Source organism: Nocardia sp. NBC_00416 (assembly GCF_036032445.1).
GTDB lineage: Bacteria > Actinomycetota > Actinomycetes > Mycobacteriales > Mycobacteriaceae > Nocardia.
The window spans coordinates 6,793,107-6,849,607 of record NZ_CP107932.1 but is presented as its reverse complement, the minus strand read 5'-3'; the positions used below and the strand labels follow the sequence as shown (position 1 = coordinate 6,849,607).

Annotated in this window: 60 protein-coding genes (1 of these 60 only partly in view); 37 read left to right on the top strand and 23 right to left on the bottom strand. The window is 67.5% G+C overall.

The annotated features are described in order from the left end of the window. Both OG804_RS29655 and OG804_RS29650 read right to left on the bottom strand, forming a co-directional pair. Positions 1 to 348, bottom strand: partial view of a type II toxin-antitoxin system VapC family toxin gene (locus OG804_RS29655; RefSeq protein ID WP_328391929.1) — the 5' portion only. 81 nt of this gene lie to the left of the window's left edge; only the first 348 of its 429 coding nucleotides appear in the window; it begins with the start codon at positions 346 to 348; its stop codon lies off the left edge, out of view. Further along, the gene (locus OG804_RS29650; protein WP_328398823.1) at positions 345 to 605 is read right to left on the bottom strand and encodes a CopG family transcriptional regulator; all 261 of its coding nucleotides are present in this window, start codon (positions 603 to 605) and stop codon (positions 345 to 347) included. Before OG804_RS29650 ends, OG804_RS29655 begins: the two co-directional genes overlap by 4 nt. Before the next feature lie 469 nt (positions 606 to 1,074). Here OG804_RS29650 and OG804_RS29645 point away from each other — a divergent pair, with 469 nt between their 5' ends. Then, positions 1,075 to 2,232, top strand: coding sequence for a transcription termination factor Rho, short form (locus tag OG804_RS29645; protein WP_442941668.1), 1,158 nt, complete (start codon positions 1,075 to 1,077; stop codon positions 2,230 to 2,232). Between the two features lie 3 nt (positions 2,233 to 2,235). On the opposite strand, the gene OG804_RS29640 is transcribed toward OG804_RS29645, so the two are convergent. Next, the gene (locus tag OG804_RS29640; protein WP_328391927.1) at positions 2,236 to 2,505 is read right to left on the bottom strand and encodes a hypothetical protein; all 270 of its coding nucleotides are present in this window, start codon (positions 2,503 to 2,505) and stop codon (positions 2,236 to 2,238) included. 147 nt (positions 2,506 to 2,652) lie between these two features. Between OG804_RS29640 and OG804_RS29635 the strand changes: the two genes are divergently transcribed. After that, positions 2,653 to 3,306 carry an AIM24 family protein gene (locus tag OG804_RS29635; protein WP_328391926.1) on the top strand — a complete coding sequence of 218 codons (654 nt, stop codon included), beginning with the start codon at positions 2,653 to 2,655 and terminating at the stop codon, positions 3,304 to 3,306. Positions 3,307 to 3,420: 114 nt separating this feature from the next. Here OG804_RS29635 and OG804_RS29630 read toward each other — a convergent pair whose 3' ends face one another. After that, positions 3,421 to 3,999, bottom strand: coding sequence for a hypothetical protein (locus OG804_RS29630; protein WP_328391925.1), 579 nt, complete (start codon positions 3,997 to 3,999; stop codon positions 3,421 to 3,423). Then, entirely contained in the window at positions 3,996 to 4,232 is a 237-nt protein-coding gene (locus tag OG804_RS29625) for a hypothetical protein (protein WP_328391924.1), read from the bottom strand. Before OG804_RS29625 ends, OG804_RS29630 begins: the two co-directional genes overlap by 4 nt. Positions 4,233 to 4,627: 395 nt before the next feature. On the opposite strand from OG804_RS29625, the gene OG804_RS29620 reads away from it, so the two are divergent. After that, positions 4,628 to 4,972: a DUF397 domain-containing protein gene (locus OG804_RS29620; protein ID WP_328391923.1), complete on the top strand. Its 345-nt coding sequence runs from the start codon at positions 4,628 to 4,630 to the stop codon at positions 4,970 to 4,972. A gap of 22 nt (positions 4,973 to 4,994) precedes the next feature. On the opposite strand, the gene OG804_RS29615 is transcribed toward OG804_RS29620, so the two are convergent. Then, entirely contained in the window at positions 4,995 to 5,924 is a 930-nt protein-coding gene (locus tag OG804_RS29615) for a LysR family transcriptional regulator (protein WP_328391922.1), read from the bottom strand. Between the two features lie 158 nt (positions 5,925 to 6,082). Between OG804_RS29615 and OG804_RS29610 the strand changes: the two genes are divergently transcribed. The 12 genes from OG804_RS29610 (at position 6,083) to OG804_RS29555 (ending at position 17,664) form a co-directional block, all read left to right on the top strand. Beyond that, positions 6,083 to 6,433, top strand: a complete 351-nt coding sequence (locus tag OG804_RS29610) for a DoxX family protein (protein ID WP_328391921.1) — start codon at positions 6,083 to 6,085, stop codon at positions 6,431 to 6,433. A gap of 152 nt (positions 6,434 to 6,585) precedes the next feature. Next, entirely contained in the window at positions 6,586 to 8,088 is a 1,503-nt protein-coding gene (locus OG804_RS29605) for a S1 RNA-binding domain-containing protein (protein ID WP_328391920.1), read from the top strand. Between the two features lie 231 nt (positions 8,089 to 8,319). Continuing rightward, positions 8,320 to 9,117, top strand: coding sequence for an ABC transporter ATP-binding protein (locus tag OG804_RS29600; RefSeq protein ID WP_328391919.1), 798 nt, complete (start codon positions 8,320 to 8,322; stop codon positions 9,115 to 9,117). Continuing rightward, complete coding sequence (locus OG804_RS29595; protein WP_328391918.1) at positions 9,114 to 9,875, top strand: ABC transporter permease; 762 nt, start codon at positions 9,114 to 9,116, stop codon at positions 9,873 to 9,875. Before OG804_RS29600 ends, OG804_RS29595 begins: the two co-directional genes overlap by 4 nt. Then, positions 9,872 to 10,681, top strand: coding sequence for an ABC transporter permease (locus tag OG804_RS29590; protein WP_328391917.1), 810 nt, complete (start codon positions 9,872 to 9,874; stop codon positions 10,679 to 10,681). Before OG804_RS29595 ends, OG804_RS29590 begins: the two co-directional genes overlap by 4 nt. A 44-nt stretch (positions 10,682 to 10,725) precedes the next feature. Beyond that, the gene (locus tag OG804_RS29585; protein ID WP_328391916.1) at positions 10,726 to 11,781 is read left to right on the top strand and encodes an ABC transporter substrate-binding protein; all 1,056 of its coding nucleotides are present in this window, start codon (positions 10,726 to 10,728) and stop codon (positions 11,779 to 11,781) included. 31 nt (positions 11,782 to 11,812) lie between these two features. Next, positions 11,813 to 13,186, top strand: a complete 1,374-nt coding sequence (allB, locus tag OG804_RS29580; protein WP_328391915.1) for an allantoinase AllB — start codon at positions 11,813 to 11,815, stop codon at positions 13,184 to 13,186. A 47-nt stretch (positions 13,187 to 13,233) separates the two neighbouring features. After that, positions 13,234 to 14,139, top strand: a complete 906-nt coding sequence (locus tag OG804_RS29575; RefSeq protein ID WP_328391914.1) for a hypothetical protein — start codon at positions 13,234 to 13,236, stop codon at positions 14,137 to 14,139. Next, on the top strand, positions 14,136 to 14,792 hold the full coding sequence (locus OG804_RS29570) for a GntR family transcriptional regulator (protein ID WP_328391913.1): 657 nt from the start codon (positions 14,136 to 14,138) through the stop codon (positions 14,790 to 14,792). The genes OG804_RS29575 and OG804_RS29570 overlap by 4 nt, the downstream gene beginning before the upstream one ends. A gap of 34 nt (positions 14,793 to 14,826) precedes the next feature. Then, positions 14,827 to 15,228, top strand: a complete 402-nt coding sequence (locus tag OG804_RS29565) for an allophanate hydrolase-related protein (protein ID WP_328391912.1) — start codon at positions 14,827 to 14,829, stop codon at positions 15,226 to 15,228. Continuing rightward, complete coding sequence (locus OG804_RS29560; protein WP_328391911.1) at positions 15,225 to 16,286, top strand: acetamidase/formamidase family protein; 1,062 nt, start codon at positions 15,225 to 15,227, stop codon at positions 16,284 to 16,286. Before OG804_RS29565 ends, OG804_RS29560 begins: the two co-directional genes overlap by 4 nt. A gap of 112 nt (positions 16,287 to 16,398) precedes the next feature. Beyond that, entirely contained in the window at positions 16,399 to 17,664 is a 1,266-nt protein-coding gene (locus OG804_RS29555; RefSeq protein WP_328391910.1) for an amidohydrolase family protein, read from the top strand. 15 nt (positions 17,665 to 17,679) lie between these two features. Here the strand turns inward: OG804_RS29555 and OG804_RS29550 are convergent, their stop codons facing one another. After that, on the bottom strand, positions 17,680 to 18,534 hold the full coding sequence (locus OG804_RS29550; RefSeq protein WP_328391909.1) for a 3-hydroxyacyl-CoA dehydrogenase: 855 nt from the start codon (positions 18,532 to 18,534) through the stop codon (positions 17,680 to 17,682). 216 nt (positions 18,535 to 18,750) lie between these two features. On the opposite strand from OG804_RS29550, the gene OG804_RS29545 reads away from it, so the two are divergent. The 3 genes from OG804_RS29545 to OG804_RS29535 all read left to right on the top strand — a co-directional run bounded on the left by OG804_RS29545 (position 18,751) and on the right by OG804_RS29535 (position 21,159). Beyond that, positions 18,751 to 19,329, top strand: a complete 579-nt coding sequence (locus OG804_RS29545) for a TetR/AcrR family transcriptional regulator (RefSeq protein ID WP_328391908.1) — start codon at positions 18,751 to 18,753, stop codon at positions 19,327 to 19,329. Beyond that, on the top strand, positions 19,326 to 20,525 hold the full coding sequence (locus OG804_RS29540) for an NADH:flavin oxidoreductase (RefSeq protein ID WP_328391907.1): 1,200 nt from the start codon (positions 19,326 to 19,328) through the stop codon (positions 20,523 to 20,525). Before OG804_RS29545 ends, OG804_RS29540 begins: the two co-directional genes overlap by 4 nt. 175 nt (positions 20,526 to 20,700) lie before the next feature. After that, on the top strand, positions 20,701 to 21,159 hold the full coding sequence (locus OG804_RS29535; protein ID WP_328391906.1) for a hypothetical protein: 459 nt from the start codon (positions 20,701 to 20,703) through the stop codon (positions 21,157 to 21,159). 119 nt (positions 21,160 to 21,278) lie between these two features. On the opposite strand, the gene OG804_RS29530 is transcribed toward OG804_RS29535, so the two are convergent. Further along, positions 21,279 to 22,718: a glutamate decarboxylase gene (locus tag OG804_RS29530; protein WP_328391905.1), complete on the bottom strand. Its 1,440-nt coding sequence runs from the start codon at positions 22,716 to 22,718 to the stop codon at positions 21,279 to 21,281. 359 nt (positions 22,719 to 23,077) lie between these two features. Here OG804_RS29530 and OG804_RS29525 point away from each other — a divergent pair, with 359 nt between their 5' ends. Together OG804_RS29525 and OG804_RS29520 are read left to right on the top strand one after the other, a co-directional pair. Further along, entirely contained in the window at positions 23,078 to 23,503 is a 426-nt protein-coding gene (locus OG804_RS29525) for a VOC family protein (protein WP_328391904.1), read from the top strand. A 30-nt stretch (positions 23,504 to 23,533) separates the two neighbouring features. Next, positions 23,534 to 25,162, top strand: a complete 1,629-nt coding sequence (locus OG804_RS29520; RefSeq protein WP_328391903.1) for an MFS transporter — start codon at positions 23,534 to 23,536, stop codon at positions 25,160 to 25,162. 39 nt (positions 25,163 to 25,201) lie between these two features. On the opposite strand, the gene OG804_RS29515 is transcribed toward OG804_RS29520, so the two are convergent. The 4 genes from OG804_RS29515 to OG804_RS29500 all read right to left on the bottom strand — a co-directional run bounded on the left by OG804_RS29515 (position 25,202) and on the right by OG804_RS29500 (position 28,927). Continuing rightward, positions 25,202 to 26,764: a bifunctional phosphatase PAP2/diacylglycerol kinase family protein gene (locus OG804_RS29515; RefSeq protein ID WP_328391902.1), complete on the bottom strand. Its 1,563-nt coding sequence runs from the start codon at positions 26,762 to 26,764 to the stop codon at positions 25,202 to 25,204. Positions 26,765 to 26,845: 81 nt separating this feature from the next. Next, positions 26,846 to 27,358 carry a peptide-methionine (S)-S-oxide reductase MsrA gene (msrA, locus tag OG804_RS29510; RefSeq protein WP_328391901.1) on the bottom strand — a complete coding sequence of 171 codons (513 nt, stop codon included), beginning with the start codon at positions 27,356 to 27,358 and terminating at the stop codon, positions 26,846 to 26,848. Positions 27,359 to 27,448: 90 nt separating this feature from the next. After that, the gene (locus OG804_RS29505; RefSeq protein ID WP_328391900.1) at positions 27,449 to 28,264 is read right to left on the bottom strand and encodes a class I SAM-dependent methyltransferase; all 816 of its coding nucleotides are present in this window, start codon (positions 28,262 to 28,264) and stop codon (positions 27,449 to 27,451) included. Between the two features lie 198 nt (positions 28,265 to 28,462). Further along, positions 28,463 to 28,927, bottom strand: coding sequence for a cupin domain-containing protein (locus tag OG804_RS29500; protein ID WP_328391899.1), 465 nt, complete (start codon positions 28,925 to 28,927; stop codon positions 28,463 to 28,465). 77 nt (positions 28,928 to 29,004) lie between these two features. On the opposite strand from OG804_RS29500, the gene OG804_RS29495 reads away from it, so the two are divergent. From OG804_RS29495 to OG804_RS29485, 3 genes are all read left to right on the top strand, one after another. After that, the gene (locus OG804_RS29495) at positions 29,005 to 29,574 is read left to right on the top strand and encodes a TetR/AcrR family transcriptional regulator (protein ID WP_328391898.1); all 570 of its coding nucleotides are present in this window, start codon (positions 29,005 to 29,007) and stop codon (positions 29,572 to 29,574) included. 393 nt (positions 29,575 to 29,967) lie between these two features. Continuing rightward, positions 29,968 to 31,152 carry a DegT/DnrJ/EryC1/StrS family aminotransferase gene (locus tag OG804_RS29490; RefSeq protein ID WP_328391897.1) on the top strand — a complete coding sequence of 395 codons (1,185 nt, stop codon included), beginning with the start codon at positions 29,968 to 29,970 and terminating at the stop codon, positions 31,150 to 31,152. Between the two features lie 308 nt (positions 31,153 to 31,460). After that, positions 31,461 to 32,714, top strand: coding sequence for a cytochrome P450 (locus OG804_RS29485; protein ID WP_328391896.1), 1,254 nt, complete (start codon positions 31,461 to 31,463; stop codon positions 32,712 to 32,714). Between the two features lie 130 nt (positions 32,715 to 32,844). Here OG804_RS29485 and OG804_RS29480 read toward each other — a convergent pair whose 3' ends face one another. Next, positions 32,845 to 33,267, bottom strand: a complete 423-nt coding sequence (locus tag OG804_RS29480; RefSeq protein WP_328391895.1) for a hypothetical protein — start codon at positions 33,265 to 33,267, stop codon at positions 32,845 to 32,847. Between the two features lie 234 nt (positions 33,268 to 33,501). Here OG804_RS29480 and OG804_RS29475 point away from each other — a divergent pair, with 234 nt between their 5' ends. Continuing rightward, on the top strand, positions 33,502 to 33,840 hold the full coding sequence (locus OG804_RS29475; RefSeq protein WP_328391894.1) for a hypothetical protein: 339 nt from the start codon (positions 33,502 to 33,504) through the stop codon (positions 33,838 to 33,840). A 101-nt stretch (positions 33,841 to 33,941) separates the two neighbouring features. On the opposite strand, the gene OG804_RS29470 is transcribed toward OG804_RS29475, so the two are convergent. Continuing rightward, positions 33,942 to 34,328: a hypothetical protein gene (locus tag OG804_RS29470; protein WP_328391893.1), complete on the bottom strand. Its 387-nt coding sequence runs from the start codon at positions 34,326 to 34,328 to the stop codon at positions 33,942 to 33,944. Between the two features lie 69 nt (positions 34,329 to 34,397). Between OG804_RS29470 and OG804_RS29465 the strand changes: the two genes are divergently transcribed. Together OG804_RS29465 and OG804_RS29460 are read left to right on the top strand one after the other, a co-directional pair. Then, the gene (locus OG804_RS29465; RefSeq protein WP_328391892.1) at positions 34,398 to 34,868 is read left to right on the top strand and encodes a MarR family winged helix-turn-helix transcriptional regulator; all 471 of its coding nucleotides are present in this window, start codon (positions 34,398 to 34,400) and stop codon (positions 34,866 to 34,868) included. Between the two features lie 319 nt (positions 34,869 to 35,187). Next, positions 35,188 to 35,460, top strand: a complete 273-nt coding sequence (locus OG804_RS29460) for a hypothetical protein (RefSeq protein WP_328391891.1) — start codon at positions 35,188 to 35,190, stop codon at positions 35,458 to 35,460. 88 nt (positions 35,461 to 35,548) lie between these two features. Here the strand turns inward: OG804_RS29460 and OG804_RS29455 are convergent, their stop codons facing one another. Further along, positions 35,549 to 36,796, bottom strand: coding sequence for a cytochrome P450 (locus OG804_RS29455; protein WP_328391890.1), 1,248 nt, complete (start codon positions 36,794 to 36,796; stop codon positions 35,549 to 35,551). 337 nt (positions 36,797 to 37,133) lie between these two features. Between OG804_RS29455 and OG804_RS29450 the strand changes: the two genes are divergently transcribed. Further along, positions 37,134 to 37,766: a TetR/AcrR family transcriptional regulator gene (locus OG804_RS29450; RefSeq protein WP_328391889.1), complete on the top strand. Its 633-nt coding sequence runs from the start codon at positions 37,134 to 37,136 to the stop codon at positions 37,764 to 37,766. A 37-nt stretch (positions 37,767 to 37,803) separates the two neighbouring features. On the opposite strand, the gene OG804_RS29445 is transcribed toward OG804_RS29450, so the two are convergent. The 5 genes from OG804_RS29445 to OG804_RS29425 all read right to left on the bottom strand — a co-directional run bounded on the left by OG804_RS29445 (position 37,804) and on the right by OG804_RS29425 (position 43,524). Then, positions 37,804 to 39,414, bottom strand: a complete 1,611-nt coding sequence (locus OG804_RS29445) for a PEP-utilizing enzyme (RefSeq protein ID WP_328391888.1) — start codon at positions 39,412 to 39,414, stop codon at positions 37,804 to 37,806. Beyond that, positions 39,411 to 40,901, bottom strand: a complete 1,491-nt coding sequence (locus tag OG804_RS29440; RefSeq protein WP_328391887.1) for a pyruvate, phosphate dikinase — start codon at positions 40,899 to 40,901, stop codon at positions 39,411 to 39,413. The genes OG804_RS29445 and OG804_RS29440 overlap by 4 nt, the downstream gene beginning before the upstream one ends. Beyond that, on the bottom strand, positions 40,898 to 41,512 hold the full coding sequence (locus OG804_RS29435; RefSeq protein WP_328391886.1) for a hypothetical protein: 615 nt from the start codon (positions 41,510 to 41,512) through the stop codon (positions 40,898 to 40,900). The genes OG804_RS29440 and OG804_RS29435 overlap by 4 nt, the downstream gene beginning before the upstream one ends. 30 nt (positions 41,513 to 41,542) lie before the next feature. Then, positions 41,543 to 42,439 carry a DUF7065 domain-containing protein gene (locus OG804_RS29430; protein WP_328391885.1) on the bottom strand — a complete coding sequence of 299 codons (897 nt, stop codon included), beginning with the start codon at positions 42,437 to 42,439 and terminating at the stop codon, positions 41,543 to 41,545. Between the two features lie 365 nt (positions 42,440 to 42,804). After that, positions 42,805 to 43,524 carry an SDR family oxidoreductase gene (locus tag OG804_RS29425; protein ID WP_328391884.1) on the bottom strand — a complete coding sequence of 240 codons (720 nt, stop codon included), beginning with the start codon at positions 43,522 to 43,524 and terminating at the stop codon, positions 42,805 to 42,807. Between the two features lie 69 nt (positions 43,525 to 43,593). Between OG804_RS29425 and OG804_RS29420 the strand changes: the two genes are divergently transcribed. The 9 genes from OG804_RS29420 to OG804_RS29390 all read left to right on the top strand — a co-directional run bounded on the left by OG804_RS29420 (position 43,594) and on the right by OG804_RS29390 (position 51,912). Beyond that, complete coding sequence (locus OG804_RS29420; protein ID WP_328391883.1) at positions 43,594 to 44,190, top strand: TetR/AcrR family transcriptional regulator; 597 nt, start codon at positions 43,594 to 43,596, stop codon at positions 44,188 to 44,190. A 294-nt stretch (positions 44,191 to 44,484) separates the two neighbouring features. After that, the gene (locus OG804_RS32455; RefSeq protein WP_442941917.1) at positions 44,485 to 44,679 is read left to right on the top strand and encodes a lasso RiPP family leader peptide-containing protein; all 195 of its coding nucleotides are present in this window, start codon (positions 44,485 to 44,487) and stop codon (positions 44,677 to 44,679) included. Positions 44,680 to 44,947: 268 nt separating this feature from the next. Further along, positions 44,948 to 46,588 carry an asparagine synthase-related protein gene (locus OG804_RS29415; RefSeq protein ID WP_328391882.1) on the top strand — a complete coding sequence of 547 codons (1,641 nt, stop codon included), beginning with the start codon at positions 44,948 to 44,950 and terminating at the stop codon, positions 46,586 to 46,588. A gap of 29 nt (positions 46,589 to 46,617) precedes the next feature. Beyond that, the gene (locus OG804_RS29410; RefSeq protein ID WP_328391881.1) at positions 46,618 to 46,875 is read left to right on the top strand and encodes a lasso peptide biosynthesis PqqD family chaperone; all 258 of its coding nucleotides are present in this window, start codon (positions 46,618 to 46,620) and stop codon (positions 46,873 to 46,875) included. Then, positions 46,872 to 47,279, top strand: coding sequence for a lasso peptide biosynthesis B2 protein (locus OG804_RS32450; RefSeq protein WP_442941665.1), 408 nt, complete (start codon positions 46,872 to 46,874; stop codon positions 47,277 to 47,279). The genes OG804_RS29410 and OG804_RS32450 overlap by 4 nt, the downstream gene beginning before the upstream one ends. Positions 47,280 to 47,789: 510 nt before the next feature. Continuing rightward, positions 47,790 to 48,299 carry a GtrA family protein gene (locus tag OG804_RS29405; RefSeq protein WP_328391880.1) on the top strand — a complete coding sequence of 170 codons (510 nt, stop codon included), beginning with the start codon at positions 47,790 to 47,792 and terminating at the stop codon, positions 48,297 to 48,299. A 15-nt stretch (positions 48,300 to 48,314) separates the two neighbouring features. Further along, positions 48,315 to 48,779, top strand: coding sequence for a GtrA family protein (locus OG804_RS29400; RefSeq protein ID WP_442941664.1), 465 nt, complete (start codon positions 48,315 to 48,317; stop codon positions 48,777 to 48,779). A gap of 488 nt (positions 48,780 to 49,267) precedes the next feature. Beyond that, complete coding sequence (locus tag OG804_RS29395) at positions 49,268 to 50,401, top strand: NDMA-dependent alcohol dehydrogenase (RefSeq protein ID WP_328391879.1); 1,134 nt, start codon at positions 49,268 to 49,270, stop codon at positions 50,399 to 50,401. Then, a complete protein-coding gene (locus OG804_RS29390) occupies positions 50,398 to 51,912 on the top strand; it encodes an aldehyde dehydrogenase family protein (RefSeq protein WP_328391878.1) in 1,515 nt (504 codons plus the stop codon). Before OG804_RS29395 ends, OG804_RS29390 begins: the two co-directional genes overlap by 4 nt. Positions 51,913 to 52,262: 350 nt before the next feature. Here OG804_RS29390 and OG804_RS29385 read toward each other — a convergent pair whose 3' ends face one another. Further along, a complete protein-coding gene (locus tag OG804_RS29385; RefSeq protein ID WP_328391877.1) occupies positions 52,263 to 52,850 on the bottom strand; it encodes a TetR/AcrR family transcriptional regulator in 588 nt (195 codons plus the stop codon). 144 nt (positions 52,851 to 52,994) lie between these two features. Between OG804_RS29385 and OG804_RS29380 the strand changes: the two genes are divergently transcribed. Next, a complete protein-coding gene (locus tag OG804_RS29380) occupies positions 52,995 to 53,573 on the top strand; it encodes a dihydrofolate reductase family protein (RefSeq protein ID WP_328398819.1) in 579 nt (192 codons plus the stop codon). Positions 53,574 to 53,674: 101 nt separating this feature from the next. Here OG804_RS29380 and OG804_RS29375 read toward each other — a convergent pair whose 3' ends face one another. Both OG804_RS29375 and OG804_RS29370 read right to left on the bottom strand, forming a co-directional pair. After that, complete coding sequence (locus OG804_RS29375; protein WP_442941663.1) at positions 53,675 to 54,691, bottom strand: alpha/beta hydrolase; 1,017 nt, start codon at positions 54,689 to 54,691, stop codon at positions 53,675 to 53,677. Between the two features lie 120 nt (positions 54,692 to 54,811). Further along, positions 54,812 to 56,260, bottom strand: coding sequence for an amidase (locus OG804_RS29370; protein ID WP_328391876.1), 1,449 nt, complete (start codon positions 56,258 to 56,260; stop codon positions 54,812 to 54,814). Between the last annotated feature and the right edge of the window lie 241 nt (positions 56,261 to 56,501).

The window sequence follows — 56,501 nt, the reverse complement described above, 5'->3', positions numbered from 1 at the left end:
GATCGCATAGGCCGCGATCTGCGCATCGGTTGTCAGATTCCCAGCCGTTCCGATGTCGGTGAGCAGGTTCAACGCGATGCGCAAGTGACTCGGCCCCGGAACCAAGAGATCGACATTCGGCTGCTCCAGCCAGGTGTCCACGTATCCGACCGCATCCGCGACAGGTAGTGGTGACTCGAGCACACGGCCGCTGGTACCGATTCTCAGAAAACCGAATATGACTGGTTGAGTCAGCCCGACTCGCGTTGGACTGTTGAGTGCTTCCTCCCACCATTCACGCGCACGGGCGTGCTGCGGGAAACCGGAGACAACCGCGTAGAGCAGGAGGTTGACGTCCGGAATGATCACGAGTTACGCCGCGAGTTCTCGATGATCGCCTCATCCTCCAACTCATCGGCCAATTGGTTGAGCCGCGACGGATCGAACCCCGGGCGCAGGGCGGACTCGTGCGGAGTCAATCGGTAGGGCTCCTGCCGGGTGACGCGCGGCGTCAAGGCACGCCGGAGAGCATCGTTGATGATCTGTTTCCTGGAGAGGTGCTGACGACGACTGGCTGCCTCGATCAACTCGATCACGTCTTCGTCGATGGTCAGTGTGGTCCGCATGTATGACATCATGATGCCTAATTTATGGGTCGTCAAGATGCGCCTCATCCAGGCGCCGGCCGCTTCCAACCAGTTGCCCTCCACACAAAACCTGTCCTGAACCAGCGGGCGGGTCGATGCGTGCGGGAAATTTTCCCAACCGCACCGCGCGGGGTCGGGCCGGACTCGAACATCACGGCGAGCCAGACCATGGGCCCGATGCGACCAGGGAACAACTCGGCACTATTGCATGTTGCAGCTGGTGCCGTTACGGTTAGCGAAGTCTTCATCTCGTGGATGTAGGTGGACAACTCCCTCCCACAAGACTTCGCAATTCACCGCTCTCAGTGCTCGGATGCTGCCGACTCGACACAGCGTCCGCACCGGACGGATTCCAGCCGCGCAACGCGGCACCTACACGCACTCGGCAAGCACTGTGCGCAGCAAGCGGCACCTACGGCCCCACACCTCACTTTTCAGGAGAAAATCCATGCAGGACAATACTATTCACACACCGGACAACCCGACCGGAGACGGTCACACAGCGGTCACCGGTCTGCTCGACATCACCGGCAACCAGGCCGCACTGCGCGTCGACGGCTACCTGCCCGGACCGCGCGATGCGCAGGTGCCGCCGCGGCTGGTCCGCCAATACGGTCTCCGTCGCGGCGATACCGTCACCGGCGCGGTCGGACCCGAACGTGACGGCGGCAAACTGCCACCGCTGGTTCGGATCGACAGCATCAACGGCCTGCCGCCCGGCAATGCGAAGTCGCGACCGCACTTCGCCGATCTGGTCCCCCTCTATCCGCAGGACCGCCTGCGGCTCGAGACCGAACCGCACGAGCTGACCACCCGCGTCACCGATCTGATCACGCCGATCGGCAAGGGCCAGCGCGCCCTGGTGGTCGCACCGCCCAAGGCGGGTAAAACCTCTGTGCTGCAGTCCGTTGCGCACGGTATCGCCAAGAATCATCCCGAATGCCAGCTGATGTTGGTGTTGGTCGGCGAACGGCCGGAAGAGGTGACCGATCTGTCCCGGGCCGTACCCGCCGAGGTCGCCGCCGCGACCTTCGACCAGCCCGCCCGCGAACACATCGCGCTCGCCGAGCTGGCCATCGAACGCGCCAAACGCCTCGTCGAAATGGGCCGCGACGTGGTCGTACTGCTGGACTCGCTGACCCGGCTGGCCCGCGCGTACAACCTGGCCGCCACCGGGTCGGGCCGTGTCCTCTCCGGCGGCGTCGACGCCGCCGCACTCGCGCCGCCGAAGAAATTCCTGGGCGCCGCGCGCAATATCGAGAACGGCGGCTCGCTCACCATCATCGCCAGCGCCCTGGTCGAGACCGGTTCGCTCGCCGACACCGTGATCTTCGAGGAATACAAGGGCACCGGAAACGCCGAGCTGAAGCTCGACCGGCACATCGCCGACCGCCGCATGTTCCCCGCGATCGATATCGACCGGTCGAGCACCCGCAAAGAAGACCTGCTGCTCTCCCCCGACGAGCTCGCCGCCACCCGGTCGCTGCGCAAGACCATCGCGGGCCGCGACCCGCAGCAAGCGCTGGAACTCCTACTGACCGGTCTCCGGCAGACCGAGACCAACTCCGAATTCCTCACCCAGATCCGCACCGCGGGCCATCGATAACACTCAGCACCTGGACCGTGCGACCGATGATTCGATATCGGAAACGCAGGGGCGCACCACAGTGGTGCGCATATCGAAGCGCGCGTTGAGTACCGGCCGGTAGAGGTCCGCGGTGAACCGGGCCGGAACGAAGCCGTCGGGGCAGTGGTTCTCCAGTTCCCGGGCCAGGACACCGCACACACCGGTGCCGCTCAGGTTCGCCGGCGTCCACGGGCTGATCGCCAACTTCTCCGCGACGAGCTGATCACCCCGGCTGTCGAAGAAACTCACCATCTGCGGTCGATCCCCCTTCGGACCGTCTGTTCGAACTCCGGAGTGGAACACGTTACAGCCGCCGTCCTGACGTCGCGGCTTGTTCTAGCACTCGGTGCGGTGGACGACCTCATCACTCACGAACCGCCGATGCGGGAAGATCGGGGTATGCAGAGTGAACTCTTCGCCGCCGAGAACACAGCCCAGCCCGCCACCGCACCCGGGTTGACCGCGCAGAGCGCGAAATCGCTCAAATACGCGGTGAACGGCGAATGCCTGGCGCGGCAGGGCTCGATGGTCGCCTTCCGGGGCAATCTTCAGTTCGAGAAGAAGGGGCAGGGCGTCGGGAAATTCCTGCAGCGTGCGCTCACCGGCGAGGGCGTGCCGTTGATGTCGGTGCGCGGTCAGGGCGAGGCGTGGTTCGCGCATTTCGATCGGAACTGTTTCGTCGTCGACCTGGCCCCGGGTGACGCGCTGACCATCAACGGAAAGAACATCCTCGTTTTCGACTCGAGCCTGCACTACGACATCCGCATGGTGCAGGGCGTCGGCATGGCGGGCGGCGGGCTGTTCAACTGCGTTTTCTCCGGGCAGGGCCGGCTCGGGCTGGTCTGCGCGGGCACACCGATCATCATTCCGGTGCACCCGCAGGCACCGGTGTTCGTCGATACCGATGCCGTGGTCGGCTGGAGCGCGAACCTGCAGACTTCGCTGAACCGCTCTCAGTCCTTCACCTCCATGGTCCGCGGCGGTTCGGGAGAGGTGTTCCAGCTCCGCCTCGACGGCGAAGGTTTCGTCATCGTGCAGCCCAGCGAGGCCTGACCCGCCTGTGCTCGGTTGTCCGGCGAGAGCCCCAGGATGTCCGGGGTGTTCGAGGCCTTTCGTTCACCGAGCTCCAGGGTTCGGCGAACAAAGGAGTACTCGTGTCGCCGCGAATCAGATACTTCTCGGGGGCGTTCGCCGTAGGCAGAGCAGATGCGGGTGATCGGCGTCGTCGAGGGCGAGGGCAGCCGTCCACAGTGAGGCGTCGAAGGTTTCCGGGATCCGCCAGCGCTCGGGTGGCGTGGCCGGAACGTGCATCCGGACAGGGTCCAGTTCGGACAGGTGCCGAGACGCGACAGCCCACCACTGCCGACCCCGGGCATCGATAACGACGGCGACCAACAGGTCGTCGACACCGGGTAGCTGGTCGGCCGCCACGCGGACGCGCTCGGGAATATGCCGGTTCTCCGGACGGTCGGTGAGCTGATCGGCGAAGACGACGAACACCAGTCCGAAGCCGAACATGCCCGGGCCGAGGGCGTTACGCAGATCCGCGGCGCGCAGGTGCAGCGGATCGAGTTCGGAGTCGAGACGGTCGCCGGTGAGATCGACGGGCGCACATTCGGCATCGATACCGCCGTCCGCATAGCGGAACCCGTAGAGCATCGGCAGCATGGCGGTGGGCATCGTTAGGAGGAACCGCGCGGTGATCTCCTCGATGGATTCCGGATCGGGGTAGCGAATCGGTGTCATCCCGCGCTGTCCACCCAGGCTGCGTGCGACCAGAACTGATGGCGCACTGCGTCCCACAGTGGCGTCAGTTCGGGGAACCACTCCCGCATGTTCGCGAGGTCGGGGGCGGTCGCGGGACCGGTCGCGATGAGAAGGGCTCCGGCTGCCTTGTGCACCTGAAGGATTCGGATCGACTGCTGCGACCGGCACCAGGTGGCTCGCGCATCGCCGACCTCGGTGCAGCGAACAGACACAGGCTTTTTCATTGCGGAAGTTGGATATTGGACCGTCCAGCTCATGGAACCCGCCGTTCGGCGCCGAAGGCGCAGGCCCACGACGGCGGTTCGGTCAGTGCGAGGTGTACAGCCTCCCGGGTGGCCAGGCCGAGCATGTCGGCGAATTCTGCAGCTCCGCAAGCGAACTCGGCGAGCCGCAGAGCCGCTAATGCCTGGTATATGCCGAACTCATCGACGACATCCGTTTGATCGAGCAGTTGAAGTACCAGTATGCGCGTGCCCGGTCGTCAGCGCTCGACCGCCCGGCCTCGGCGAAACTCATCCAAGAGATCGAAAAGGCCATGGCATGAAGGGACTGTGCGTCGCCGGTCTGTGAAGATCGGCAGGTCAAGCGCTGGACTAGGCTGGCCGTTATGCGTTCGCGGTGGTTCAAGTCTTCGTTCTCGGGTTCGGAACATACATGTGTCGAGGTTCGGTTCTCCGGGAAGACGGCATTCATCCGGGATAGCAAATATCTGATGGATCCCCGTAACGATCCGGCTCAGCAGCCGGTGATAGAACTGCCGGTCTCTCGCTGGGAGGCCTTCCTCGTGAGTGTGGTCGGGCCAGCGCAATGTGCCGATCCGGCGCTGCCGCGCATCGCGTCCAGCGCGTTCGGTGTCTCGATGACCGCTGCGGAGACCACGTTGCTGTTCACAGTCGACGAGTGGGCGGCCTTCGTCGCCGGTGTCGCGATAGGGGAATTCGCGGCAGCGTGAGGGCAATCCTGAGCCGCTGGGCCTACGCAAGGTCTGGCACCGGCAGAGACTCTGCGTCGTCGTCCCCGCCGACATCCAGGCAGCAGCGGACGAAATCTGCTATGACCGGATTCGTCTCGGCGGCAGGGGTCCAAGCGACGCCGACCGCGCTGGGCGCGACACCGGTGAGCGGGCGGTAGGTGATTCCCGGGCGGGCGTAGAACCGGGCGCTGGATTCGGGTGCCAGCGCGACCCCGTACCCGTTGGCGATCGCACTGAGCCATTCGTCCGGCTGGTCGGTGACCGCGCCGATCCGCGGGACCCGGCCGTCCCGCTCGTCCACCCCCAGCCAGTAGTCCCGCCACTCCCCTGTCTCCCCCGGGGCCGCCACGAAGGACTCGTCGAGCAGTTCGCTGAAGGCGATCGTCTCCCGGTCGGCCAGCGGATGCGATGAGGACAGCGCCACCCAGCGCGGTTCGCTGAACAGCTCCCGTACCCGCAGTGCGTCCTGGCCTGGGAAAGGTAAGCGCAGGAGCGCGATATCGACCTCGCCGTCGTCCAGACCGCCGCTCGGATCGCCCCACGACGACTGCCGCATCTCGACCCGCCAGCCCGGCTGCCGCCGGGAGAATTCCGCGATGATCCGCGGGGTGGCCTCGTTCGCGGCGCTGGCCAGGAATCCGACCCGCAGCACCCGGGCGGCCATGGCCGCCGTATGGCGTGTCCGCTGGAGGGCCAGGTCCCAGCCGGTGAGCAGTCCCGGGGCGGCTTCGGCCAGCGTTTCCCCTGCCTCGGTGAGCGTCATACCGGCGCGCGACCGGACGAACAACCGCACGCCCAACAGGGTCTCCAGCTGTTTGATCTGCTTGGTCAACGCCGGTTGCGATACGTACAGCCGTTCGGCGGCGCGCGTGAGGTGTCCCTCCGCCGCGACTGCGGAGAAGTAGCGCAGCAACCTGGTGTCGATATCCATTCCATCAGGTTATGAATGCAGGTATTGGTGGGTTTCGGCAGGGCAGGGAAGAGTGGAATCGGCAACCGGCACACCGGACGCCCCCATGGCCGGACGCCCGTGACCGCCGCCCGGGATCCACGGCTGCGGCTCGTACCCACCGAACAGGAAGCGCAACAGTGCACACCACCTACCTCGTCGTCACCCTCGCGGCCATCGTCGCCAATGCCGGTATCGCCCTCGCCGATTTCGCCCGCGCGAAGTTCGTACTCGCCAACTCCGCCGAGGTGGGTGTGCCGCCGAGTTGGGTGCCGTGGCTCGCCACGATGAAACTGGCCGGCGCCATCGGGTTGTTGCTCGGCCTGCTGGGCGTGCAGGTCATCGGGATCGCCGCGGCGATCGGCCTCGTCCTGTTCTACACCGGGGCGCTCATCACCCATGTCCGGGCCCGCGTCTTCTACAACATCGCGTTCCCCGGCGGCTACTTCGCGTTGGCCCTCGCGGCAGCTGCCCTGGCCGTCGCACAGTGACTTCCCTTCGCCATGCGCCGCGAACTCTATGGGCGACGGGCTGCCGTACGCTCCGAGGATGAGCGAACACGTCGGCTACGCGAGATGCGGTCCGGCCGAGCCGGACCGCACTGCCCGCGGCCGCGAGCGGTCACGCGGAGGCGCGCGGTAACGTGCTGCCCTTCGTCTACCGCGTCACCAAATACGACCCCGCCGACCGCGATGAGCACGGCAGCTACGTCGGCACACAGGACACGCTGAGCGACCACGGGCCGGTCGAAGCCGCCTACCTGGAGGCGGTGGCCGCATTCGCCGAGGACTCCGGCGTCGAGCATCTGGCCATCCGCGAACCGGGGATCGCGCCCGGGTTCGCGCACTTCGGCTCGGAGCCCCCGATCGACGGCCACGGTCTGGCCGGACTCTTCCCGCCCGACCTCACCGGCTTCCACGACGGCGCGCTCGTGCCGGTCGCCGTCGGCCTGGAACTGATCCGGGCCATGCTCCGCGACAACGGCGCCTGGTGCCGGCTGGAGGTGGAGGGCTCGTTCGCGGTGCATGTCGGGTGGGATCAGTACGTCTACGTGGGCAGCGGCGAGCCGTGCGACCGAGCCCTGGGCCGAGTCCGCACGCTCGGGTTGTTCCCGGAACGAATGGACGCCTCCCCCTACGATCCGGATTTCGACGAGCCGGGCCTGCAGCGCCCCGCCGACGAGGAATTCTGGGCGATGTTGCGATGGCTCGCCCCCACGGGCCGGAGCGTGATCCTGGAGGAAGGGTTCGTCGGCAACGCGTCGCGCTGGCATCGCCTCACCGACGACACCCTCGACGCGGTCCGCGCCCAGCTGACGCCGCGTGCCGTGCTGACCGTCTGGCCGGAGCTGTCCACCGACGTCGGCGCGGTCCTGGCCGAGCTCCCCGACGAAGGTTCGGTCGAAATCGTCTGGGAGAACGAGAACGGGCAGATCACCGGCGTCATCGCCGACGAGACCGAATTCGCCGGACTGGTCGCCCACCTCGCCGGTGCGCGGGCCGCGGTCGCGCTGCCTCTGGACCTCGACAACCGCAGTCCCCTCTACACCGCGGTCCTACCGGACAGCGACGGCGTCCTGCGCGCCCGGTGGCGGACCGAACCCACTCCCAGGGACCTGGCCTGGGCTTTCATGAAGACCCTGCGCCGCGGCCAGATCGTCACCGGCACGGTGACCCAGATCGCCCCCTTCGGCATTTTCGTGGATATCGGCGGCTGCACCGGGATGGCCAACCTTCCCGAGCTGTCCTGGAAGCGCATCGACCATCCCCGCGATGTCTTCGAAGTCGGCGGGATGGTCACCGCCGAGATCCTCTATGTGGACATGGTTCGCGAGCAAGTGCAGCTGTCGGTGAAGGCGTTGGCGGACTGCTGGGTGCACTGTCCCCATCGAGTCGGCCAGATCGTCCCGGCCCGAGTCACCGAACTCGGTGCGTCCGGCGTCTTCGCCGATATCGGGGACGGACTCGAGATCCACATCCCGCTCGCCGAACTGACCGACGACCCCGGTGCGAAACCCGAACAGGTCGTTCGAGCGGGCGCGGTGATCGCCGTGCAGATCCTGGACATCGACCGTGCGCAGCGGCTGATCACCCTCTCGCATACCCGGGCTCTCGCCGACGGCTCGGGGACACACCCGCTCGCCTGACGACGGGCGGGACCTGCTCCGCCGCGAGCTCGGCCGGCTGCGGGCGCGGCGGTGACCGGAAGTACCGCGCGAGAAGAAGCCGGGGAAGCTCCGACGTCTCCACGGTGAGCGGAACGTAATACGACCGTGTCGGCGATTCACCGCGACGAAACGTACGCCTCGTAGCTTTTGGATACGAGCTTGGATCCGAACTCGGATACAAGCCCCGAGGGCTTCATACGAGGAGAACGCATGGTCTCGCCTACGGCACCCGGAATCCATATCGGCGGTCTCACCAAGACATTCAAGGCGGGCAGGCGGGAAGTGACGGCGCTGGACGGCGTCGACATCCAATCCGGCGAAGGCGAGTTCGTCACCCTGCTCGGGCCGTCCGGATGTGGGAAGAGCACCGTCCTGCGCATCCTCGCCGGATTGGAACCGCAGACCTCGGGGGTGGCGCTGGTTCACGGTGAGACGCCCCGCGATATGCGCCGTCACGATCACCTCGGCATCGCCTTCCAGGAGGCGGCGCTGCTGCCCTGGCGTTCGGTGCGCACGAATATCCGGCTGCCGCTGGAGGTCTCCAAGAAGCGGGTGAACGACGCCGCGATCCAGGACCTGATCGACCTCGTCGGGCTGACGGGATTCGAGAACGCCCGGCCCGCGCAACTATCCGGCGGTATGCGGCAGCGGGTGGCCATCGCGCGCGCCCTGGTGGTCGAACCGCGAGTGCTGCTGCTGGACGAACCGTTCGGCGCGCTCGACGATATGACCCGGCAGAACCTCAACGTCGAACTCCTCCGTATCTGGACCGAACGCCCGGCCACGACGCTGATGGTGACGCACGGTATCTCCGAAGCGGTGTTCCTCTCCGACACCGTGGTGGTGATGAGCCCGCGACCGGGGCGGGTGCAGAAGGTCGTCGAGATCGACCTACCGCGGCCGCGTACTCCGGAGATGATGCGGACCAGCGCTTTCCACGAATACGTCGATCTGCTGTCCTCGGTGCTCTTCGGCTCGGAAGCCGTCGCCGCGGGGGTGCACGCGTGAAGGACCGGAGATTCCTCGCGGCCGCTGGGTCGCTGATCGTCCTGATCGTCTGGCAGATCATCGGCGTCACCGGTGTGCTCGGTCCCGCGATCGCCGCGCCGGTAGCCATCGTCGAGGGGCTGCTGGACGACGGCATGGCGTTCTACAGCCTGCACCTGCCCGTCACCCTCGCATCGGCCGCGGCCGGATTCCTGTGGGGCAACCTGGCCGCCATCGGCTGCGCGGCCCTGGTGCTGACGGTGCCCGCGATCGAGAAACTGGTTCTGCAGGTGGGTATCGCCTCGGCCTGTATTCCGTTGATCGCCATCGCACCCATCCTGGCGGCCTGCTTCAACGGACCGGTCACCTCGGCGATCATGGCCGCGGTCTCCGTTTTCTTCACCACGCTGGTCGGCACGATCAACGGGCTGCGGCACGCCGACCCGGTGAGCGAGGACCTGGTCCGCGCCTACGGCGGCGGCAAGTATCTCGTACTGCGCAAAGTGCAGCTGCTATATGCGCTACCGAGCATCCTCACCGCCCTGAAGATCGCCGTGCCCGCGGCGCTGCTCGGCACGGTCATCGGCGAATTCATGGGACAGGAACGCGGTCTGGGCGCCGCGCTGGTCGTCGCCCAGCAGTCCAGCGACGTCGTCCGCACCTGGGGCATCACCCTGGTGTGCAGTGCGCTGGCCGGCGGCTGTTTCCTCGTCGTCGCGGCGGTGGAACGACTGACCACGCCCTGGGCCGCCGGCTCGGTATCGGAGGCCCGCGCATGAACACCGGAACACTCTTCGGAAATCCGCTCGCCAGAAGCGCCGTGCGGACACTGCTCACCCTGCTCGGCGCGGTGGTCGCCATCGTGGTCGTCTGGACGGTGTTCCTGCGGCTGGTGAATGTGAGCCCGTTCGTGGCGAAATCACCGGGCGATGTCTGGGACTACCTGCTGACCGCCCCGGAAGCGGGAGCCAACCGGTCCGCGATCGCCGCGGACCTGATGCGCACCCTCGCCGACGCGTCCTACGGATACGTGCTCGGGCTCGCCCTGGCGGCCGCGATCGCGCTGATGTTCTACTTCTCCCGCGTCGTCGAGACCATGTTCACGCCGACGGTGACCGCGCTGCACGCGATCCCGATGGTCACCGTCGCGCCCATCCTGGTGCTGATCTTCGGCCGGGGCGTGATGGCCACCGCCGTCATCGGCGCCGCCATCGTCGTCGTCCCGGCCCTGCTCACCATGCTGCACGGCATCCGATCCACCCCTCGGGCCGATATCGACATGATCACCGCGTTCGGCGGCTCCACCCTCAGCACCTTCTTCAAGGTCTCGCTTCCCCATGCCGTCCCGACCTGGTTCGCGGCCGCCCGGGTCGCGGTGACCACCTCGGTGGTCGGCGCCCTGCTGGCCGAATGGCTCGCGACCGGTGACGGGCTGGGCGGCCAGATGCTGCGGGCCGCCAATGAATTCCAGTTCGACCGCCTGTGGGCGTCGGTGGTCGTGCTCACCGTCGTCTGCGTGGCGATCTACCAGATCGTCGCCGTCGTCGAAGAACTCGTCGCGGCCCGGATGAGCGATCCCCGCTGAACGTCGCCCGCCACCCTTCCCACCGCTCGACCGATCGGAGCAACATGTCTGCACAACTGGACCGCCGGAAGTTCCTGACCCGCAGCCTGGCGGTCGGCGGGATCGCGCTGGCCGGATCGGCCGCCTTGACGGCCTGCGTCTCGACCGGATCGGCCACCGACTCCGCGAGCGGGTTCGGCGTCGCCTCCCAACGGCTCTCCTGGCTCAAGAACACGCAGTTCGCTGGCAGCTATCTCGCCGACCGCAACGGCTACTACACCGCGGCCGGGTTCAGCGGCGCCGATCTCGTCGCGGGCGGGCCGACCGCGCCGCCCATCGAATCCGATGTCCTCACCCGCACCTTCGCCGGCGTCTCCCAGGTGCCGATCGTCGGGTCGGCGGTCGCCAAGGGCGCGCCGCTGAAGATCATCGGCGCGGTCTACCAGCGCTACGCCGGGTGCATCATGTCGATGGGCACGAAACCGATCAACGGTCCCGCAGACCTGTACGGCAAGACCATCGGCTGCGCGTCGTCGAGCGAGCCGGTGTGGCGCAATTTCATCGCCGCACTCGGCCTCGACGAATCCCGGATCAAGACCGTCCCCGTCCAGGGCGACCCGATCGGCATGACCGTCGGCGAGATCGACGGCTACCTCGGATTCATCAACAGCCAGGTGGTGGACTTGCGGCACAAGGGATTCGACATCCGCGCCACCCTGCTCGCCGATATGGGCTTCCCCTTGGTGGGCCAGACCTACATCACCACGCAGGAGAACCTCGACAACAACCGCGACAAGGTGAAGGCCTTCCTGCACGCCGAGATCCGCGGGTGGAAGGACGTCCTCGCCGACCCGCGGCACGCCACCGACCTCACCGTCGACGACTACGGCCGGACCCTCGATCTCGACCGTGCGGCCACCCTGGACTGCTGCCTCGCCGGTAACGACCTCATCCGCAACGGCGAGCGCGCGCAGCAGATCGTCGCGATCTCCGACGACGCCGCCGCCGCGAATATCACCGCGATCGCGGCGGGCGGGCTGAAGCTCACCGTGGACGATCTGTTCGATCTGGGTCCGATCCGCGAGGTGTACGCCGAGAACCCCGGCCTCGCCCTCGCCTGACCCCTCCGACCTCCCTCTGAAAGGCCAGTTGATGTCCGCACCTTCCCTTCCCGATTTCGTCGTCACCGGCGCCACGGTGGTCTCCCACGACGGCCGCCGCCGTCAGGACATCGCGGTCCGGGACGGCCGGATCCTCGCCGTCGGCGCGGGTCTGGCAGGCGACGAAATCCCGACCGTCGACGCCGCCGGGCTACTGGTGTTGCCGGGTCTCGTCGATATGCACGTCCACCTGCGCGAACCCGGTATGACCGAAAAAGAGGACTTCGCCAGCGGCACCCGGGCCGCCGCGGCCGGCGGGGTGACGACCATCGTCGATATGCCGAACACCAAACCCCCGGTCGCCACCGCCGAGCGGTATCGGCAGAAGCTCGAACTGGTACGGAACAAGGCCTATGTCGACTTCGGGCTCTACGGCATGCTCGACCACGACAATGCCGACGAGATCGCCGGAATGGCCGAACTCGGCGCCATGGGTTTCAAACTCTTCATGGGGCAGACCACCGGTGACAATCGCTGCCCGAACGACGCGGCGATCTTCCGCGGTCTGGAGGCGGCCGCGGCGGCCGATCTCGTGGTCGGCGTGCACGCCGAGAACGACCATCTGCTGCGCATGTTCGGCGACCGGCTGCGCGCCTCCGGACGCACGGACCCGCGCGCACATCTGGAGGGGCGTCCGGCGTTCGTCGAGGTCGAGGCGGTGACCCGCATCATCACCATGGCCACCGAGGCCGGGACGAAACTGCACATCCACCATCTGTCGACCGCGGTCGGTCTGCAACGCGTCATGGATCTGCGCGCGCAGGGGCACCGGGTCACGGTGGAGGCGCTGGTCGCTCATCTGTTCCTGGACGAGACCGCCTACGACACGCACGGCAATCTCGTGAAACTCAACCCGCCCATCCGGCCCGCCACCGACGTCGACGCGCTCTGGGCCGGGATCTCCCGGGGCGATGTCGACATCATCGCCACCGACCACGCCCCGCACACCGTGGCCGAACAGGCCGAAACCGACGTCTGGCAGGCCTACGGCGGATTCATCGGGGTCGAGACCATGCTGCCGCTGCTGCTCACCGCCGCGGCGCGCGGCAAACTCACCCTCGAGGACATCGTGCGACTGTGCTCCTATCGGCCCGCGCAACGATGGTCGATCGGGACCAAGGGGCAGATCGCGCCGGGCTTCGACGCCGATTTCGTACTGGTGGATCCGACTGCCGAGACCACCCTCGACGCCGCCGCGCTGCACTCCAAGCACAATGTCACGCCCTACCACGGGTGGCCGCTCACCGGATCGGTCCTGGCGACCTACCTCCGTGGACAGCTCGTCTACGAAAAAGGTGAGATCGTCGGGGAACCCACGGGCCGGCAGGTGGTTCCGGTCCGCGCACCGCGCACTGTCGCGGTCTGATCGGAAGAACCACAGGTCGCCATGACCATTCAGCACAAGGAGAAGGCGTGACCGGATCACAGATATCGCTGCTCGACTCCGGCGGCGACGGCGCGGCCACCGTACGCAACGCGGTGGCGCAGTGCCTGGACGAGGTACGCCGCCTCGGCACGACGGCCGAGGCCGACACCGAGACCTGCGGCGGATCACTCGCGGTGATCGCCGGAATCGGCACCACCGCACCCCGCGCGCTCCAGGGCGCGCTGCTGCTCGACGCGCTCGCCGCGCAGCATGTCGAACTCGCCGATACGCTCCCGTTCCCGGACCCCGACGCGCTCTTCGCGAACGAGTCCTGGGATCTGGCGCTGGTGCTCAGCCCCTGGAAACAGGAGGTGCCGGGTCGGCTCGCAGCCCTGACCGACTCCGCGGCGCGTACCGGGGTCGTGGACACCATCGTGCGCGGTGCCGGCGGCCGCGCCGGGATCAATACGAACACCTGGGCCGCGCAGGCCGCGATGGAAACGGTACTGGGCGAACGAATTCCGGGCAGTGTGCTGATCCTGGGCGCAGGCGGATCGTCGAACTCGGTCGCGCTGGGCTGCCGTCGGGCCTGGCCCGGCGCGCGGCTGATCGGCAGTGCCCGCAACGCGGAGGCCCTGGCTTCCTGGGCGACCCGATTCGACGCCGAAGCGCTGGCACCCGGCGATCTGAAGGCGCTGCGCGCCGAGGAGGCCCCCGCGCTGATCGTCAACACCACCACCTGGGGTGAGACGGACGCCTCCGAGCAGCAGCCCTTCGTCTTCGATTTCCAGGAACTCACCGCCCCCGGCAACAGCTACTTCGACCTGAACAATCGGGTCTCCGCGCTGCAGACCGACGCCCTGCGCGCCGGAATGAACGTGATGTCGGGGACCTTCATGCAACGTGTCACGAACGCGTGCCGCGCTGCCCTGTTGGATGCGAGGATCCGGTGAACGTACTCGGCGGCGCCGACATCTCGGACGCGCAGATGAGTGTGCGGGAACGGGTGTACCGCTTTCTGCGCCAGCGGATCACCACCGGCGAGTACGCCGGGGGCATTCGCTTGACCGAGGAACAGATCGCGGCGGAGCTCGGTGTCAGCCGCACTCCTATTCGTGAGGCGCTGCAGCGTCTGACCAGCGAGGGCCTGGTCGAGCGGGTCCGGCGGGGACAGTTGGTGGTCGTCGAGTTCGACGCCGCCGCCCGCGCCGAACTGCACGAACTGCGGGTGGCGTTCGACCGGGTCGCCGCGAAGATGTTGACCGCCAAGGCCGATACTGTCGACTGGCCCGCGTTGTACGCGCTGCTCGATCCGCTCGGCGCCGCCTTGAGTGAGTTCGGTGTCGGCAGTCCCCAATACTCGATAGCCCATCTCGAGTTCCACATGGCCGTCAACCGGGCCGCGTTCACACCCATCACCTCGTCGTTCCTGCAGCGGCAGGCATTTCTCTATCCCACCGACGACTATGTCCAGCAGCCCGGCCACGAACCGGTGTCGCAGCACCGCGCGCTACTGGACGAGCTCGCCAGCGGCGATCTGGAGCGCGCCACCACGGCGGCGCGGATCCACGCCCTGCGCGGCCCCGGAAACACCACCCTGGCCTGAGCCCTCGCACGTTGTGCCGCAAAGGAGTTCCTCGATGTCCGACGATATCGTTCTCATGTTCGTCAACGGTCAGGCCATGCGCGGCGGATCGCTCAACGACGCCCTCGCCGGCGCGCGCTATCTGGGCGCCGTACGCACCGCGCCGCGCTACCGGTTCTTCTCCTTCGACGATGTATTCCCCGGGCTCGCCCGGGTATCCGAGGGCGGCTGGGCGGTGCCGGGCGAGATCTACGCGGTGTCCTACGCCGATCTGCGCGAGAACCTGCTGCCGCGCGAACCGGCCGAGCTCGAGCTCTCGGTGATCGAATTGGCGGACGGCCGGGGCTCCCTGAGCATGGTCTGCCGGCGGATACCGGGGCCGGGCGACCCGGCGTCCGAGATCACCGTCCCCGGGGGCTGGCGCGAACACCGCTCGATTCTCGCCGAGCACGCGTGAACGAGATCCTCTACGCCGGAAAAGATCCGGGAACGGCCGACCACTACCTCTGGTGCACCCCGGAGACAGTCAGCTGGGGGACGCTGCCGGTCCCGGCGACGGACCCGGTGCTGATCGTCGACAGCGGCCACACGGTCACCTTCGACACTGTGTCGCAGGAAGGTCTGATGGAGGATCAGGGCCGCGACCCGGTGGCCTACTTCGGACAGTTCGGCGTCGCCGCCCGGCAGGTCCTGCCCGACGCGGTCGCGTTGGCGGAGTCCGGTCTGCACCGCCAGGATTCGCCGAAGGGACCGCATATCGTGCTCGGTCCCGTGCGGGTGCGCGGGGCCGAGCCGGGCGACTGGCTGCGCGTGGACTTCCTGGAGCTGACACCCCGGGTGTCCTACGGGATCATCTCCAGCCGGCACGGACGCGGCGCCCTGCCCGATACGCTGCCCCGCGACGCCGACGGCGGCGTGCCCGCCGTGTTCAGCAAGTTCTGCGCGCTCGACGGATCGGCCGCGGTGTTCGGGTTCGACCGCGGCCGGGCGTCGATCGATCTGCGGCCGTTCATGGGGCTGTGCGGCGTGACGCCCGCCGGTGGCGCGGAGCTGAGCACCATCCCGCCCGGTCGCTTCGGCGGCAATATCGACCTGCGCGAAGTCGTCGCCGGCAGCTCGCTCTATCTGCCGATCCAGGTCGCGGGCGCCGGTTTCTATCTGGGCGACCCCCATTTCGCCCAGGGCAACGGCGAGATCGCGTTGACCGCGCTGGAAGGGTCGTTGCGGGTGACCGCGCGGCTGTCGGTGGTGAAAACGGTGCCCGGCAGACATTCGGGCTGGCCCTTCGCCGAAACCGACGACCATTGGATCCTGCTCGGCATGGACGAGAATCTCGAGGTGGCAATGCGCGACTGCGCCCGGCACAGCGTCGATTTCCTCGCCGCCCACACGGGCATGACGCCGAGCGAGGCGTACCTGTATCTCAGCGCGGCGGGCGATTTCTCCGTGACCCAGGTGGTCGACCTCGTGAAAGGCGTGCACTGCGCGATCCGCAAGCGAGATTTCGCCGCCTGACGAGCGCGGCCGCCGGAACGGACCGGTATCGCGCCACAGTCTTGCGCACCCCGCGGCAGGAACAGGACGACCGGTTCCGCCGCATCGTATCCACTTCGACCGGAGGTCGGCCGTGCACGATCATCACACCCAGCTCACCGGCGGATATCGCCGTGCCGACGGCCTTCCGGTGCCCACCCTGCGCAATGCCCGCACCGTCGAAGGGCATCTCGTCGACGTGCACATCGCGGACGGCCGGGTGACCGACGTCGTCGCCGCCCGGGGAGCGCCGGTGTCCGCGGGCGACCTCGATCTCACCGGCTACCTGCTGCTCACGGCTCCCGCCGAACCACACGCCCACCTCGACAAAGCCCTGTCGTTCGACGAGATCCGCCCGCCGATGGGTGATCTCGGCGCGGCGATCGCGGCATGGGAGGCCCACACGCCACAGCTGACGGTCGACGATATCGCCCGCCGCGCGCGACGCGCGGCATTGCGCGCGCTGTCCAACGGGACGACGGCGCTGCGGTCCCATGTCAATCTGCTGCGTGGCGACGATCCCCTGCGCGGAGTTCGCGCCCTGGTCCGGGTGCGCGCCGAACTCGCCGATGTGATGGATATCCAGCTGGTCGCGCTGGTCCCCCACGGGGTCGGCGACGACGCCGTCCACGCGGCGCTCGACCTCGGGGTGGACCTCGTCGGCGGCCACCCCCATCAGACCCCCGATCCCGCGGGCAACCTGCGGCGCCTCCTGGGCCTCGCCGAAGAGCGCGGCGTAGGCGTCGATATGCACACCGACGAGCGGCTGGACCCCACCATGCTCACCCTCGAACAGCTCGCGCACGCGGTCCGCGACTGGCCCGCGTCGATGCCGGTCACCGCGGGCCACTGCGTCAGTCTGGGCACGGCCGCACCGGATGTGGTCGCTCGGGTGACGGCGGCCGTCGCCGCCGCGGGCATCGGCGTCGTCACCCTCCCCATCACCAACCTCTATCTGCAGGGCCGCGATCACCCGGCGGCGACACCGCGCGGCCTCACCGCCGTCCGCGCGCTGCTCGACGCCGGTGTGACGCTGGCGGGCGGCGCGGACAACGTGCGCGACCCGTACAACCCCATGGGCCGCAGCGACGCCCTCGAGACCGCGATGCTGCTCGTCACGGCCGCACATATGACACCTGTCGAGGCCTACCGGGCGGTCACCGGTAGTGCGCGCGAGGTGATGTCGCTGCCGCCGGCCGGTCCCGAAGCCGGCGCGCAGGCCGATCTGCTCGCGATCCGGGCGACCGGCCTGGAAGACGCGATCGCCGCCGCGCCCCCGGATCGTTTCGTGCTGCACCGCGGCAGATTGGTCGCGTCCGGCCGCTCGGAGCGGTCGACGATCGCCGGTCTCGTGGAGTAACCCGGTCCGCGGCTCTCACGAGTACTTGTAGAACCCCTCCCCGGTGGCCACACCGAGTTTGCCCTTGTCGATGTAGTTCTCCTTCAGCCACGCGGCGAGTCCGCGGGTCTGCTCGTCGCTCATGAGGATGTTGTAGGGCGTGGTGAGTCCCACGACGTCGAGAATCTGGAAGGGCCCCATCGGGGCGCCGGTGGCGATACGCCATGTCGTATCCACGGCTTCCGGATCCGCGTAATCACCCGCGGCGAGCTCGATCCCGGCGTTCAGGAACGGCACCAACAGCGAGTTCAGCACATATCCGGACTTCTCCTTGCGCACCTCGATCGGCACCATGCCGATCGAGTCGGCGAAATCGACCACGGCGCGGAACACCTGCGGGTCGGTCTGCGCGGTGCCCATGACCTCGGCGGTATTGAACTTCCACACCTGGTTGGCGAAATGCAGCGCCAGGAATCTGTCCGGACGGCCGGTGAAATCCTTGATGTCACTGGGCAGCAGGGTGGAGGAGTTCGTGGCGAATATCGTGCGCTCGGGAGCGAGTTCGCCCAGCGTCTCGTAGGTCTGCCGTTTGATCTCGAGGACCTCCGGGACGGCCTCGATCACCAGGTCGGCGTTCTCGACCGCCGCCGCGAGGTCGGTGGTCAGGCCGATACCCGCGCGGGTCCGCTCGGTCAGCTCGTCGGTAGCGCCCATCACTTCGGCGCGGTAGGTGGCGGCGAGGGTGGTGAAGCGGCCCCGCGCGGCCTCCAGGGCCTTGTCGTCGATGTCGTACGCCTGCACGCGGTACCCGTGGTACGCGGTCTGGAAGGCGATCTGCGAGCCCAGGACCCCGGTTCCCAGAACCGTCACCGCGCGGATCTCGATGGCCATCGTGTTCTCCTTGTCCGTATCGAGGGGCGTGTCGGAACAACCGGAGCGGCCTACGGCACCCAGTAGACCAGGGCCGCTCCCGTGCGGCGCCGGAGCGGCGCACCCGGCCGTTTGCGATCGGATAACGACTCACGCCGCACAGCGCTCGATCAAGTGGTTCAATCAATATTTCAATCGATGATTGAATTCTTTCCCGCGCGGTGGTTCACTGGCCGCATGCCCCAGAAAGTGTCGGCCGCCACACGGGAACGTCTACTCACCGCCGCCGAACGCCTCCTGCTGTCCGAGCGGTACGAGGATGTATCGGTACGCCGCGTCTGCACCGAGGCCGGTGTCAACCCCGCCGCCGTCCACTACCACTTCGGCTCCAAAGAAGCCCTGGTCGCAGCCCTGCTGGAGGACCGTCTCGGCGCCCTCTGGGCAGACCGCCTGACCGCGGTCACCGCCGAACCCGGGCCCGTCACGCAGATCGTGGACGCGGTACTCGCGCCGTTCACCGATCTGGCCGCCGACCCCCTGGGACGACTGCATCTGCGCCTGCTCGCCCAGAGCGTGCTCGGCCACCAGGTCGGGCCCTGGCAGCAGCAGTGGTTCCGGATCGACTCGTGGTCCGCTCTGCTGCCGCGAGTGAGCGAACGGGAGAGCCGGCGCCGCTGGATGCTCGCGTTCGACCTGATCATCATGCGATTCGGTGGCGCCTCCGCCGACGGCCGCCCGATGACACCGCCCGCGCTGGCGACACTGCGCGATTTCGTCGTGGCCGGATTGACCGCACCGACAGGAGACAACGAATGACCGACGTTTTCGCACCGGCCGCACTCGGCCCGCTCACCCTGCGCAACCGGGTGATCAAAGCCGCCACGTTCGAAGGACGCACCCCGGACGCGCTGGTCACCGATGATCTCGTCGAATTCCATCGGGAGGTGGCGGCCGGCGGGGTCGGGATGACGACTGTCGCCTACTGCGCGGTCGCACCGGGCGGCCGCACCGACCGGCACCAGATCTGGATGCGCCCGGAAGCCGTGCCGGGTCTGCGCCGCCTCACCGACGCCGTGCACGCCGAGGGCGCGGCCGCGAGCGCGCAGATCGGGCATGCGGGCCCCGTCGCCAACGCCGCCTCCAACCGCGCCCCCGCGCTGGCGCCGAGCCGGTTGTTCAGTCCGCTCGGGATGGCCTCGATGAAGGTCCCCGACCCGGCCGAGATCCACGAACTCGTCACCGCGCACGCCGACGCCGCCCGGCTGGCGATCGAAGCCGGGTTCGACGCGGTGGAAATACATTTCGGGCACAACTACCTGGTGAGCTCGTTCCTGAGCCCACTGCTCAATCGGCGCAAGGACCGCTACGGCGGTCCACTGGAGAATCGGGCCCGGCTCGCCCGCGATATCGCCCGCCGGGTGCGTGATGCCGTCGGCGATCAGATCGCGGTCACCGCGAAACTGAACATGGAGGACGGCGTCCGCGGCGGGCTGAGCCTGCCGGAATCGTTACAGGTGGCCGCCTGGCTGGAAGCCGACGGCGCGCTGGACGCCCTGGAGTTGACCGCGGGCAGTTCGCTGTTGAACCCGATGCTGCTGTTCCACGGCGCCGCACCGCGCCGCGAGTTCGCCAAAACCCTGCCGGGACCGGCCCGCTGGGGTTTCCGGCTGATCGGCCGGGCCTTCCTGCGCGAATATCCTTACGAGAAGGCCTATCTCCTGGAACGCGCCCGCCAGTTCCGCCGCGAGCTGTCCATGCCGCTGGTCCTGCTCGGGGGCATCACCGACCTGGAGTCCATGCAGCGGGCGATGGCGGAGGGGTTCGAGTTCGTCGCCATGGGCCGAGCCCTGCTGCGGGAGCCGGATCTGTTGCACCGCATCCGATCCGACGCGTCCACCGAATCCGCTTGCGTGCACTGCAACGAATGCATGCCGACCATCTACAGCCGTACTCGCTGCGTGCTCCGGCTCGATCAATTCGATTCCGGCGCGGAGGCTTCCGACAGCCGATAGCGCAGCTCGAGACGTCGCGGCCGGGGCGCGCAGCAAATTTGTCAGCACCAATTAACGGGCACCTATTGAATGTGCCGTTATCTAGCGGTACGGTCAAGGTCATCAAAGCCGCACTCCCACAGTGCAATCGCTTCCACAGCCGCCGCGCGCGGCGACACCGACCGAGGACCGAATCATGCATCGAATCCCCCGCACCCGCCGACTCGCCGTCCGGATCGCGACCGCCGCGGCGATCGTCTTGGCGCCGCTGGCCGTCACCGCCGCTCCCGCTCTCGCCGATAACGGCGCACCGGCCGGAATCGAGGTCCAGGACCAGGTCCAGGATGTGAGCCGGCCCGGGCGGCACGGCAACGACCACGGGTGGAACGGCGGCGGCCGGCACGACCGCGGCTGGAACGGCGGTCGCCACGACCGCGGCTGGGACGGCGGCTGGAACGGCGGCGGTCACCACGATCGCGGGTGGAACGGCGGCGGCCGGCACGACCGGGGCTGGAACGGCGGCGGCTGGAACGACCGCGGCCGCCACGACAACGGCTGGAACCGGGGCTGGGACCGCGGTTACGGCCAGGGCTACGGGCTCGGCCTTCCGCTCATCCCCCGCATCTATCTGCCCGGCTCCGGTAGCGCCTTCTGATCCCTGAACAACGGCACATCACCCAAGTGTCGATAAACGTCTCGGGTCCCGTCCCGAGACCAGCGGACCGGCCGCCCGCGGCGACCAGGGCGGCCGGTTCCGCTGAACGCGGTAGTGGATCAGTGCGCGTCGCGTCGCGAAGCGGAATTGTGCGGCCGGAATTGCGCCCCGTGCGAGAACGAAGCCGCCTCGGCCCCCCGCTGCGGCGCCTGCTGAGCCCGCAGCCGGGGCAGCGCCCGCTCCAGCGCCTCCATCAGCAGATCGGCCAGATCGTGACTGAACCCGTTGCGGACCACCACCCGCAGCACCGCCAGGTCCTCCCGGTCGGCCGGGAATGTGTAGGCGGGCACCAGCCAGCCCTGCTCGCGCAGCGCCGCCGAGACATCGAACACGGAGTAGCCGGTCTCGCCGGGGGCGAGCGTGAACGCGAACACCGGAAGCTGGCGCCCGTCGGTGAGCAGCCGGAACGGACCCATCGCACCGATCCGGTCGGCGAGCGCGGAGGCGACCTCCCGGCAATAGCCCTGGACCCGTTGGTAACCGCGGCGACCGAGCCGCAGGAAGGTGTAGTACTGGGCCACCACCTGCGCACCCGGCCGGGAGAAGTTCAGCGCGAAGGTCGGCATCTCGCCGCCGAGATAGTTGACCCGGAACACCAGCTCATCGGGTAGCGCCGCGGCGTCACGCCACAGCACCCAGCCCACGCCCGGATAGATGAGTCCGTACTTGTGGCCCGACGTGTTGATCGAGGCGACCCGGGGCAGCCGGAAATCCCAGTCGAGATCGGGATCGCAGAACGGCGCGATCATGGCGCCGGAAGCCCCGTCCACGTGCACGGGGATATCCCAGCCGTGGTCGGTCTGCACCCGATCCAGTGCCGCGCATATCTCGGCGACCGGCTCATAACTGCCGTCGAAGGTGGATCCGAGGATCGCGACCACGCCGATGGTGTTCTCGTCACACCGGGCGGCCGCCTCCGCGGCGGTGAGATGGAACCGCTCCCCCGACATCGGCACCACCCGCGGCTCGACGTCCCAGTACTCGGCGAACTTCTCCCAGCAGACCTGGACGTTGATCCCCATCACCAGATTGGGCCGTTCGGTGGACTGTCCCGCGGCACGGCGCCGATGCTGCCACCGCCGTTTCATCGCCAGCCCGGCCAGCATGCACGCCTCACTGGAGCCGGTGGTCGAACAACCGACGGCGTGGTCCGCGTCGTCCGCATGCCACAGGTCGGCGAGTATCCGCACACACCGCTGCTCCAGTTCCGCGGTCCGCGGATACTCGTCCTTGTCGATCATGTTCTTGTCGAAACACTCGCTCATCAGGTTCTGCGCCGCGGGCTCCATCCACGTGGTGACGAAGGTCGCCAGATTGAGCCGGGCATTGCCGTCGAGCAGCAGTTCGTCGTGCACGATCTGGTAGGCGGTATCGCTGTCCAGTTCGACGTCGGGCAGCCGGTTGCGGGGTACTTCCAGCGGCTCCCGGGTGAACACCGGATTCACCACGATCCGGTCGCGGTCGTGTCCCGCGGGCTGCGACGGGTGGGTCAATGCCATGGAAACCTCCACAAGCATCCAGCCCGGACGCGGGTCGCCCGGTGCGCGCGAGTTACCCCGAGTATTCCCCGGCAAACGGGCGGTCCGGCGAACGACTCGCCTACCCGGCGGGTCGCGCCCACAACCGGCCGGACACCCTTCCGGGCCAGGTAGGCGGTGGCCGGACCGCGCTGCCGGAACCGATGAACCGCGCGGCCCGTATTTCGGCGGGATGTACCTCGGGACCCCGCGGTGGAGAGCTAGGCTCGGCCGGATCAGTCTGCGCGTCGGCCGCCGACCGTCCACGGTGGCACAGGGTTGTTCCGATTTCCGGCTTCACGATGTCCCGCACATCCGCACCGCCAGAGGAGGAGATCCGCGTGAAATCCGTCAATCCGTATCTCATGTTCAACGGCAAGGCCGAAGAGGCGTTCACTTTCTACCAGTCCCTGTTCGGCGGGGAACTCCAGCTGATCCGCTTCGGCGATATGGGTGAGGGCGCGAATCTGCCGGACGAGGCCAAATCTCTGGTGGCGCATACGGCGCTGCCGTTGAACGGGACCGACCAGATCCTGATGGGCTCGGACTGCCCGCCCGGCCAGACCGTCGAGGTCCCCGCCCGGCCGAACTTCACCGTGTGTCTGGAGGTGAGCAGCACCGACGAAGCCGAGCGGGTTTTCGATGCCCTCGCCACGGGCGGCACGGTGGACATGGAACTCGCGAAAACCGAATGGACCGACCTGTTCGCCATGGTCACCGATCGGTACTCGGTCCCGTGGATGATCGATTACAGCGCCCCGAAATAGCCGTGCCGCCCGCCCCCGGCGATCCCGCCGATGAGTAACGACCGGCCCGGAGTCGCGGCGTCGACCGGTTCCGGGCTGGTGCTCGCGGTCCTGTGCGCCGGCCAGTTCCTGATGACCCTCGACAGTTCGGTGATGAACGTGTCGATGGCCACGGTGGCCGGCGACATCGGCACGACCATCACCGGCATCCAGACCGCGATCACCCTCTACACACTGGTGATGGCGTCCCTGATGATCACCGGCGGCAAGATCGGCGCGATCCTCGGGCGCAAACGTGTGTTCGGCCTCGGCCTGATCGTGTACGGCGTGGGGTCGTTCGTCACGGGCCTCGCACCGAATCTCGGCATCCTGCTCCTGGGCTGGTCGCTGCTGGAAGGTATCGGCGCCGCGCTGATCATGCCGGCGATCGTGTCCCTGGTGGCCGCGAATGTCGCCGCCGAACGCCGGGCCGCCGCCTACGGGCTCGTCGCGGCGGCCGGTGCCGCGGCGGTCGCGGTGGGACCGCTGCTGGGCGGCGCCGTGACCACCTATGCCTCCTGGCGTCTCGTCTTCTTCGGCGAGGTCGTCGTGGTGGCGCTGATCATGCTGATGCTCCGCCGGATGACCGACAGCCCGGCCGAGCACGCCGAACTCGACCTGCTGGGTTCGGCGCTGTCGGTCGGTGGTCTCGGCATGATCGTGTACGGCGTGCTCCGTTCGAGCGAATGGGGCTGGATCCAGGACCGGCCGGGCGCGCCCGCCGTATTCGGTCTGTCCCCGGTGATCTGGCTGCTGCTCGGCGGGCTGTTCGTGCTGTACCTGCTCCGGGAGCGACTGGCCGCGCGGGTGCGCGCGGGGCGCGAACCGCTGTTCGACCCGGACCTGCTGCGCAACCAGCAGCTCACCGGCGGTCTGGGCATGTTCTTCGCCCAGTTCTGTGTACAGGCCGGAGTGTTCTTCGCCGTTCCGCTGTTCCTGTCGGTGGTGCTGCAGCTCAGCGCCCTCGGGACAGGCGCCCGCCTGCTCCCGCTCTCGGTCGCGTTGATCGCGACCGCGGTGCTGATACCGAAATTCGGCCCGCGGGCGAGCCCCCGGCGAGTGGTCCGGCTGGGCCTGCTGTCGATCATCGCCGGGATTCTGCTGCTCGCGGCCGGAATGGACCCCGGCGCCGACGCCCGCGTGGTCGCCGTGCCGATGCTGCTGATGGGCGCGGGTCTGGGCGCGCTGGCCGCACAACTGGGCGGGGTGACCATCTCCGCTGTTCCCGAATCGCGCAGCGCCGAAGTAGGCGGGCTGCAGAACACCGCCTCCTACCTCGGCGCTTCCCTGGGGACCGCCCTCATCGGCTCGATTCTCATCGCCACACTGACCTCGTCGGTCATCGACGGTATCGAGAACAACCCCGCGGTCCCGGCCGCGGTACAAGAGCAGGCCACCACCGAACTGGCCGGCGGTGTTCCGTTTCTCTCCGACACCCAGCTGCGCGACGCGCTCACCGAAGCCGGGGCGCAGCCCTCGACCGTCGATGCCGTGGTCTCGGTCAACTCCGACGCACGCTTGAACGCGCTGCAGTCCGCGTTCGCGGTGACCGCGTTGCTGGCGATGGCCGCGCTGCTGATCACCCGCCGGATCCCGGCGCGATCCCCGACGGCGCCGCCGGAACCGGACCGATCGCCGTGAGGTGATCGGTGGATCCGGTCGTCCGCGGGCGCCGGTCCGTCAGCGGAAACGGAACACGTCGGGCAGCCAGGGCGCCCGGCGGTGATGCGGGCGACTCCGATTCACCCACAACGGATTCGATTCGTCGCGCCGATACACCGTGAGCTGACCCGCGGTGGAGAAACGTAGATGGGTGGCGCTGCCGAAAACCTCGCCGTCGGCGGCGAGCGCCTCGGCGCGCGGCAGGTACACGAACAGTTCCGAGAGTTGACGTTCGCCGTAGACCCGGCTGTGCCCGATGGCCGCCAGCAGCAACGCCACCACCGCACGGGTCCGGGACCAGCGCAGATCGGCGCGCAACCAGCGCACATCGAGAAGCCCGGAATCGAGACGGTCCCGGAAGGCGGGAACCGCGCCGTGCGGATGGTAGGGACCGTTGCCGACGAACAGGAACCACACCCGCTGCCAGTGATCGTCGAGGTAGATCTCGATCGGCTCGGCCCGGCGCAGAGTCACCACGAGCGCCGCGGCGAAGGCAGGCCATTTGCCCCAGCGCGACTGCCATTTCTCGCGCAGCCGGACCAGATCCGGATAGGACCCGAGGCTGAAGGTGTTGATCAGATGCCGAGTAGTCGTCTCGTTCGCGTCGCCGTAGTCGACACCGACGATATCCACCGCGACCGCTTCACCGACACCGGTCGCGTCGACGACCTCGACCAGATCGTAGACACCGAGGTCACGGGCGAAATGGTTGAGCGTGCCGGTGGGGATCACCACCAGCGGCAGGCCGTGGCGCAGCGCGAGGGCGGCCACCGCGGCGACCGTACCGTCGCCGCCGGCCACACCGACGGCCGCGACCGGTTCCGGCTGGTCGGCAATGGCCTGTTCGAGTTGTTCGGCACAGTCGATATCGGGACGGGTGCGCAGGACGACGGCTGCGGGCAGGGCCGCAGCGATATCGTCGGTGGGGTCGTAGTTGGCGTCACCGGACACCGGGTTCACCATCACGACTAGCCCCTTGCCCTCCGCGAGCACCGGCGCTTCACGGACGATCCGGGCCTGCGCCTCGTCCGATTCCCGGACCGGCCACCAGCGCCGGGTGGCCAGCGCGATCCCGGAACCGACGGCCGCGCCGACGAGCACATCCGAGCCCCAGTGCACTCCCGTGTGCACTCGGGAGTAGGCGACCGCGGCCGCCAACGGGGCCACCACCAGCGCACTGCGCGGGCTCTCCATCGCCACCGCGGTGGCGAACGCCGCCGCGCTGGCGCTGTGCCCCGACGGGAACGACGACGAGGCGGGCGCCGGGGAGAGCCGCCGGTAGGCGGGCATGAGTTCCGCGGCCGGCCGACGCCGCGCGAAAACGGGTTTGAGCACCAGATTGGCGACCAAGCTGGCGCCCGCGACGGAGAACACTCCGCGCACCGCCGCCTGCCGGGTGGACCCCTTCTGACTGGCGAGCACCGCGGCACAGGCCATCCACAACACGCTGTGGTTCGCGCTGGCGGTGAGCCGCAACAGCCCGGTATCCACCTTGGACGCCGGCAGATCCGCCACCGCGCCGCCCACCGCCTGATCGAATCGGCCGATCCTCTGGAACCTGCGACGCGCCCAACTACTCACCCGCCCGACAGTACTCATCGGCGCGTCGCGCCCGCGAACCGAAGTGACGCGCCGTCCGGGCTCATCGGCTCGCGGTGCGCACTACGCGGTGGTCTGCCGCTTCGGCAGTTTCCATCCGGGCCGCGGGAAATGGCAGGTGTAGCCGTTCGGGAAATGCTGCAGATAATCCTGGTGTTCGGGTTCGGCCTCCCAGAACTCGACGGCCGGCGTCACCTCGGTGACGACCTTCCCCGGCCACAGGCCCGAATCCTCCACGTCGACGATGGTGCCCAGCGCTACCCGCTTCTGGTCGTCGTCGAGATAGAAGATCTCGGAGCGATAGCTGCTCCCGATATCGTTGCCCTGACGATCCTTCGTGGTCGGATCGTGGATCTGGAAGAAGAACTCCAGCAGGGCGCGGTAGTCGGTCCGCGCCGGGTCGTAGACGATCTCCACAGCCTCTGCGTGACCCGGATGGTTGCGGTAGGTGGGGTGGTCGTTGCGCCCGCCGGTGTAGCCGACGCGGGTCGACACCACGCCCGGCTGCTTGCGGATCAGCTCCTCCATACCCCAGAAGCACCCACCGGCCAGGATCGCCTTACGCGTTTCGGTCACGCTTCCTCCTTCGTCCCCCGCATTATCGGCCCCCCGGTACAACTCGTGCGCGGGTCCGGAAAGTCCCGGGCCCGGCGACCGGGGGCGCGGTCAGGCACGCTGTGCGGTGACCAGCAGGTACTCCCATTCCATCCGCCCGTTGCCGAGATCGTGCGCGGCCCCGAGGTCGGACAGTTCCCGGTCCAGCTGGGCGGTCCGGTCCGGTTCGCCGGCCAGCGCCCGGTACACCGCGATCGTCGGGCCGTAGTTGGCTTTGAAGAAATCCCGGAACGCGGTCCCGTCCGCGAAGCAGTCGACGACGGCGTGTTCGCGACGCATTTCCAGGTCCGTCACCCGGGCCCCCAGCAACGCCCGGACGTGTTCCTCGTCGCCCCACAGCGGCGGCGGCTGCGCACCGGGCGGCGGCGCGGGCGCGAACGGCTTCATGACGGCGAACATGCGGCCGACGAAACCGCTGGGTGTCCAGTTGACCAGACCGATCGTCCCGCCCGTTCTGGTGACGCGGACCAGTTCGTCGGCGGCGGTCTGGTGGAACGGCGCGAACATCACGCCCACGCAGGACATGACGACATCGAACGCAGCGTCGTCGAAGGGCAGGGCTTCGGCGTCGGCCTGCGCCCAGGTCAGGTGGACGCCCGCCGCCGCGGCATTGCGGCGGCCGACGTCGAACAATTCGGGCGTCAGGTCGCTGGCCACGACCTCGGCGCCGGCTTCGGCGGCCGGTATGGCGGCGTTGCCCGCTCCGGCGGCGATATCCAGTACCCGCCGGCCGGGACCGATATGACAGGCGCCGACCAGGCGCCTGCCGAGTTCGGGGATCACATCGGCGGCTACCCGCGGGTAGTCACCCGACGCCCACATTGCTCTGTGCTTGCCCTTGAGGTCGCTGGGCGCGAATTGTGTCATCGTCTGCTCCTCCGGTCGATCGGACCTGGGATCTGCTCACGGCAGGTCGCGCCCTCCGGATGACGTCTTCGCGGCCGCCCGCTGTAGTGGTTCAGGTGCGCGGCTCGACACCGAGCCGATCCCATTCTCTGCCTCGGCGGCCACCCGCCGCAAACCCCGGCCGGACCGGCCGGGGTCGCACCCACCGCAGGTACGGGCCTACGCGGTCTCCTCGTATCGGATGTCGTACCGGGCGGCGATCGGGTTGATCTTCACCGGGTCCAGGGCACCGTCGGTGAGTACCGCCGGACCAGCTTCGAAGAGGTCTTCGAGATAGCATTCCCAGCCGCCCGGGGAGGAGATCTGGAGCATCCGCGGTGGCCGCGCCGATACCGCGCGCAAGGCGTGTGGAACGCCGTGCGGGAGCAGGACGAACATGCCCTCGGTCACGGTGACCGTCCGGTCGGCGAAGTCGACGCCGAGTTCACCGTCCAGCACGTAGATGCACTCGTCGGCGACATGGTGGGTGTGGCGGGGTATATCGCGGGCGAGCGTGACCTCCAGCAGCGAGAACCGCCCTTCGGTATCTCCGGTCAGCGCCTTCACCGCGAACGCCGGGGGTAGCGGGACCCGGCCGGTACGCACTTCGTCGGCCGCGAGCACACGAAAACGATTTTCGGACATGGACATCGACCTTCCGTCGAACTAAAATCGGAACCGGATTCCTATTCCGTTTACTAGAAAGCCCCGAGAGGACGACATTGTCAAGCCCCGCCCCCCGACGCACCCCCCGCGCGGACGCCGCGCGCAACCGGGACCGCATAGTCGCCACCGCGCGGTCGCTGTTCGCCGAACACGGCAGCGGCGTACAGCTTCCCGAGATCGCGCGCGCGGCAGGCGTGGGCATCGGCACCGTCTACCGCCACTTCCCCACCCACGCAGAACTGGTCGAAGCCGCCGCCGCGCAGCGGTTCACCGAAATCGAGGACTTCGCTCGGCGCGAATGCCTGTCGGGCGCCGACCGGGGCCCGGCCCTCGCCCGCTACCTGCGTCACGTCGGCGAGATCCTGGCGGCCGATCGGGGGCTGTCGGCCGCGATCGAATCGACGCGGCACTCGGCCGGGAGCGAACCCCGGGGCCATACCCGCACCCGGCTCGAAACCGTGCTCGGCGAGATCATCGAACGCGACCGCGCCGCCGGCGCGCTGCGTGCCGACTGCACGGTGTCCGACGTCTACATGGTCGTCGGCGCCCTGTCGGCGACGATCCGCACCGAAAGCGGCGACTGGCGCAGGCTTCTCGCGGTGATCCTCGACGGCCTGCGCCCGTAGACCGGTGTCCGCCGGCATCTCCGGTCCGGCGAAGACGTTCGATTCCGGGCATGCGGTGAGCGGTGGATCTATCATCGGATATCTCGATCGCACGGACTTCGGCAACCGGATCCGGAACCGCTGGAACAACAACTGTGTCAGGGGGAAGAATGAGGGCTACGGCGTCGCTGGGCCGGGAACCGCAGGAGCCCGCGCTGTTCCGGCGTCCCGCCCACCACGACCCGACCCGATCACGCGGAGGCGAGCGTGATCACCGACCTCGGCACGAATCCACAACTCCGAGGCGCGGCAGCGGGTTTCACGACCACGCGCGATACGAGCCCGGGATGACCCCGAGACCCGAGGCCCCCGGTGCGACCGGCTGACTGTCTGGCGCTCAACGGCGGTGTGCCGGTGCGCAACACGCCGTACCGGTGGCCGGTGCACGACGACAGCGAACGCCGGGCACTGCTGGACGTGCTCGACAGCGGCCGCTGGTCCACCACCGGGCCGCGGGAGGCCGAACTCGCCGGGGCGCTGGCGGATTACCTGGGCGTCGAGCATGCCGTACCGGTCTCCAGCGCAACCACGGCGCTCGAACTCGCACTGGCGGCACTGGACCTGGAACCGGGCGACGAAGTGATCCTGCCCGGCCTCACCCGGACCGCACCGGCGCGTGCGGTCGTGGTCAACGGCGCGGTTCCGGTCTTCGCCGATATCGACGCGCAGACCTGGTGCCTCGATCCGGACGCCGTCGAACGAGCGATCACCGACCGCACCCGCGGAATTCTCGTGGTCCACGCCTACGCGCAGCTCGCCGATATGGAACGGATTCTCGCCCTGGCGCACCGGCATCAGCTCTTCGTGGTGGAGGACTGCGCGCACGTCTTCGGCGCCCGATGGAACAACCGGGCGGCCGGGTCGCTCGGCCGGATCGGCTGCTTCGACTTCGAGCAGTCCGAGTCCCCGGTCGCCGGCACCGGCGGCCTGGTCGTCACCTCCGATCCGGGGCTCGCCGACCGGCTGTACGGTCTGGTGCACCGCGGCCGGCGGCGGCGGGCGGACGCGGCCTGGGGGTTCGGCGGGGACCACCGGATCACCGAGTTCCAGGCCGCCGTCCTGCAGGCGCAACTGCGCCGCGTCGACGACCAGATCGCCGTCAAGGCACGACAGGTGGCCGCGTTCCGCGCCGGTCTCGATACCGCCGCCGGTATCACGTTGCATCACCCCGACCCGCGCGTCACCCGCCGTAATTTCGTCGGGCTCCCGCTGACCATCGATACCCGGCGGTTCGGTGGTGTGTGCACCGACCTGATCGTCACGGCACTGATCGCCGAGGGCATACCGGTCTCCCTGCCGCATCCGGTGGCGTATCGGGAGCCGACCTGGGTAGCCGGACTGCGCGGTTACCGGGACCCCCAGCGTCTCGGGCTCGACGCGCGGTGCCCGGTGAGCGAGCAGGTGGCCGGCGCGGCGGGCATCGTGATAGCACACGAGGCGTTCCTGGGGCGCTGGATCGAAACCGCCCACCTCCTCGACGCTCTCGACAAGGTCCGCCGCTTGGCCGCCACCATCCCGGCCCACGACATCCGGCGCTGAGCCGGGGGACTGCTCGCGTGGCGAGCGGCGGACGGCGAACGTAGAGTTCTGCGGAACCAGAGACAGGGATGCGTGGCGCGGCTCCGCCGCGAGCCATATCGCCGCTCCCCCAGCCGCCCGGGCAGGAGCGACGACGGCACCGCGCCGGTCGGCGGCGCAGTACAAAGGGTCCATCCCGGTGCTGTTCAAAGTCGTTCTGCCACAGGATAATTCGTCTCGAATTCGCGTAAGCTGCTACACCGCGCCGAGATGACGGGACAACCGCTCGGGATTCTCGGTACACGTCGCGACCCAGTCTGGAGTAACCCTTGAGCACGACGCCGCCCGATACCACCGCCCCGATCCGCCCTGTCCACGGCTCACCCTTCGCCGACGGCGGTCCCCGGATCCCGCTCTATGCCCCCGAATTCTCCGAGAACCCGCACAAGGTCTTCCAGCAGATGCGCCGCGAACACCGCGCCATGGTCCCGGTCGACCTCGCCCCCGATGTCCCCGCGACCCTGGTGATCGAACATCAGACCGCCGTCCGCATCCTCAACGACCACGAACACTTCCCCGCCGACCCGCGCGCCTGGCAGCAGGAAATGCCCGCCGACTGCCCCGTACTGCCCATCATGGAATGGCGTCCGATCGCCGCTCGCAGCACGGGGACCGACCATCAGCGCTACCGCGAGGCGAATGTGACGGCGCTGGCGGAGATCGATCTGCACGCCATCCGCGCCGCTGTCGAAGAGATCGCCGTGCCCTTGATCAGCTCCTTCTGCCAGACCGGTAGGGCCGATCTCCTGGTGCAGTACGCCTTCCCGCTGGCCTTCGAGGTCTGCAACACGCTGCTCGGCTGCCCACCGGAGATCGGGCAGCGCGTCGCCGCGGGGATGGCCGCCATGTTCGAGGGCGTCGATGCCGACGAGGGCAATCAGATGATCGGAGCGGCCCTGGCAGAACTGGTGGCGCTCAAACGAACCCAGCCGGGCAACGATGTCACCTCGCTACTGCTCAGCCATCCCGCCGAGTTGGACGAGGTGGAGATGATCCACCAGGTGACGAGTCATTACGGCGCGGGGATCGAACTGCAGCAGAACCTGATCTCCAACACCCTGCTGCTGATCCTCACCGACGACCGGTTCGGCGGACACGTCCTCGGCGGCAGCCTGTCCACCCGCGACGCCCTCGACGAAGTCCTGTTCGACAACCCGCCCATGGCGAACTTCCTCATCACCTACCCGCGACAGCCGATCCTGATCGACGACGTCTGGCTGCCCGCCCACCAACCGGTCGTCATCAGCATCGCCGCCTGCAACAACGACCCCGCCATCCGATCCGACGACCACCGCGGCAACCGCTCGCACCTCTCCTGGGGCCTGGGGCAACGCAACTGCCCGGCGCAGACACTTGCCTACCTCGTCGCCCAGGATGCGATCGATCAACTGCTCGACGCCCTGCCCGAACTGGAATCGGACCTGCCGCCCGAGGGAGCGACCTGGCGACCGGGCCCGTTCCACCGGTCGCTGACCGCCCTGCCGGTGAAATTCCCACCGTCTCCACCGTTCACTTTCCGCTGACGTCACGAGGATCGGCAGCCCGGTCCGGCGGCCCGAAAGCCGGTGGAGACGGCGTTCGTCCACGAGTACGACAAGGCAATTCACGGTGTGGGCGCGCGCGGGTCGCGGCGGAAGGGGTCAGGCTTTCCGGTCACACACCGTGCGGCCGTTCGATCGTCTTCCCGGCGCGTTCCCACACGCTCGCGACGTCGAACCGATCGGCCTGCCACGAATCGGCGGCCACGCGCACGCGACCACGCCAGGTCCGCATGATCCGGGTGTGTACCGGCCACCGCACGAAGCGCCGCATATCTCGCTCGCTGTCCCACACCGAGATCGAACCGCCGCGCAGTTGCGCGGGCCGGCCCCACAGCCACACGCCGACCGCCCCCTGCATCACCGGCCAGGTGTCCCCCAGTTCGAGCCCGAGTTCGTAGATCCGCTGCACATCTTCCTCCGACGTGGCCAGGAAGTCCGTCACGCTGACGAACACCGGGTCGCCGGTGCTGTCCCGGGGACCCGGCTTCCACGGCATGAGCACGGTGCCCTCCGAGAAAGGCTGGGCGGGTGTCATGACACGACTCGGATCGGCCGGTCTCCGCAGTCTGCCAAAAAAGTAATCATTTGCCTACAATAGGCATATGTTTACCAATCTGGCAACGGGCCGAGAGAGCTACGGGTGCGGCGTAATCCACGCGCCGTGTGCCACAACGGCCCACCGAGATCAGCGATAGCGGCTAACACGATCGCCGCCACAGCGATACGGGAGTCGACGGGTTGCGAAGCCCGCGCATCGAAGGAGACCCCAGTGAACTCGACCGTCAAATACTTGATGACCGGCGCGGCGGCATTCGCGGCCCTGACCTTCACCAGCGCACCGCAGGCCATGGCCTACCCGGTCGGACCGTGGGGGGTCGAGGGCCCCTGCAAGGGATCCGCACCGAACCAGTGCCCGTGGAGCCACTCCGAAGACGGTCTCACCTGGTCCTACAAAGGTCATTCCACGCACTACGACAAACTGGGCAACTACGTCTGCAACACCAACCAGTGGGAGCCGGCACGCAGTGCACTCTGCACCGGAGTGATGACACTCGTCCGCGCACTGCCCCCGATCCCCGTCGGCGAGTTGCTCGGCGGCCAGAGCTGATCAGCCGGAAACCCCTGAGCGCCGATGACTCCGGCCGACTCGCAACGACCATGGAGGCCTCGGCGGCACAGGTGGACTCCGGCGCCACGAGGCGACGCACACTAAGGCCCCGCCAGCACACCGCCGACACCCGTGCGCCCCTCCGGGGTGCCGACGAACTCGACGGTCACTCCCGAACGAACCCGTTCGCCGAATACGGACACGATCGCGTCGGTGATCCCGGATATCAGGCGGGCCACGATCTCCTGCGCATCCGCACGGCGCAATGCCGCCTCCTTGATACCGAACGTCACGCTCGGGGCGGGCGTCCGGGCCGGGACGCCGCCGATACCCCAGCGCCCGTCGGCCAGGCCGATCAGGCGTACATCCACGATGCCCCGCGCCCAGTCTCCGTAGACGTCGACCACCGCGTGCGTCAGCAACTCGATCAACTCCGTCTCCCGCCCGGCCAATTGGCGCTCCAGAACATGCAGTGTCAAGTGCGGCATGCCGACCTCTCTAAAATGGATTCAACGACAAACTATATTTGCAAACAAAGGTAAATCGGAGGTTGCCGCGTGTCAACACCTGCCCCCGCGGACAACACCGTTCGCGAACTGCTCCTGCTGATGCCGCGGCTGATCGGCCGGGCCAAGCGAATGCGCCCACCGGCGGAAATACGGTCACTCGACCTGGCCCCGCGACACCTGTCGCTGCTGTCCCTACTGCTGCTCGACGGCCCGCAGACCGTTTCGCAACTGGCCGAGCAGCTCGGCGTCGCCCCGACGACGGTGAGCCTGATCGTCAGCGATCTGAGCCGGAAAGGAGTGCTGTCACGTCGCGAGGACGAGGACGACCGACGCCGGCGCATCGTCGATATCAGCCCGGCGAGCAGACCGGCGATCTCGCAGTGGCTCTCACCCGGGGCGCGCGCATGGCGCCGTGCGCTCCAGCCGCTGACACCGCCACAGCGCCGTATCGTCGTCGACACACTCCTCGCCTACGAGGCCGCATTCGCCGAACTGTCCGGCGAACCGCCCGAGGACTGAAAGCTCACCCGGCACAGCCGATCCGGAGTCCGGGCCCGGCCCGGCGGACGAGTCGCCGCGGGCACTGAATGCCCGCACCACTGAATCATGGAGCCGGAGGTTGGATCACACTCTCCGGCAACAGCATTCATACCTGATTTCCGGACACGTCCGCATCGTCACCGACCAGGCCCGGCCCATCGCCGAGACACCGGACAGCTACCATGGCACCGGCTCTGACGACCGATCGATTCGGACGCGGGCGGCGTGGTTCAGATCACCCGGGCGACGGCACCGGTCGAGGGTCGGCCAGTGAACAACGTCGACTGGAGAAGATTTCATGAGGAAAGCCTGCGTAATCGCGGCACTGTGCATCGCCGTCACCGGGTTCTCGGGGGCCACGGCCGCCGCGCTCCCCTCCGGTAGCGCCGACCTGCCCGGGCTCCCGGGCGCGCCGCAGCCCGGCCCGCCCCCGCCGCCGGACGGACTGCAGGTCGGCGATCCGTGCACCGCAGGCGGCGGCGCACCGGGGCACTACGAGTGGGTGCACCTCGATCCCGATTCCGCCGCGCACTATCACACCGAATGGATGTTCGTCTGCCGGGCGAACTGATCCGAGCACGTCGAGGGTGTTGCCGCACTACGGTTCGCGGCAGCACCCTCGATTTGTGCCCGGCAGGCCGGACCCGCACGAACCGGCGTCAGGACAGATGCAGCGGGGCGGACGGCGGGAACTCCACCCGCATCGACGACAGCGACCGATGGAACGGGCCGGGCCGCCAGGCCGGGGGTTCGGCCAGCTGTACCTCGGGCAGCGCGTCGAGCAGCTGATCGATGGCGTCCTGCGCGATCATATAGGCCATGGTCTGCGCGGGACAGGTGCGTGGACCGGCCCCCCATGCCAGATGCGAACGGTTGCCGGTGCGATCATCGCTGCGCACCGTGGGGTCGTTGTTACAGGCGGCGATGCTGATGACGATCGGCTGATGCGCCGGCAACCAGGCGTCACCGATGAGGATCGGCTGGCGCGGATACGTGAGCAGGTAGTTCGCCAGCGGCGGGTCGTTGAACAGCACGTCGTCCAAGGCCTCACGGGTGGACAGGCTGCCACCGAGGACGCTGTCGCCCAACCGGTCGTCGGTCAGGATCAACAGCAGGGTGTTGACCACCAGATTCTGCTGGAATTCGATCCCCGCCCCGTACTGGCTGGCCAGCTGGTGGACCATCTCGAGATCATCGAGTCCGGCCGGATGCCGCAGCAGCGCCGAGGTGATGTCGTTACCGGGCTCGGTCCGTTTCATGGCCACCAGCTCCAGCATCGCCGCGCTGATCATCTGGTTACCGGCCTCGGCGTCGACGCCCTCCACGATCGACGCCATACCGGCGGCCATCCGCTGCCCGACCTCCGGCGGGCAGCCGAACAGGACATTGAGCACTCCGAAGATCAGCGGAAACGTGTACTGGACGATCAGGTCGGCCTGGCCGTCCTCGCAGAAGGAATTGATCAGCGAGACCGCGATCTCCTCCACCGTCGAGTGCAGGGCGTAGAGATCGACCTCGGCGACGCTCTCGGTGGTGGCCTGGCGGTAGCGCGCCGCGTCCGCCCCGGCGGACCGGGTCGCCATCGGCCGCCACTCCATCATCGGCAGCACCGGGCAGTCCGCGGGGATGTCCTTCTGCCAGGTACGCGGATCGGCGGAGAAATGCTCGGGATCGTTGAGGATCTGCACCGCGGTCTTGTAATCGATCACCAACGTCGCGGGAACACCCGGCGCCAGTTCCACCGGCATCAGAGACCGGTACTGTTTACGCATTTCACGGTAGTAGCCGTGTGGATCAGCAGCGAATTCCGGGGCGAACAGCGGCATCCGCGGGCCGTCGGAATCGAAATGCGGGTCGTGACGTACAGGGCAGGACGGGGCGGGCGCTCCGGACTCGGAGGTACTCAAGAAAGGGACTCCAGACGGCTGTGACGTGCTACGAACGGTGTACTGCGACTTCGGGACCCGACCTTAGCCGGACCGAACGCCCTTCACTCGTCGAAGATCTTGATGGACGAGGTTTCCGAAGGTGATCGAGGATGCCCTCCGCACCGGCCTGATATGCCGGGCGGTAACTACTCCGCGCGTGCCGCGCTGTGCGAGTCGACGATCGAGTTAGACTCGGTCCGATGCTGTCCGTGCGGAAGGGCGTTCGCCCGTGGAACATCCGCGGCAGTGGTTCGATCGGGAGCGGGGTAGCGGCCGGCGATGGAACGTCGATGCCGGCGGACGAGAGGTAGATGTTGTGTCCGACCCGGCAGCGCAGCCGCGGCGGGGTCGAGGGCGCCCGGCCGGCTCCGATGGAGCCGATACCCGAGAGCGGATTCTGGGTGCGGCGCGTGAACTGTTCAGCGAAGTCGGTTACGACCGCGCGACGTTCACCGAGATCGCGGCCCGGGCCGACGTCACCCGCACCAATATCAACCACTATTTCCGGGGCAAGGACGACCTCTACCGCACCCTGTTCGAGGCGGACAAGGGCAGCATCCTCACCACGGGTATCGCCGATGCCCGGGCCCGGGCCGATCTCGCCGACCGGATAGCGATATTTCTGCGCACCGCCATGGCGATCGACGCCGAGGACCGCGTCTACGTACGGTTCCTGGCGGCCTCGCTGTTCGACGCGCTGCGCAATCCGGAACTCGGCGACTGGGCGGCCGAACAGGTCGACTATGTCCGCGACTTCATCCGAGCATCCCTGGAAACCGCCGCGGCGGACGGGTCGATCCGGCCCGATGTCGATATCGCCGCCGTCACCGAGATGCTGATCGCCGCGATCTGGGGTATGGCAATGTACGCGGGATTCGTCGGAACGCACAGGCAGCTCGAGCCGATCGTCGATCAATTCGTCGGCCTGCTGCGCGGCGCCCTCGGGTAGGGGCCGGTTCGAATCGGGTTCCACCGCGGCCTTCGGGTCACCCGAGCACGGTGACCGTGCCCTGGTCACCGTCCAGCCGAATGCGCTGGCCGTCGCGGATCTGGTAGCTGCCGTTGTCGGTACCGCAGACGCAGGGGATGCCGAGTTCGCGGGCCACAATGGGACCGTGGCTGAGCAGGCCGCCGTAATCGGTGACGACACCGGCCGCGACGAGGAACAACGACACCCAGCTCGGATCGGTCGTCTCGCAGACGAGAATGTCGCCGTCGTCGAGCTCGGTCGTCGACGGATCGCGGACCACGCGGGCGCGACCTTCCACCACACCACCGCTGGCGGCCACCCCGGTGACGACACCGGACACACCGAGGACGGGCACGTTCTCCTCGCCGACCTTGCTCAGCGCCGGTACGCCCGACCACGATTGCGGCAACCGGTAGTCGCACCATTGGTCGTACTGCGCCCAGCGTTCGGCGACCAGTGCGCGCCGATCGCCCGTGACACCGGCACACACCTCGTCGTAGGAGAGCTGGAAGACGTCCTCGGCGTAGTCGATCACACCCGCGGACACCAGCAGGGCGCCCTGTCTGCGCATGACCGCCCGGGCGATATCGAAGGTGAGCAGATATCCGGCTTTGCCCTGTTCGCGCAGGGCGATCCAGCGAGCGGCCATCCGCACGGTCCAGGCCGCGGTGCCGCGCTTACCCCACGGCAGGGCCGCCTGGACCTCGGCCAGGGCGCGCTGCCGTGTCTCGATCTGCTCCTGGCTCCGGTTGAGCGGGGCCCGTGGACTGTCGGCGGGAATGGCGCGGTAGTCGGCGAGGCGGTTGAGTACCGAGGTCGGGTCCTCCCGCCAGGTCACACCGTTCAGCTGGCCCTCGTTGTTGCCGTGGTATCCGTGCCGATCGGTGAACTCGCGCAGGGTGATCAGGTCGTGGGCCAGCGCCCAGAGGTCGTGTGCGACCTCGCTCTCGTCCGATCCCACGCCCGACAGCAGCGCCGGTCCGAGATGGGCCAGATCGAGTCCGGCCAGCATATCGGTCACCCGGTCCGCGAGTCCGGAGCTGACGAAGGCGACGAGCATATGCTTGGTCAGCATGCGCTGGAAGCGCGCCCGCGCGTCCTCCAGCAGTTCGACGCACCCCGCGTGATCGAGGGCGTCGATCCCGTCCAGATGCGCCAGTCGCCAGCGGCGCAGCTCGGCGAATTCGGCATCGTGGCGCTTGGGCAACCGGAGGACGGCCCCCGGCGCCTTGACGGCGATGACCGGGTAGCGGCGCGCGCTGTTCGCGTCCACGGTCTCCGGCCTGACGTAGCCGAACAGCTGCTGTTCGATCGCGGTCGCCGAGGTGCCCGGGGTGATATTCGCGATCTCGCGGAACTGGTCGATATTGGCGGCGGCGCGCCCGGCGAACAGCGTCCAGAACATATCCTCGGTCTGGTCGGGAACGTAGACCTGCTTCCCTTTGAGCACACCGAGGTTCTTGAACGTGGTGCGAGTCGCCAACTCCACCCCCGCGTTGATGAAGGTGAAACCGAGTGTGGTGAAGACTCCGGGGAATGCCTCCGCCACATTGCCGGTCGTCCAGGTGACCGACGGATCGATCGTCGTGTTGTCGAGGGTCTCCTCGACGGTTTCGCGGCTGCTCATCGAATCTTCTCCATCTTGCGTCGGCGGAGCAGCTCGGGCAGCGAACCCGGTGCGCCGTCTGCGAGTTCCGCGCGTGCCCACCGGGTGAGCAGCGCGATATCGGGATCGTCGACCCTGGTGCCCGGGACAACGGTGATTTCGCCCGGATACACGGTGCCGGTCGAAGCGTCGACAGTGACGATCCGGCCGGCCAGGGCTCTGAGTGATCGGGCGCCGCAACCGACTATGCAGGGCACGGCCAGCTCTCGGCAGACGACCGCCGCGTGCGAAGTCGATCCTCCGAGTTCGGTGACCACCGCGACAGCGACCGACATCGCCGCCACGTCGTCGGGATCGGTGGTCGGCCGGGCGAGGACCACCGCCTCACCCCGGTCCGCGCGCTCCAGCGCCTCGTCGGCGGTGGTGACCACGACGCCGACCGCGATACCCGGGCAGGCCGGTTTCCCGGTGGCCAGTGCTGCGGTCGCCGCGATTTCGGCGGGGTCCAGATGAGGGGTGAGCAGGGTCCGGACGTGTTCGGGCAACACCCGGTCGAGCGCCTCACTCGCGGTGATCCGGCCTTCGCGCGCCAATAGGGCAGCGTGGCGGACCGCGGCCGCCGGCGATCGTTTGGCGGCCCGCGTCTGCAGCAACCACAGCACGCCGCTCTCCACGGTGAACTCGATGTCCTGCACATCACCGCCGTCGGCTTCCAGCCGCACGGCCGCGGCCAGCAGGTCCGCGTGCACCTCCGGCATGGCGATTTCCAGGTCGGCCAGGGCGAGCGCGTCGGCGCGGCCGGACACCACATCTTCGCCTTGGCCGCGTGGCAGCCATTCACCGTAGGGTTCGGCGCCGCCGGTCAGCGGGTTGCGGGTGAACAGCACGCCGGTGCCGGAACGCTCGTCGAGATTCCCGAAAACCATGGCCTGCACGGTGACCGCCGTGCCGCCGTCGTGCGGTAGCCCACGACTCTCGCGATAGCTGATCGCGCGCGGCGAGTTCCACGAACCGAGTACCGCGACGATCGCGCGGTGCAATTGATCCCACGGATCCGCGGGCGGCGGCGCGCCGACCACCTTCTCGAACTGATCGCGAAAACGCCGATGTGTGTCGGCGGCGAAGGCGCCGCCACCGCCTTCCTCCGCCAGCGCCTGCTCCGCCGCGTCGGTCATGCCCAGGTTGAGCACCGTGTCCATCATTCCGGGCATACTGGTCGCGGCGCCGGAACGGACCGAGACGAGCAGCGGACGCGAACCGGCCGCGAACCGGCGTCCGGTGACCGCCTCCAATCCCGCGACGGCCGCCGACACCTCGCGCCACACGTCGTCGGGGAGCGCCGCGCGACCGTCCATGCGACGGCCGGCCTGTGTGGTCAGGACGAAGGCCGGGGGAACGGGTATGCCCAGCGCCGTCATCCGCTGGATACTCCACGCCTTGCCACCGATCAGCTCGCGATCGGCCGCCGCCTCGGCGTCGAGAGCGAGAACCGCGGGCGGTTCGGTCATTCGGCCCGTCCCGCCGCCGCTTCCCGCACGCGGGACAGCCCCGCGAGGCCGATGAGTTCCTCGTGCAGCTCGAACCAGACCGTGTGGTAGCTGTCGACGAGCGGCCGGGCGAACCAGGCGGAATCGCCGGACCCGACTTTCGCCAGCGCCGAGGCGAGCCGGCCGGAATAGGGCGCGAGCCGCGGCGCGAGCCCGATGAACGCCTCGAGCAGCGGTACGAAGCGCTCGTGCAGCTGCGCCAGCCGCGTCACCACCCGAGCGTCGTACTCGGGGTCGGTGTGGTCGTTCGGCCGCACGCCGTCGATCAGCTGCCAATCGGTGACCAGCTGTTTGAAATCGGTATTGAACCCGTCGAAATCGGCGTAACGCTGCCGCAGGAGCTCCTGGTCGACGGTGGCGCGTTCGGCCGCCAGCAGAGCGTCGAGCCTGGACCGGCCGACCGGCGTCAGTTTGATGCGTGCTCCCACTCGATCGAGCTCACCCGCCGCGACCAGTGCCTGCACGGCGACCGCGCCGTCGGTCTCCGCCGAGCCCGCGGCGACGATCAGATCGGACTCGCCCGGTCGCCCTTTCAGTCGTGCCGCCTGAAGTATGCGCAGTTCGTCAGACATGGTGCTTCCGCTTTCTCTCGACACCAGTGGCTAAGCGACCCGGTGCAGGATCGCCTGCTCGAAAATTCCGTCGCCCCCGCGCCCTTCGCTGTCGAACATCACGAAGTCGTCGTAGACCGCCAGCGCCGGTCCGTCGGTCTCGGCGGGCCCCGCCGGCACCCGGAATCCGCCCAGGCGGGTGCGTATCGCCACCGAGCGGATACCGCCCTCGGCGAGTCCCAACCGGGCCCAGCGGAATTGGGCGGCTGCGTCGCGCGCGAAGGTGATGTCGGTGATCTGCGTCGACCCGGTGGCGTCGATGACGAACCCGTCGACGGTGAGCGCGTCGTCGGCGCCGCGGAATTTCATCGCGGTCACGAAAGTCGACTCGTCCACCACGAACAGCGCGGCGAATTCGACCCACTGCGACGACTCGTCTCGATAACCCCAGGTACGGTCGCGCATACCGCGGCCCGCGGTGGTAACCGCCGCCCCGCCGACCGTGACCGTTCCCGAGACGGTGCACGCCTGCTGGAAATGCTGGAGCGGTTTGCCGGGCACCAGTGGTGGAATGACATTGTTCACGCCGTAATCGGCCGCGACGAACAGCGGCGCGTTGACGAGTTCGGCCTGCACCGAAGGGTGATCGATCAGCACCCGGCCGTCGAGACCGAAATGGAGGCTTTCGCTGCTGAAGGTGCCCTCGTCCAGCGATTCGATCACCTCGGTGACGCGGCCGGCCACGGAGACGCTGAATCGGGCACGGCGGGCGCTGGGCGCATTCGGCGAAGTCGAGACGTGTAGCGTTCCGAAGACCTCGGCGGCGGGGTCCCAGAAGGAGAAGTAGGCGTTGTCCTTCCAGACTGGATCACCGAGGCCCGCGGCGTCGGCATGGACAGGCTCGGCCAGCGAGCCCCAACCCCGTGCGGTGGGCTCGGCGAATGTCATCGAGGTCCCTTCGGATCGTGGGTTCTGGGGCCCGACCTCGACGGCCATGAGGTACCTCCGGTTGCCGGCGCAGCGGAGATGTGCGCGGACGTGAACAGTGAACGGCTGCCCAGGAACGTGGTCGCGAGGCTGGCCATGCCGGCGCCCGGAGTCACTGTGCAGACGTGAGGCTATCCACGAAATGACGGAAGTGTCAATTTGTGGAAGGCCCCTATCCGGGCGAAAACTCTTCCGTATCAGACAGATATCTCGTGGTCTACTCCAGTCGCGCACTTCGAGCGGGCCGCCCCGGACCGACCGAGGTCGGTCCGGGTGCCGGAGCGCAGTCCGCCAGGGCCGTGCGCAGCGCAGGAGCGGCGGCTGGGTCAGCCGAGCGATACCAGCCGTGCACCACCGTCGGCTTCGATGACCGTACCGGTCATATTGGGGTTGGTGGCGACGGTGACGACGATATCGGCGACGTCGTCGGCGGTCGCGATGCGGCGGGTGGGCAGCGCCTGCGCCGTCCGCGCGAAGTACTCGCGCCGGGCATCGTCGGGCAGTCCGTTCCACCACGGGGTATCGACGACGCCGGGCGACACGCCGTTGACGCGAATCGGGGCGAGCTCGGCGGCAAGGGGTTTCACCATCGCTTCGATCGCCCCGTTGATCGCGGCCAGGCCCGCGGTACCGGGCATCGCGGTCCGGGCGGTGATCGCGCTGAGCAGGGTGATCGACCCGCTGGAAGCCAGCCGGGGCAGCACCGCCTGAATGGTGGTGAGGTGGCCCCAGAACTTGGCGTCGAACGCGCCGCGCAGCGCGTCCAGATCCAGATCGGCGATCGGCCCCATCCCTTCACTGCCCGACAGGGAGATCACCAGCCAGTCCACCGTGCCGATCGCCGCGGCGACGGCGGCGACGGCCGCGCGGTCACCGCCGTCGGCCCGATGGCCGATGAGATCCGGATCCGATTCGGCGACGGCGTCGAGACGTTCCTTGCCGCGCCCGACGATGTGCACATTCGCTCCCCGCGCCCGCAGCTGACGGGCCGCCGCCAGTCCGATACCGGATGTCCCGCCGACGACGAGTGCGTTAGGGGTGTTCATCAGGGATAACCCGCTTTCTGAATTTCGAACCGAACCGTCTCGGTTCGATTTAGGCTAACATCGGTTCCCATGAACGACAAGCCCACATCCGCCCGCCCCGGCCGCAAACGCAGCGAGGACAGCCGCCTGGCCATCCTGACCACAGCCTTCGAGCTCACCGCCGAACTCGGCTACCCGGGCCTGACCATCGAAGGCATCGCGTCCCGCTCGGGCGTCGGCAAACAGACGATCTACCGCTGGTGGCCGTCCAAGGCCGATGTCCTGCTCGACGCCTTGGCCGCCAAGGCCGACCTGTACGTCCCGCTCGACGATCACGGCAGCTACGCCACCGACCTGCGCGCCTTCCTGAACGCCACCTTCGTGCTCGGCCGCGACGACGCCGTCGCCGCCGCACTCCGCTCACTCATGGCGCACGCTCAGGTCGACACCGAATTCGGAACACGGTGGCGCACCGAATTCCTGCAACGCCGGCGTGATGCGCTCGGCCTGATCCTCGAGCGGGCCGCCGCCCGCGGCGACCTGCCCGCCGGACTCTCCCCCGGTACAGTCACCGACTTGGTGTTCGGCGTCCTCTGGTACCGGCTCCTGGCAACCGACCACCCCGCGGACGAGGAACTCGCCGAAGAACTGGTTACCGCTCTCGCTCCGGATTCGTCGCTTCGATGAGAACCGCCGCCCCCCAACCGATTCGCTCATCCCACCGAAATCGGGTGCGGGCCGGCCCGCACCCGATCCGGCTGAGACCTGGCGACTCCGGCCCACTCCCCTCGGGACCGGTATCGACCACTCGGTACGCTGCCGGAGCTGTATGACACTGCGCTGCAACAGGATACAGGACAATTCTGGAACGATCCATCATTGACAGCCCAGGACGAGCTGGGTACGGTCGAATTGGACGGGGAGTTCATTGAAGGGGTGGGAGTCACTTCATTACCTTGTGGTAGCCAGCGCCGGACGGATATGCATATATCCGCTAGCTACAGGAGTATCGCCATGAGCACTGATGATTCTGGAAAAAGCGGGATCGATAAGAGCATCGATTCCGGCAATTATGAGCCGCCTGCTTTCACGTCGGTCGGATCCTTTCGATCGCGGACGCGAGGCATAAACGGCACCTGGTGGGAACCCCAGCCCTTGACCTGGGGAAACAACTGAGTAGTTCGAGATTCACATCGCTGGTGAGATGACATAACAGTCCGCAGTGCACTCCCCGTCTTTTTCCGACGTACCGTCATCAGGTGAGGAGAATGCTCTGTCATCGACAGGTGCCCCGATAAAGGGCGGTGAGGCATGGTTCATGGTCCTGCCGGATCATGAGGAATACCTCCCCGAAATAGAATCCGTTTTCGGCGATCTACTTTCTATCAACTATCCATCCGGACGACCGTGGATCGTCGGATTCTGGAGGCCCGACGAGATCGTAGTGTTCAACGCTCGGGACATCGGCCTCGTCCTGATAGGCGCGGTATCGGCCGAAGTGAGCGAACTGGAGAAGCTCGCATCCCGCACGCGGCGACTGGACGACTTCGACCGAGTCTCCGACGAAGTTCCCGGCAGCTTCCACACCATCGCACGCATCGGGGACAGCACACGAGTACAAGGAACGATTTCCGGTCTCCGGCGCGTCTTCCGTACGACCGGCCGGATCAGGGCCGTTGCCAGCAGAAGCGATATGTTGGCATCGCTCACGGGTGCACCACTCGACGAGACGTGGATCGCCTGCCGGCTGCTGTACCCGCCCATGCCCGATATCGTCCGATCGGGTTCGCCCTGGGCCGGCATCCATGCTGTCGCGACGGATCAGCATGCGGTGCTCGATCCGCGAGGCCCGATCCGGACTCGGACGTGGTGGAGTTGCCCCGAACCCGAGTATTCGCTCGAGGACGGAGCCGAAGATTTCGGCGCGGCGCTCCAGCGAGCGGTCGCCGCTCGAACCGGTCGATACGCGACCGGGGAACTGAGCGCTGATATGTCGGGCGGGCTCGACTCGACCCCACTGTGTTTCCTGGCCCGCCACACCGGAGTGGACCCTGTTCTGGTAACTCAGATCGGACTCGATTCCGCGAACGACGACGGGTACTACGCGGATCGGGCCGCCCGGCATATGGCCGACTGCACACGGGTGATATACGACCCGCAGAGTGTGCCACTGCCCTATCACAATATCCGTGACGGCGCCGGACTCGATGAACCCGACTCGGGATATCGCAACAGAGCGAGGATGTCGGCTTACGCCACAGAAATGCTGGCGATGGGGTCACGTCACCACCTGAGCGGTTCCGGCGGTGACGAGGTACTGCAATCACCGTCGATATACCTGCACACGACCATCCGGCAGAAACCGTTGACGGGAATCCATCATCTGCGGGCATTCATGGCCCGCAATCCGTCGATGAAGTGGTCGGCCATGATGTCCATCTTGAGTGACGGCCGCTCGTACGGAAGCTGGATCTCCCGACAAGCCGCGCTGCTGGACACTCCGCTACCGGTTCGAACACTCGGCGAATGGGGCGCACCGTTCCGGCTGCCACCATGGGCCACCGGAAAGACGCGACGGGTGGTGCGGGAATTCCTGGAAAGTCGCGCGCGCGACATCCAGCCGTTCATCGGCGATCGCGGGCAACACGGCGCATTGGACGGCGTCGTCGTCTCGGGTCTCGTCACCCGGACAACGGGCCAGGCCATCTCGGTGCACGGACTTCCTGTGTCATTTCCCTTTCTCGACGACCAGGTGGTGGGACGAGCACTCCGGGTGAGACTGCACGAGAAAAGCGATCCGTGGCGATTCAAACCGCTCATGGTGCGCGCGATGCAGGACAAGGTTCCCAACGATGTCCTGCAGCGATCCACCAAGGCCGACGTGGCCGCGGAAGTGTACGCCGGGATGAGAGAATCCCGAGCCCAGCTCGTATCGATGGTGGACGAATCCAAACTGGCCGAACTGGGACTCGTCGAGCCCCATGAGCTGAAGAACAAAATGCTCAACCAGCTGGATCCCGATGCGCACCCGACAATGTTGAACGAGAGTTTGGCGACTGAAGTATGGCTACAAAACGTGAACTGAAACGAAAACTCCGGAATACCAACTGCCGAGTGGGTCTGCGACGGCACGTGGTGATGTCGAAGTCGAAGACCAATTCGATATTGCTCGACAAGAGATCGGGTCACTACTGGCAGCTGAACGAGACCGCGTCGTCGGTACTCGAACTGTTTTTCGCCGGTAACACACTCATCGAAGTCTCCGCGGCGCTGGGCTCTGTGCACCGGGTGGACGAGGAAACCGCTCGCGAAGATGTTTCGGCGCTCCTGGACGGCCTACTGGACTCCAAGCTGATCGAGCTCGTCTCATGACAACTCCGGTTCCGCTGCCGAGTCCCCGGAAATTATCCCTGACGGAGTGGTCCGCCGGCCTGTTCGCCGTCGGCGCGGGTCGCTCGATAGCCCATCTTCCACCGCTGCGGATCACACAGTTGTTCCGGATTCTTCGGCTTGGGGCGCGCCCGGCAACGATCGGCGAGGCCGCGGCAGCGAGAGAAACGGTGATCTCGATCAGTATGGTCTGCGCAGGCGAGGGGTGCCTTCCGCGTTCCATCGCCGCGGCTCTGCTGTGCCGGGTTCGCGGCACTTGGCCGAGATGGTGCACCGGCGTCTGCGTCGAGCCGTTCAGAGCCCACGCATGGATCGAGGCGGAGGGCCGGATGGTCGGGGAATCCGCGACCACCGACAAGTACGAAGTCGTGCTGTCCGTCCCGTAGCGGTTCCACACCCCTGCCATGCGCTGTCACCCGGATTTCGTACCGGAACCATGTCAGGAGGCCACAACCTACACAAAATAACGAACAGCTCGGAGTCTTCCATCGGTTCCGGGTGCACCGCAGCCGAATAATTCGAAGCAGTAAGGATATACAGCACATGCAATCAGAAGAACAGTCGTCCGGACGTGACTTTCAGCCGCTCGGCCGCGACGGCGATACATACCAACGTCCAGAATTTTCCCCGCTGGGGTCATTTCGTCAGCGGACACGAGCTATCAGCGGTGAGAATTGGGAACCGACTCTGCTCTGGAACTGATCCGCTGAGCACGGGTACGAGTTGAGATGACGACGGTGGGACGCTGGCTGCGCACGGCGCGCGGCGTCCCGCCTTCGTCCGCACAGCACGCCGCGACTCCGATGACACAACGTACTCCACCCCCACCTGCTGAAATGACTTTGGACTGCCTTGTGAGCACCGATCCCACCCGGACACCACCTATAGTGGGCGAAGTGTCCGTAGTCCAATCTGCGCTCGACCGAATCCCCGAACCGTACCGTTCCCAGTTGATCCAGAACCGCGAGCTGCTGAAGTTCGCCGTCGTGGGCGCGATCACCTGGTTCATCGATACCGGGATCGTGTACGCACTGAAGTTCACGGTGCTGAGCGACAAACCCCTGACCGCCCGCGCGATCGGCGTACTGTTCGCGACCATTGTGTCCTACATTCTCAGCCGCGAGTGGTCGTTTCGTACCCGGGGTGGGCGACAGCGGCCGCACGAAGCCGCTCTCTTCTTCGGCATCAGCGCGATCGGTATCGGGGTAACCCTTGTACCGCAGGCGATCTCCCTGTATCTCCTGGGCATCCGGGTGCCGGAGGTGAGCCCGGCGACGCAGGCGATGGCGAACTTCATCAGCGGTCAGATCGTCGGTGTGCTGTTGGCGATGGGGTTTCGGTTCTGGGCCTATCGGCGTTTCGTGTTCCCGAGCGACCTCACCGCGCCCGCTCTGGTGGACCACTGAGGTGGGATACCGGTGATGAGCGGACCAGGGCCCGACTTGAACGAGTACCCGGCGGCGCCGGAAGCCGCGGTCGCGGATGACGCCGGACCGCCGCGGATGACACTGGGCGCGCAACTCATCCGCTTCGCGCTCTCCGGCGGAGTCGCGGGCATCGTGGATTTCGGGCTGCTGTTGTTGTTCCTGCACATGGGATTGCCGTTCGTCGTCGCGAAGACGATCAGCTTCATCGCCGGAACGGCAACGGCCTATCTGATCAACCGCCGGTGGACCTTTCCGGCACCGCCCAGCCGTAAGCGATTCCTGGCGGTGGCCGCCCTCTACGCGACGATGTTCGTCGTCCAGGTCGGCATCAGCACCTTTCTGCACAGTCAACTGCCCCCCGGAACGGTCTGGGTGCTGCTCGCCTATGTGGTCGCGCAGGGTGTCGCCACCACCGTCAACTTCGTGGTCCAGCGACAGGTGATCTTCAAACTGGTCTGACGGGGGAACTGTTCCACCGGGTCGCCGCCGACGCTCACGACGCCGTCGCCGCGCTCGTCGCCCGCAGAAACACGGTCCGCACCGGGTTCGCCGCGCTGACCGGACTCCGGATGTCTTCCGCTGGGCGGCAACGGTATCCGCGCTGCCGCATCGTGCCGAAGATCGGCCCGCATCGGGTCGGCGGCGCCCATTTTGTTCTGTATCAATCGGTCTGATTCTTTCCGCGGATCGACGTCATTACGGCACATGAACTCTGAGAACTGCCGAGCCCCACTATTGGACCGATCGGTACAACAGCCCTTGCGTGCAACGAGTGGGCGTGCTGTACTTTGTGGTGAAGGCCACAGTTCGAGCCGCTCAGGCAGCGAACCCGGTGATCGGCCGCCGGCCCCTCCGCAACACAGCCCGGCGACACGGGCACCCAGTCCTCTTCGTCACGGCCCCACGGGTGAAATCGAAGGTGAAAGCAGGAAAACAGGAGTACACACATGAGGACTCGAGCTGCGATCTGCTGGGAACCCGGCGCCCGTAAGGGCTGGTCGGTGGAAGATATCGAACTGGGCGACCCCCGCCCCGACGAGGTCCGGGTCGCACTCGCGGCCTCCGGACTCTGCCATTCCGACGATCACATAGACGCGGGTGTCTACATCGACCTCGATCCCCTGGTCGGCGGCCACGAAGGCGCCGGCATCATCGAGGAGGTCGGTTCGGCCGTTCGCGGCCTCACACCCGGAGATCACGTCGTCCTGGCGTTCATTCCCTCCTGCGGCCGCTGCTATTCGTGCGTGAGCGGACGGTCCCATCTGTGCGACCTGGGCGCACACATGTTCGATGGATACGCGTTGTCCGACAGCACATATCGGGTGCACGCACGAGGCCGGGGGGTGGGAACGATGTGCCTGCTCGGCACCTTCTCTCCCTATGTCGTGGTCCATCAGGACAATGTCATCAAGATTCGCGATGATGTCCCGCTCGACCGCGCGGCGCTCGTGGGATGCGGGGTGACCACCGGGTGGGGTTCGGCGTTTCATACCGCCGGTACCCAGCCGGGTGACACCGTCGCGGTGATCGGGGTCGGCGGAATCGGGATGAACGCGGTACAGGGCGCCCGCCTCGCCGGAGCCAGGGATATCGTCGCCATCGACACCGTGCCCTACAAGAGGGAGCGTGCCAAGGAGTTCGGGGCGACCCATGTGGCCGCGAGTATGGACGAGGCGCTCGAGCTGATCACGGAACTCACGCGGGGCACCCTGGCGCACCGCGCGATTCTGACGACCAGCGTCGCCGAAGGAACGCTGGTGGAACCGGCGCTGCGACTGGTCGGCAAGCGAGGAGTCCTCGTCGTGACCTCCGTGGCCCCCGGCGATCAGCTGAAGGTCGATCTGGATCTGTTCACACTGATCTGCTACGAGAAGGAGATCCGCGGCGGTCTGTTCGGCTCCGCCAACCCGCGAATCGATATTCCGCGCCTGCTGAATCTGTACATGGACGGTGAGCTGAAGCTGAACGAGCTCGTCACCAGGACCTACACCCTCGATGAGATCAACCAGGGCTATCGGGACATGTTGGACGGCAAAAATATTCGCGGGATCATCAGCTTCGAGGAGACGTGCGGACGATGAGCAGCACCCTGGACCGTTCGACGACCACCCGGACCCTGCGCCGCGACGTCTCCGCGTTTCTCGGACGTGTCGGCCCGCTCCTCATCGGCGGTGAATGGGTCGGCAGCGTCAGCGGCGCCACCCTCGACACTGTCGATCCCAGCACCGGCGAGACACTCGCCACCGTCGCCGCCGCCGAAGCCGCCGACATAGATTCGGCGGTCGCCGCCGCGCGGCGTGCCCTCGGCGGCCCCTGGTCCCGGCTGCTGCCGGCGCAACGCAGCACGCTGATATGGCGACTCGCCGATCTCCTCGAGGCGAATATCGAAGAGTTCGCGGAACTGGAATCGCTCGATCAGGGCAAACCCCGGATCGCCGCGCTGACGGGCGATCTACCCCTGGCGATCGGCCAGCTCCGTTATATGGCCGGGTGGACCGACAAGATCACGGGTGACAGCCTGGACCTCTCGGTTCCGTACGACCCCACGGCACGGTTCCATGCCTATACGAAGAAGGAGCCGGTAGGCGTCGTCGGACAGATCATTCCGTGGAACTTTCCCATCAACATGGCCGCATGGAAGATCGCGCCGGCCCTGGCCGCCGGATGCACCGTCGTGCTCAAACCCGCCGAGCAGACCCCGCTGACCGCATTGCGCCTCGGCGAACTGATCTGCGAGGTGGGCTTTCCGGACGGTGTCGTCAATATCGTTCCCGGCTACGGCGAGACCGCGGGAGCGGCCATCGCGAGGCATCCGGGTGTCGACAAGGTCGCCTTCACCGGGTCGACCGAGGTGGGCCGGGAAATCCTCGCCGCCGCGCAGGGCAACCTGAAGAAGGTCTCGCTGGAGCTCGGCGGCAAATCACCGAACGTGATCCTGGCCGACGCGGACCTCGACGCGGCGATCGCGGGCGCCGCCACCGGAATCTTCTTCAACAAAGGCGAGGTGTGCAGCGCGGGGTCTCGTGTCTACGCCCATGACAGCGTTGTCGCCGAAGTGGCGAAAGGGATGGCCGAGGCGGCCGAAACACTGCGGATCGGGGATCCGCTCCAGGACACCACCGATCTCGGACCGCTGGTATCCACCGAACAGTTGCACCGGGTCTCGACCATGGTCGACGAAGGCGTGCGCGCGGGGGCCGAAGCCCTCACCGGCGGCGGGCCCATCGACGGGCCCGGGTTCTACTACTCACCGACCGTTCTCGGCGACGTCGCGCAGAACTCCGACATCGTCCACAACGAGATCTTCGGGCCGGTGGTGACCGTGCAGTCCTTCGGTGACACCGCCGAACTCGCCGAGCTGGCCAACGACAGCACCTACGGGCTCGCCGCCGGGGTGTGGACGCGTGACGTGAGCGCCGCGCACGAGGTGGCCGCGCGGATGAAAGCGGGCACGGTGTGGGTCAACTGCTACAACGTGTTCTCGTCCGGACTGCCGTTCGGCGGTTACAAGCAGTCGGGCTGGGGTCGCGAGCAGGGCGCCGCGGCGCTGGAGCTGTACTTGGAGACCAAATCGGTCTGCATCCAACTGTAGGGCGCGTGAACCGAGTTCGGCGGCAGCGTTCAGAGTGGGTGAAGGGCAACGCATTCCGGGCATCGCCGCCACCGATCCGGAACCGGGCGCGACCACGGAGAACCCTCGGTGAGCACACGAGCGTCAGTGCCGCATTCAGGTCGGCCACTGCCCGCGGCTGCCACGTGAGCGATAACCGGCCCATCGACGATGATCTCGAGATTGTCGTAGCCGGCGGGCAGTGCCGGGTCGGCCGGCATCACTCGGACGTTCCCCTGGAACCAGGTTTCGTACTCCACCCCCGGATCCTAGGGACGATCGACCTCACTGACCGGGGATGCACCACCGGAGGCGTGTACACGACACATGGGTCAGGCGTGTTCGCCGGATCGCATACCGGTGATCACGGTGTCGAGAAACGCGTCGGCGATCTCGTCGGGCGTTTCCCTGTCCCCGGGATTCATCCACACATAGCTGTAATTGAACATACCGAGCAGCCCTTTGGCCATCAGCCGGGGCAGCGCTCGGAATCGGCCGTCGCGGACGCCCTGCTCCAAGGCGTGTCGCCAATGGGATTCGAAGCGTTCGCGTTCGGCGATCACCCGGTCGCGCCGCTCGCCGGTCAGCGCGTGGTGTTCGCGGAAGAAGACTGTCCATTCGGCGCGGTGCCCGGCGATATCGCGCATCAGCGCCCGCGCGAGTCCGCGCAGCCGGATTTCGGGATCGGCTTCGGTGAGCGCCGATTCGTCCGCGATCGAGTTCAGCTGGGTGAGGCGGCGGCAGCTGATCTCGTAGAGGATCGCCTCCTTGCTGCCGATGTAGTGGTACAGCGCACCGCGGCCCAGGCCCACCGCGGTCCCCAGGTCGGCGATGCCGGTGCCGTGGTAGCCGGACTTCGCGAACAACTCGGCGGCCACCCGCAGGACTCGATCCCGGTTCGCGTCGTATTTGTCGCTCATAGCGAGTTCCCTCCGTGTCCCAGCGCGGCATCCACCGCGCAGCCCGTGACGGTACGCGGCCGGCCGAGTCCATCGGCGATGAGTTTCGCCGCGGCCATCGGTCTCAATCCACAGACCCGGATCGACCGACTCGAGGAGAGCATCGTGACCGCGACCTACACGTTCGACGTTTTTTCCAGCCTCGACGGCTACGGCGCCGCCGGCGGCGACTGGACCGGGTACTGGGGTAAACAGGGCCCCGAACTGCTCGCCCACCGCCTCGCTTCCTACGACGAGGAGCAGCGGATGGTTCTGGGGGCGAACACGTATCGGTTGTTCGCGCAGATGCTGGCTTCGAGCACCGAGGAGTCCGAGGTGCGCGACCCCTGGGTCACCCGGATGCGGAACCTGCCGGCAACGGTGGTGTCGACCACGCTGCAAGGACCACTCGACTGGCCGGACGCGACCGTTGTGAGCGGTAACGCCGTCGACGTGGTCGCCCAGCTGAAGAATGACTCCGCCATACCGCTGCGCTCGCACGGCAGCCTGTCGATGAACCGGGCGCTGATGGCCGCCGGCCTGGTCGACCGCGTCCAGGTGACGCTCTTCCCGGTGATCACCGGGAAGACCGGCCTGGACCCGATCTTCGAGGGTGCGGCCGACTTCGACCTCGAGCTGATCGAGAGCCGAACCCTCGACGGCAACATCCAAGAACTCGTCTACCGGCCCACCCTGCACAGCTGAGTCGGTAGGTCACGGCGTCGGCTCGGGTAGGCGTTCCCCGGTGACAGCCGGTGGCACTGCGCGGTCGTGGCGCCGGCGAACGGATCGATCGACGGCCATGGTCAGCGCACGCCCAGCGCGTCGAGAATCATCGGTCGGGCGGTAGCGATCGCCCGGTCCCAGTACGGCCAGGTGTGGGTGCCGTCGACGATGTCGACCCGAGCCGGGATGCCCAGCGACGCGACTCGATCGCCGAAGATGCGCGCCGCCGCCGTGGCCATCGCCTCCAGACCCATCGCGTTCACAGTGTTGCCGACCCCGTACGGCACGTCGAGAACACCGGGCACACCGTTGCCGGCCGAGACATACATGGGCAGGCCGCGCAGCAGTTCGGCCTGCACCGTCGGATCGTTGCGACTCCAGGCCGGGTTACCTGCCGGGCCCCACATATCGTCCACATTGAACCGGCCCTCGTCCCACATCGCGGCGCGGACCGCCTCGTTCCACAGCGGGAAGGTCGGATTCACGAATCCGGAGAAGGATCCGGCGAACTGGAACTGGTCGCGGTGGTGTGCGGCCAATGACAGGGCGGCACCACCACCCATGGAAGCGCCGACGACGGCGTTGTCGGTACGCGAAACCCCGTATTCCGCCAGGAAGGCGGGCAGCTCCTCGGTGAGGAAGGTCTCCCACTTGTATGCGGTGACCTGGCCGTTGGTACTGCTCGGCCGGTACCAGTCGGCGTAGAAACTGGAGTGTCCGCCGACCGGAAACACCAGTGTGACGTTATCGCCGGCGAACCGCCGCAACACGTCGGTATCGGTGGTCCACTGATTGTGATCGAAGGGGGCGCGGAGACCGTCGAGCAGGTAGAGCGCCGAACGGCCGCCCCGGGCCGCCCACTGCACCTGGACTTCGATGGGGCCCATGCCCGACGGGACGACGAGCTCTTCGAACCCGCGGGCCGAAACCCGGGGTACCGAAGCCCCGATCGGCGCCGCACCGGCCACCGCCCCGCCGACCCCCGCCATCAGCAATACCGTCGCAGCGACCACCCCGGCTTTTCGCAGCCATCCCCGCGCGGCCCGCTTGTTCCCGGCGCGAACTCCACCCTCGGTCATCGGTCTCGTATCGTGCACCCGAGCACGGTACCGAGCGGCGACCCGCCGCCTGCGATATCAACTGACCAGCCGTGGGAACCGACCCGGCCGGAACGTAGAGCGCCGAGGCACTTCGCAGACCGAGAACCCCGAGGGCGGCTACGGCGCCTGGAAGCCGCCGATCTTCCGCTCGAGCAGTTCGGCCAGCCGCAGCGGGGTGCGGTCCTCGAACATCGGACCGATGAGCTGCACTCCCACCGGCAGCCCCTCCGGCGACCGGCCCGCCGGGATGGCGGTGGCGGGCAGGCCGGGCATGGTGGCCACACCGGCCAGGACGAGCTGGTCGAAGTACGGGTACTCGACGCCGTCGATATCGATGCGCCGGTCCTCCAGACCTCCGTTGTGGTCGTGTGGGAAGGCGGGAGTGGGCGTGATCGGGCACACCACGGCATCGAACTCGGCGAAGAGCTGCCGCCAACCGTGACGGTGGACTTCGCGACGGTTGTTCGCCTCGACCCATTCGCGGTGGCCGAGCACCATGCCGCGCAACCGCGCCGCGTCGAGACTCCGGTCGTCCACGCTCAGGGCGGCGGCGTGGATCCGCAGCTGTTCGTACACGCCGACGGGAAGACCCGCGGCGGCGTTCGACAGCATCAGCAGCATGTAGAGCGTCGCCGCTTCGGTGAGATCGGGCAGCAGCGGACTGTGCCGTTCGACGCGGGCGCCCTCGTCGACGAGGGCCGCGGCCACCCGGTTCACGCCCGCCCGCACCGCCGATCCGGTCGGAATGAGCGGATGGTCCTCGATGATCAGGACACGGAAGTCCGCCAGCCGCTCGTGGCGCGCGGGCGGCAGTGCGACGTCATAGGCGACGCCGTGGGTCAGCGGGTCCGGTCCGGCCATCACGTCGAGCAGCAGCGCGAGGTCGCGGGCGGTGCGCGCCATCGGGCCGGCGACGGCGAGGTCGAGGTCGACCGGAAAGGCCGGCGCGGGCGGCGCGACCATGCCGCGGGTCGGCGCCAGCCCGAGTGTCGGCTTGTGCGCGTAGACACCGCAGAAATGCGCGGGCGTGCGCAGCGAACCGGCGAGGTCGGAGCCGATGGACAGCGCGCCGAATCCGGACGCCAGGGCCGCCGCCGAACCGCCGGACGACCCACCCGACGTGCGGGTGTGATCCCACGGATTGTTGGTGGTGCCGTAGATCTCGTTGAAGCTCTGGATATCTCGCAGCATCAACGGCACATTGGTCTTCCCGAGCAGCACCGCGCCGGCGGCCTTCAACCGCGACACCTGTACCGCGTCCTCGGCCGGCACGTAGTCCGCGTGCTGCGGTATGCCCCAGGTCGTGGGCAGCCCGGCGATATCGTAGGACTCCTTGACCGTCACCGGGATGCCGAGCAGCGGCCGGTCCTCGCCGCGGGCGCGCGCCTGGTCGGCAGCGCGCGCGGCGGCCCGCGCATTGTCGAAGTCCGGCACACAGATCGCGTTGATCGCCTCGTCGTCCCGCTCGATACGGGCGATCGCCTCGTCGGTCAGTTCCACCGAGGTCACCGCACCGGCACGCAAGGCAGCTGCGAGTTCTTCGGCCGATCGAAAATTCCACTCCATGGATCCGACGCTATTGGCCTGCCGCGGAGGACATAAAATGCCACTTCGCACAACGGGAAAGTCGAACGGACCGGCTGCGTCGGTGGAGCCACGCACTCGTTGTGCCACCGGGACGACCCACTCCAGGTCACAGCGTCAGCAGTGAGCTGACTCCCTCAGCGCAGGGCATGCAGTGCCGCTTTGCACAACGGGATGGATGTCTCACTCCTCATCGTGTTCCGGTCCGGCCACGGACTCCCCG

Coding starts and splice junctions, on each gene's coding strand:
- OG804_RS29650 (WP_328398823.1), bottom strand. CDS start 605: ATGCGGACCACACTGACCATCGACGAAGACGTGATCGAGTTGATCGAG.
- OG804_RS29645 (WP_442941668.1), top strand. CDS start 1,075: ATGCAGGACAATACTATTCACACACCGGACAACCCGACCGGAGACGGT.
- OG804_RS29640 (WP_328391927.1), bottom strand. CDS start 2,505: ATGGTGAGTTTCTTCGACAGCCGGGGTGATCAGCTCGTCGCGGAGAAG.
- OG804_RS29635 (WP_328391926.1), top strand. CDS start 2,653: ATGCAGAGTGAACTCTTCGCCGCCGAGAACACAGCCCAGCCCGCCACC.
- OG804_RS29630 (WP_328391925.1), bottom strand. CDS start 3,999: ATGACACCGATTCGCTACCCCGATCCGGAATCCATCGAGGAGATCACC.
- OG804_RS29620 (WP_328391923.1), top strand. CDS start 4,628: ATGCGTTCGCGGTGGTTCAAGTCTTCGTTCTCGGGTTCGGAACATACA.
- OG804_RS29615 (WP_328391922.1), bottom strand. CDS start 5,924: ATGGATATCGACACCAGGTTGCTGCGCTACTTCTCCGCAGTCGCGGCG.
- OG804_RS29600 (WP_328391919.1), top strand. CDS start 8,320: ATGGTCTCGCCTACGGCACCCGGAATCCATATCGGCGGTCTCACCAAG.
- OG804_RS29590 (WP_328391917.1), top strand. CDS start 9,872: ATGAACACCGGAACACTCTTCGGAAATCCGCTCGCCAGAAGCGCCGTG.
- OG804_RS29585 (WP_328391916.1), top strand. CDS start 10,726: ATGTCTGCACAACTGGACCGCCGGAAGTTCCTGACCCGCAGCCTGGCG.
- allB (WP_328391915.1), top strand. CDS start 11,813: ATGTCCGCACCTTCCCTTCCCGATTTCGTCGTCACCGGCGCCACGGTG.
- OG804_RS29565 (WP_328391912.1), top strand. CDS start 14,827: ATGTCCGACGATATCGTTCTCATGTTCGTCAACGGTCAGGCCATGCGC.
- OG804_RS29550 (WP_328391909.1), bottom strand. CDS start 18,534: ATGGCCATCGAGATCCGCGCGGTGACGGTTCTGGGAACCGGGGTCCTG.
- OG804_RS29545 (WP_328391908.1), top strand. CDS start 18,751: ATGCCCCAGAAAGTGTCGGCCGCCACACGGGAACGTCTACTCACCGCC.
- OG804_RS29540 (WP_328391907.1), top strand. CDS start 19,326: ATGACCGACGTTTTCGCACCGGCCGCACTCGGCCCGCTCACCCTGCGC.
- OG804_RS29535 (WP_328391906.1), top strand. CDS start 20,701: ATGCATCGAATCCCCCGCACCCGCCGACTCGCCGTCCGGATCGCGACC.
- OG804_RS29530 (WP_328391905.1), bottom strand. CDS start 22,718: ATGGCATTGACCCACCCGTCGCAGCCCGCGGGACACGACCGCGACCGG.
- OG804_RS29520 (WP_328391903.1), top strand. CDS start 23,534: ATGAGTAACGACCGGCCCGGAGTCGCGGCGTCGACCGGTTCCGGGCTG.
- OG804_RS29505 (WP_328391900.1), bottom strand. CDS start 28,264: ATGACACAATTCGCGCCCAGCGACCTCAAGGGCAAGCACAGAGCAATG.
- OG804_RS29500 (WP_328391899.1), bottom strand. CDS start 28,927: ATGTCCGAAAATCGTTTTCGTGTGCTCGCGGCCGACGAAGTGCGTACC.
- OG804_RS29480 (WP_328391895.1), bottom strand. CDS start 33,267: ATGACACCCGCCCAGCCTTTCTCGGAGGGCACCGTGCTCATGCCGTGG.
- OG804_RS29470 (WP_328391893.1), bottom strand. CDS start 34,328: ATGCCGCACTTGACACTGCATGTTCTGGAGCGCCAATTGGCCGGGCGG.
- OG804_RS29460 (WP_328391891.1), top strand. CDS start 35,188: ATGAGGAAAGCCTGCGTAATCGCGGCACTGTGCATCGCCGTCACCGGG.
- OG804_RS29445 (WP_328391888.1), bottom strand. CDS start 39,414: ATGAGCAGCCGCGAAACCGTCGAGGAGACCCTCGACAACACGACGATC.
- OG804_RS29440 (WP_328391887.1), bottom strand. CDS start 40,901: ATGACCGAACCGCCCGCGGTTCTCGCTCTCGACGCCGAGGCGGCGGCC.
- OG804_RS29435 (WP_328391886.1), bottom strand. CDS start 41,512: ATGTCTGACGAACTGCGCATACTTCAGGCGGCACGACTGAAAGGGCGA.
- OG804_RS29430 (WP_328391885.1), bottom strand. CDS start 42,439: ATGACATTCGCCGAGCCCACCGCACGGGGTTGGGGCTCGCTGGCCGAG.
- OG804_RS29425 (WP_328391884.1), bottom strand. CDS start 43,524: ATGAACACCCCTAACGCACTCGTCGTCGGCGGGACATCCGGTATCGGA.
- OG804_RS29420 (WP_328391883.1), top strand. CDS start 43,594: ATGAACGACAAGCCCACATCCGCCCGCCCCGGCCGCAAACGCAGCGAG.
- OG804_RS32455 (WP_442941917.1), top strand. CDS start 44,485: ATGCATATATCCGCTAGCTACAGGAGTATCGCCATGAGCACTGATGAT.
- OG804_RS32450 (WP_442941665.1), top strand. CDS start 46,872: ATGACAACTCCGGTTCCGCTGCCGAGTCCCCGGAAATTATCCCTGACG.
- OG804_RS29400 (WP_442941664.1), top strand. CDS start 48,315: ATGAGCGGACCAGGGCCCGACTTGAACGAGTACCCGGCGGCGCCGGAA.
- OG804_RS29395 (WP_328391879.1), top strand. CDS start 49,268: ATGAGGACTCGAGCTGCGATCTGCTGGGAACCCGGCGCCCGTAAGGGC.
- OG804_RS29390 (WP_328391878.1), top strand. CDS start 50,398: ATGAGCAGCACCCTGGACCGTTCGACGACCACCCGGACCCTGCGCCGC.
- OG804_RS29385 (WP_328391877.1), bottom strand. CDS start 52,850: ATGAGCGACAAATACGACGCGAACCGGGATCGAGTCCTGCGGGTGGCC.
- OG804_RS29370 (WP_328391876.1), bottom strand. CDS start 56,260: ATGGAGTGGAATTTTCGATCGGCCGAAGAACTCGCAGCTGCCTTGCGT.